At 48.2% G+C, this 57671-nt stretch carries 34 protein-coding genes (2 of these 34 running past the window's edge); 11 read left to right on the forward strand and 23 right to left on the reverse strand.

From position 1 onward, the window contains the following. Together gnpA and IEW26_RS25980 are read right to left on the reverse strand one after the other, a co-directional pair. Positions 1-2046 carry the 5' portion of a 1,3-beta-galactosyl-N-acetylhexosamine phosphorylase gene (gnpA, locus tag IEW26_RS25975; RefSeq protein ID WP_188594480.1) on the reverse strand. 129 nt of this gene lie to the left of the window's left edge, so 2046 of the gene's 2175 nt are visible here — the first part of the coding sequence; it begins with the start codon at positions 2044-2046; its stop codon lies beyond the left edge, outside the window. A 15-nt stretch (positions 2047-2061) separates the two neighbouring features. Beyond that, the gene (locus IEW26_RS25980) at positions 2062-3081 is read right to left on the reverse strand and encodes a glycoside hydrolase family 88/105 protein (RefSeq protein WP_188594481.1); all 1020 of its coding nucleotides are present in this window, start codon (positions 3079-3081) and stop codon (positions 2062-2064) included. A gap of 178 nt (positions 3082-3259) precedes the next feature. Between IEW26_RS25980 and IEW26_RS25985 the strand changes: the two genes are divergently transcribed. After that, positions 3260-4204, forward strand: coding sequence for an AraC family transcriptional regulator (locus tag IEW26_RS25985; RefSeq protein ID WP_188594482.1), 945 nt, complete (start codon positions 3260-3262; stop codon positions 4202-4204). Positions 4205-4274: 70 nt separating this feature from the next. Here the strand turns inward: IEW26_RS25985 and IEW26_RS25990 are convergent, their stop codons facing one another. Genes IEW26_RS25990 through IEW26_RS26000 form a run of 3 tightly spaced genes read right to left on the reverse strand, consistent with a single transcriptional unit; the run spans position 4275 to position 17924 of the window. Next, positions 4275-12011, reverse strand: coding sequence for an S-layer homology domain-containing protein (locus IEW26_RS25990; RefSeq protein ID WP_188594483.1), 7737 nt, complete (start codon positions 12009-12011; stop codon positions 4275-4277). Between the two features lie 21 nt (positions 12012-12032). Then, positions 12033-17189, reverse strand: coding sequence for a hypothetical protein (locus IEW26_RS25995; protein WP_188594484.1), 5157 nt, complete (start codon positions 17187-17189; stop codon positions 12033-12035). 21 nt (positions 17190-17210) lie between these two features. Next, a complete protein-coding gene (locus IEW26_RS26000) occupies positions 17211-17924 on the reverse strand; it encodes a S1 family peptidase (protein WP_188594485.1) in 714 nt (237 codons plus the stop codon). A 221-nt stretch (positions 17925-18145) separates the two neighbouring features. Between IEW26_RS26000 and IEW26_RS26005 the strand changes: the two genes are divergently transcribed. Continuing rightward, positions 18146-21283: an ATP-binding protein gene (locus IEW26_RS26005; protein WP_188594486.1), complete on the forward strand. Its 3138-nt coding sequence runs from the start codon at positions 18146-18148 to the stop codon at positions 21281-21283. Beyond that, positions 21280-22398, forward strand: coding sequence for a response regulator (locus tag IEW26_RS26010; protein WP_145405477.1), 1119 nt, complete (start codon positions 21280-21282; stop codon positions 22396-22398). The genes IEW26_RS26005 and IEW26_RS26010 overlap by 4 nt, the downstream gene beginning before the upstream one ends. A gap of 86 nt (positions 22399-22484) precedes the next feature. On the opposite strand, the gene IEW26_RS26015 is transcribed toward IEW26_RS26010, so the two are convergent. The 4 genes from IEW26_RS26015 to IEW26_RS26030 form a co-directional block, all read right to left on the reverse strand. Further along, positions 22485-23657, reverse strand: a complete 1173-nt coding sequence (locus IEW26_RS26015; RefSeq protein ID WP_184186390.1) for a DUF4317 domain-containing protein — start codon at positions 23655-23657, stop codon at positions 22485-22487. 87 nt (positions 23658-23744) lie between these two features. Continuing rightward, positions 23745-25379 (reverse strand): AraC family transcriptional regulator, encoded by a 1635-nt coding sequence (locus IEW26_RS26020; RefSeq protein WP_188594487.1) that lies wholly within the window; start codon positions 25377-25379, stop codon positions 23745-23747. Positions 25380-25401: 22 nt separating this feature from the next. Continuing rightward, a complete protein-coding gene (locus IEW26_RS26025; protein ID WP_188594488.1) occupies positions 25402-26736 on the reverse strand; it encodes an NtaA/DmoA family FMN-dependent monooxygenase in 1335 nt (444 codons plus the stop codon). 16 nt (positions 26737-26752) lie between these two features. Continuing rightward, positions 26753-27751, reverse strand: a complete 999-nt coding sequence (locus IEW26_RS26030) for an iron-siderophore ABC transporter substrate-binding protein (RefSeq protein WP_188594489.1) — start codon at positions 27749-27751, stop codon at positions 26753-26755. A gap of 279 nt (positions 27752-28030) precedes the next feature. On the opposite strand from IEW26_RS26030, the gene IEW26_RS26035 reads away from it, so the two are divergent. Continuing rightward, complete coding sequence (locus IEW26_RS26035) at positions 28031-29200, forward strand: glycoside hydrolase family 27 protein (protein ID WP_229730043.1); 1170 nt, start codon at positions 28031-28033, stop codon at positions 29198-29200. Next, entirely contained in the window at positions 29201-29404 is a 204-nt protein-coding gene (locus IEW26_RS26040; RefSeq protein WP_188594490.1) for a hypothetical protein, read from the forward strand. A gap of 41 nt (positions 29405-29445) precedes the next feature. Here the strand turns inward: IEW26_RS26040 and IEW26_RS26045 are convergent, their stop codons facing one another. Next, positions 29446-30252: an AraC family transcriptional regulator gene (locus tag IEW26_RS26045; protein WP_188594491.1), complete on the reverse strand. Its 807-nt coding sequence runs from the start codon at positions 30250-30252 to the stop codon at positions 29446-29448. A 36-nt stretch (positions 30253-30288) separates the two neighbouring features. Next, positions 30289-30840: a TetR/AcrR family transcriptional regulator gene (locus tag IEW26_RS26050; RefSeq protein WP_186323129.1), complete on the reverse strand. Its 552-nt coding sequence runs from the start codon at positions 30838-30840 to the stop codon at positions 30289-30291. A gap of 153 nt (positions 30841-30993) precedes the next feature. Between IEW26_RS26050 and IEW26_RS26055 the strand changes: the two genes are divergently transcribed. Both IEW26_RS26055 and IEW26_RS26060 read left to right on the forward strand, forming a co-directional pair. After that, positions 30994-32097: a carotenoid 1,2-hydratase family protein gene (locus IEW26_RS26055; protein WP_229730044.1), complete on the forward strand. Its 1104-nt coding sequence runs from the start codon at positions 30994-30996 to the stop codon at positions 32095-32097. Positions 32098-32274: 177 nt separating this feature from the next. Then, positions 32275-33810, forward strand: a complete 1536-nt coding sequence (locus tag IEW26_RS26060) for a carboxylesterase/lipase family protein (protein WP_188594493.1) — start codon at positions 32275-32277, stop codon at positions 33808-33810. A 113-nt stretch (positions 33811-33923) separates the two neighbouring features. Here the strand turns inward: IEW26_RS26060 and IEW26_RS26065 are convergent, their stop codons facing one another. Both IEW26_RS26065 and IEW26_RS26070 read right to left on the reverse strand, forming a co-directional pair. Continuing rightward, entirely contained in the window at positions 33924-35741 is a 1818-nt protein-coding gene (locus IEW26_RS26065) for an ABC transporter ATP-binding protein (protein WP_188594494.1), read from the reverse strand. Continuing rightward, the gene (locus IEW26_RS26070; protein WP_188594495.1) at positions 35728-37470 is read right to left on the reverse strand and encodes an ABC transporter ATP-binding protein; all 1743 of its coding nucleotides are present in this window, start codon (positions 37468-37470) and stop codon (positions 35728-35730) included. Before IEW26_RS26070 ends, IEW26_RS26065 begins: the two co-directional genes overlap by 14 nt. 129 nt (positions 37471-37599) lie before the next feature. Here IEW26_RS26070 and IEW26_RS26075 point away from each other — a divergent pair, with 129 nt between their 5' ends. Next, entirely contained in the window at positions 37600-38436 is an 837-nt protein-coding gene (locus IEW26_RS26075) for a MerR family transcriptional regulator (RefSeq protein ID WP_188594496.1), read from the forward strand. Between the two features lie 122 nt (positions 38437-38558). Here IEW26_RS26075 and IEW26_RS26080 read toward each other — a convergent pair whose 3' ends face one another. The 4 genes from IEW26_RS26080 to IEW26_RS26095 all read right to left on the reverse strand — a co-directional run bounded on the left by IEW26_RS26080 (position 38559) and on the right by IEW26_RS26095 (position 44787). After that, on the reverse strand, positions 38559-39137 hold the full coding sequence (locus IEW26_RS26080; protein ID WP_188594497.1) for a DUF4256 domain-containing protein: 579 nt from the start codon (positions 39135-39137) through the stop codon (positions 38559-38561). A 95-nt stretch (positions 39138-39232) separates the two neighbouring features. After that, positions 39233-42607 carry a HEAT repeat domain-containing protein gene (locus IEW26_RS26085; RefSeq protein WP_229730045.1) on the reverse strand — a complete coding sequence of 1125 codons (3375 nt, stop codon included), beginning with the start codon at positions 42605-42607 and terminating at the stop codon, positions 39233-39235. Positions 42608-42761: 154 nt separating this feature from the next. Then, on the reverse strand, positions 42762-44096 hold the full coding sequence (locus IEW26_RS26090; RefSeq protein WP_188594498.1) for a histidine kinase dimerization/phospho-acceptor domain-containing protein: 1335 nt from the start codon (positions 44094-44096) through the stop codon (positions 42762-42764). Further along, complete coding sequence (locus tag IEW26_RS26095; protein WP_145405488.1) at positions 44089-44787, reverse strand: response regulator transcription factor; 699 nt, start codon at positions 44785-44787, stop codon at positions 44089-44091. The genes IEW26_RS26090 and IEW26_RS26095 overlap by 8 nt, the downstream gene beginning before the upstream one ends. A 160-nt stretch (positions 44788-44947) precedes the next feature. Here IEW26_RS26095 and IEW26_RS26100 point away from each other — a divergent pair, with 160 nt between their 5' ends. Together IEW26_RS26100 and IEW26_RS26105 are read left to right on the forward strand one after the other, a co-directional pair. Next, positions 44948-45775, forward strand: a complete 828-nt coding sequence (locus IEW26_RS26100; RefSeq protein ID WP_188594499.1) for a TVP38/TMEM64 family protein — start codon at positions 44948-44950, stop codon at positions 45773-45775. A 58-nt stretch (positions 45776-45833) separates the two neighbouring features. After that, the gene (locus tag IEW26_RS26105; RefSeq protein WP_188594500.1) at positions 45834-46388 is read left to right on the forward strand and encodes a GNAT family N-acetyltransferase; all 555 of its coding nucleotides are present in this window, start codon (positions 45834-45836) and stop codon (positions 46386-46388) included. A gap of 176 nt (positions 46389-46564) precedes the next feature. On the opposite strand, the gene IEW26_RS26110 is transcribed toward IEW26_RS26105, so the two are convergent. Continuing rightward, positions 46565-47731 (reverse strand): cobalamin-independent methionine synthase II family protein, encoded by a 1167-nt coding sequence (locus IEW26_RS26110; RefSeq protein WP_188594501.1) that lies wholly within the window; start codon positions 47729-47731, stop codon positions 46565-46567. Positions 47732-47829: 98 nt separating this feature from the next. Then, complete coding sequence (locus IEW26_RS26115) at positions 47830-49029, reverse strand: winged helix-turn-helix domain-containing protein (protein WP_188594502.1); 1200 nt, start codon at positions 49027-49029, stop codon at positions 47830-47832. 218 nt (positions 49030-49247) lie between these two features. Here IEW26_RS26115 and IEW26_RS30835 point away from each other — a divergent pair, with 218 nt between their 5' ends. Further along, positions 49248-49328: a putative holin-like toxin gene (locus tag IEW26_RS30835; protein WP_373288578.1), complete on the forward strand. Its 81-nt coding sequence runs from the start codon at positions 49248-49250 to the stop codon at positions 49326-49328. Between the two features lie 76 nt (positions 49329-49404). Here IEW26_RS30835 and IEW26_RS26120 read toward each other — a convergent pair whose 3' ends face one another. From IEW26_RS26120 to IEW26_RS26135, 4 genes are all read right to left on the reverse strand, one after another. Next, positions 49405-49974, reverse strand: coding sequence for an SF0329 family protein (locus tag IEW26_RS26120; protein WP_188594503.1), 570 nt, complete (start codon positions 49972-49974; stop codon positions 49405-49407). Between the two features lie 126 nt (positions 49975-50100). After that, positions 50101-51096: a tRNA dihydrouridine synthase gene (locus IEW26_RS26125; RefSeq protein WP_188594504.1), complete on the reverse strand. Its 996-nt coding sequence runs from the start codon at positions 51094-51096 to the stop codon at positions 50101-50103. A 289-nt stretch (positions 51097-51385) separates the two neighbouring features. Further along, positions 51386-56536: an Ig-like domain-containing protein gene (locus IEW26_RS26130; RefSeq protein ID WP_229730046.1), complete on the reverse strand. Its 5151-nt coding sequence runs from the start codon at positions 56534-56536 to the stop codon at positions 51386-51388. 258 nt (positions 56537-56794) lie between these two features. Then, positions 56795-57671: the end of a sensor histidine kinase gene (locus IEW26_RS26135; protein ID WP_188594506.1), read on the reverse strand. Its footprint extends 2171 nt past the window's final position; the window shows 877 of its 3048 coding nt (coding positions 2172-3048); its start codon lies off the right edge, out of view; its stop codon occupies positions 56795-56797.

The raw sequence follows: 57671 nt of genomic DNA on the forward strand, positions 1-57671 counted from the left end.
CTTGCCACTTTCGGGATAATACGCACATTCGGTAAGTACATTATCCGTAATATACCGGGCGCTTTGCAGTTCATTACCGGCAAAACGAATCAGATTCAGCAGCAGCCTGGCATTCGCCCAGCTGAATTCATATGAGGACAAATAGATGCCCTTCCCTTTGCCAAAATCATGAACAGACAGCGCAATGTTTCCCCCCGTTTCCTGCACCACTTCAGCCATTCCATCCGTTAGATAGACTTGCGGTTTACCTGTCATAGACACACCTTCTGGCATGAGCTGGTACCGATCCTGCACATCATAAGTCCATTTGCCATGCACCACGCGCGCTCCTGTGTCCTCATCCACCCCAAGCACATGAGCCATGCGGAAAAAAGTATCATAACCTTCCACCGCTGACGGCTGGTTAATGCCGATGAACGTGCCGCCTTCGTGCACCCAACGCGTGAGCAGCTCCACACATGTCGTATCATGCCAGTGCTCGCCGCCGCTCCACGCTAAACCCGCTCTGCCCGCATTAATGACCACATCGACCTCGCTCAGCACACCTTGACGAATATCTTCAAAATCAATAAACCTGACGTCTAGCGGCAACCCTGATAGTGCCTCGTTCACATGGATCAAATCATGCATGAAGGTTTCGTGAAAATGACCCGACAATGTCCACGACCTCAATCGGCCCCAGCTATGGAGCACCGCTACCCGTGTCCGAAGCTGAAACGGCTTGCCTGCCTGATGCAGCTCCTTGATCTCCCTGAATTCATCTGCCACATTCTCGATGTAGTCTACAAAGTCTGGATAAGGCTCCACCAGATGCAAATATCCTCCGAGTCCAATCCGGTCGATCTTCTCACGCAGCAGTGCGCGCCGAATGTTAATCCAGTAGTTTTTGGCGTCCAGCGTTGGATTGCCCCCTTCCTTAAAGGTCGGCAGTCCACCCAGTCCGACGGGGAACAGATAAGGGTGAAGACGAATCTCATGTGTATCCACGTTGATGCCCGAGCACATTCTGGCCTCATACCCGGAGAACACACATTTGATCATGCCGTCAAACCCAAACTCCTCAAAGCGCTCATTATATGGCTCCATACCTACCCAGCTGTCATCGTAGAATACGTAAGCAAGCTTGCCATGCCGATGCACGATATCAATCAGTTTGCGGCCAAACTCAATGACAAAATCATTGATGAACGCCATCCAGTCCAGCTTTCGCTGTCCCGCAGGCATATGACTGACCTGGTACTTTCCACCATTCACAAAATCCTCTGCCGTGAGTGAATAGCCATATTTTTCGGCAAATAAGTCCAGACCTCTCGAACTTACCGTGAAATCGTAGGAGCCCCAGTCCGAGAACAGATGACGGTTCCGCTCATCACTGCCCCATATCCAGGCAAAATTATAAAATAGAGACGTAAACCGGACCACCGTTGTTTCCGGGTGAGCAAGGCACCACTTTTCCATCCAATCCAGCAGATAGGTCTGCGTATCCGCATAGATCGGGTCGATCTGCATCAGGTGCTCCTTGTGCCAGTTGTTCGTAGTGTGATTGTACATCGAGATTTCTTCCCAGATACGATACACCATAAAGCTCACTGTGTACTTATGCCAAGGCGTAATTCCTGTGAGGACCACGTTCCCGGATTCCCTTTCGTAATTCCACTGGCTTCTTGGCACTTCCTGTCCTGTCGTACGGTCAACCACCTGCCAATACTTCAACGCTTCTCTGGAATCATTAACTTTGAACTGTTCGGCAAAAAAATCTTCCATCAGATAGATGGAAACGTAATCCTGCACCGCTACCTTCGGCTGGGTGATCAGAAAACATTGCTGCAGCTTATCCGGATTCCTCGATGCCCACTCATTATGATCACGGATGATACAGATCGTCGAATAAATGCCGTATCCGGCCTGAATAATCTCCTCCGACAATTTCGTCCCGTCACTATCGCGAATGACATCGGCTCCCCACCGTTCAGCAAGCTCTAATGTCAGCGCCTCATAACCCGATTCTCCCGGTAACGTGAAGGCACCTTTGGTTGATTTCGGCAAATTATTCCCTCCCCCTTATCTCAGCAGGTCAGACAGAAATGCCAGTGCCAATCCCTGCCCCCACCCTTGAATCCAGTCCTTCGGAATGTTGCGGTAACCGTCACGGTCCTTCATCACGGCCGTTCCGCCCGATACGCCCAGCACACGTCCATCCTGGCTGATATTGCTCAGAATGCCTTCAAGCGCTTTTTGCACGTATTTCGTATGCAGCGGATTGCCATTATTGATCATAGCAGCGGCAATACCGCACGATGCAGACACTTCCTCATACGATTCCGGGTCATCCAGCACCGTACGCCACAAGCCATTGTCTGTTTGCAGCAGCTTAATAGCCGCGAGTTGATCGCGCAAGGAACATTCCACGTCCATACACTGCGGGTATAAATACCACTCCTGGAGCTGAGGTTTCACCTGTGACATCGTATAAGCTCCCCATGCATTCGCCCGTCCCCAGTAAAACCCGGACATATGACCCTTGTTTACGTTGTTATAGCCGTGATACCACAGACCTGTACCAGGGTCCTGCAGGTATTTGATATGCCAGTAATATTGGTTCAGGGCATCCTGAATCATCGCTTCGTCCTTCAGCTTGCTGCCCACCCGGAGCAGGAAAAAAGCAGCCATAAACAGCGTATCCGCCCAAGCCTGTTCGGGAAAATCATTCGCTGTTGACACCGTATGCTGCAGCACACGATCGCCAAAGCGGAGCGCATGATTTTGCAAATAATCTACCTTGCTCATCACGATATCCCAATACTTCTGATCTCCAGTCTCTTCATATAACGTAATCATCACATGCCCCATCGCACATGTATTTACCGTCCAGCTGGGCAGTCCCAGCTCAATATATTCATCTGCCCATTTCACCAGTCTGTCCAGAATCTCCTGATTGCCTGTAGTCTGGTAGGCTCTCGAAACCCCGTAATAGGCAACGCCGCAGGGCCAGTCCCAGGTCAAATCCATATCCAGCGTTTTGTTCGTTACGTTCTGAATCACATTTAATAGTTGCTCACGGTCATATTTCACTTGCAGCATGTGTATTCCCCTCTCCTGCGCACACTCCTCGGATGAATATATGAGAAGTGACCGTCCTGTGATGTAAACGCTTTACTTATTTCATTGTACGCAGTAAAATAGTCTGCATCTAAGCATATTCGTAACAAAACTGCGCAATTTCGATCATTTATAATTCGACGAATGGGAGCAGCCGGACATGTCCAAACCGAAAAAACCTGTCATTGAATATCGCCATTACAGCTTGCCCATTGATTTTCCAGTTCTATTGCTCAGCGGAGAGCGCTGGAAAATCTCGGATATCAAAAGCGAGCATCTGCACTTTCATAATCATATGGAGATTGGCATCTGTTATTCGGATGGAGGTGTGATGGAGATTAAGGGAGAAAATGTTCCTTTCCGTGCAGGAGACGTCACGTTCCTCCCTCGTTATCTGCCTCACACCACCTACAGTTCGCCTAATAAGGCAAGCAGGTGGGCCTATCTCTTTTTTTCACCGGAAGAGCTGTTTCAGCAAGTTATAAAAACACCCCATACGAATATGGAGCCGAATCTTCGGGCCATTCAAGCTAGCCGCTGTGTTCTACATAAAGACCAGTATCCCAAGGTATATACACTGGCGACATCCATTGTTGAGGAAATTCAACACCAGTCCCCCTTTTACCGCGAGAGTGCATATGGGCTGTTAATGTCCCTGTATATTGAACTGCTGCGAATTCATGCAAATGATGAGAATGGGGTTAACCGGGAACAGGAATTGCAGAGCCGTCAGCCTGATCTTGTGATCTCACCCGCTCTTGAATTTATTACGAAAAACTACATGCTGCCAGTTACAATTGACGAGCTTGCAGAGCTGTGTCACCTGAGCACTACCCACTTTCGCCGCAAATTCCATGAAATTATGGGTACGACACCGCTTGATTTTCTGAACAGCACACGTGTGGAAGAAGCCTGCAAACGTTTAAAAAGCACCGATGCCTCCGTCCTGTCGATCTCCGAGCAAGTGGGCTTTCGCTCCATCTCCAGCTTCAATCGCTGCTTCGCCAGATTAATGGTCGAGTCGCCCAAGGCCTGGCGGACAGGTGCTCATATGGAGGCACAATCTGCCAAAGCATCGATTCTTGCCTTTACAGGCTGGGTGTAGGTTGCATAATAAAAATCCCGAAAGTCATAGAGACTTCCGGGATTTTTGTTAAGAAGTAATGAGATATGCTTTATAGCAAATCCAGCTCCACCAGCAATCTGCGGACCAGAGTTGCCATCTCGGCACGAGTCACCGGAGCCTTAGGCTCCAGCTTCGCTGCCGACTTGCCTTGAATAAGTCCCAGCTTCACCGCTTGCGCGGCACTTTCTTTCGCCCATGCAGACAGACTGGATACGTCCGTGTAACCTTCAAGTGCGCTGGCAGCACTGCTTGCTGCTGGTGCCGTATGCCCCGCCATTTCATAAGCACGAATCAGCATTACCATCACTTGCTCACGCGTCATCACATCCTGTGGACCAAAACGGTTACCGTTATATCCTGTCATCAGGCCATAAGCTGTCGCCGTATGAACCGCATCGTTATACCAGTCCTTTGCATTAACGTCTGTGAACGGTGAAGCAGCACTTTGAGCTGCAGCTGCATCTACGCCCGGCTTCAATCCAAAGGCTCTTACCATCAGTGCGGCAAGCTCGGCACGTGTCATGCTGCGTGCAGGCTCGAAACTAGCAGCCGATACCCCGTTCACCACCAGACGTGATGCCAGATCATTTACTGCTTCAGATGCCCAATGATTTTTCATATCACGGAACGACGTTTCATAATGAACAGGCAAATACACGCTGTTGGTCATACTGCTTGCGATCGCAAGCATACGTCCTTCCCTCACTTCAAAACGTGTCGGTACGTGACGCAGACTGCCGTCCGCTTCGAGTACAACAACCGTGGAAACCGAACGCTCATCCTCTCCTTGAGGCAGATTCAGCTCCTTCGTTGTCATGCTCAAGAGCTTGTTAATTTCAACGGTTTTGCTTCCACTTGCAATCATATCAAAGGCTACAGGCGTTCCTCGCGGAACGATGCGGCCTTCCTTCGCCAGCTTGGCAGCAAGCTGCTCGTAAACCACTTCCGGTCTTCCTACATTCAGGCTGACCTTGATATCCTCTGCCTTCTGTCCAGAGAACGATGCCTCCAATGCCTTCACATCGATTGCTTTCCAGTCCAAACGGTAGCTGCCCCAATCGCTCTCCAGATCCATCGCAACGTCTTTTGCAGCAAGCTGCTTGATGAGATCGGCATCGAGATCAAAACGAAGCTTCTGCATCTGGCCTGTCACATGCAGACGGATTCGCTGATCCTGCTTCGCAGCCTTCAGCAGCGCTTCCCTTACGGGACGAGCGATCACTGTCGGACCGTTAGCTCCTGGAGTAACATCCACCAGCAGCATCTCTTCCTGCTTCACCCCATCCAGTTCCAGCGGAGCCTTGAGGTCATGCGCTGCGATGGAACTGTCAATCACCACACCACCCACAGTTAACGGGCCTGAAGGGATGTTGGATGCAGGCGGTTTGCTGTTCCCGGTACCTGAGCCAGGGCTTGTAACCTCAGATTCTGTGGAGATTCGTTCATTGACTTTCACAGCTGCAGAAGCTGCTGTTACCAGCTTAGGCTCTTTGACTGTACGTTTGGCGACAACAACCCACTCGCCTGGCTTGGCTTTGATGATTTTATCGGCAGGCAATGTATTCCACCCGCTGATGTCCTGCTCAAACGTAGGCAGCATCACCTGTTCTTTACTCGTGAAGATACGATATGCAAGTTCGCTTCCAGCCATATTTCCTTTATGTCCGGCTGCGCTGATCGCCACACGTGTCTCTCCTTTTTTACCTGTACCAATGGTTGATGCTTTAATCGTATCCATGTAATCCGGTGGTGCAGTTCCCGTCTTCGGAGCTTCGACAGAGACAACATCCATCGTGCTCAGTTCAGTACTCTCCCAGGAATACGCAGCTTCAATCAGCGAAGCGCCGACACGTTTACCAGTAAGCATTCCATCCTGCTCCAAGGATACATTGGCTTCCCCGTTAACCATGCTGTACGTCAATTTACTATTATCCGCAAGCTCACGTGTGCCATCCGTGTATTCCACATAGGTCTGTACAGGTGCCTGCTCTCCTCCAGCAACAAGTGCTTCAGGCATGACCATTTTCAATCTGCGCGGAAGCTTGAAATCTCCGTTCAATACCTCAACCACCGCTGAGTTCACGTTACCCGCAGCATCCTCGGTCTTGATCCGCAAACGGGTCTTCAAACGACTGCTATCTACTGGAACCTCATGCTTGAAATCACCGTTATCGTCAGGTTTGAATTGCGCCAACGTTTGGTCGCTATCCGCATCCGTTACGGTAATATCGGCATCAGTCATCGTAGTACCCTGTACGAGTGCCTTACCTCCTTGTACACGTTCACCCTGTGAAGGTGATTCCAGATAGATCATTGGAGCCATGGTATCTACGGTGATATACAGCATCGTCACCGATGTATCTCCCGTACTCGTATTTCTCGCCTTGAGCCGAACGGCATACACACCATCCACTGCAAAGTTAAATTTCATCTTGTCCGTAGTGCCAAGATTATACGTTCCGAGCACACCATCATCTGTAGAAGCCTCCACGACCACGTTAGACTGGTCGGAAGCCGCATTGACGGTTACCTCGTTTGAACGGGTCACTACTTCTAATTTGTTGTTGATCACTTGTTTATTGTTCAGTGAGAGCACCGGCCCTGTCGGAACAGGAAGCAGCTTCCCATCACTGTAAGTTGTTGTCGACAGACGCAGGTTGCCCTTGTCATCCGAGGCTGGTTTACGTGCAACGGTCACGCCGATACGATACGTTTTGCCAGGCTCCAGTCCCGAATGGCGAACTTTCTTATCCCCCGTCTCATTCGTATCATCATCTTCCATCACAATCGTACCATCGGCACTGCGAAGCACCTTGCCATCCGGGCCCAGCTTAGGAGTCCCTAGGGCGTTCCAGCCGCCGACCGTCACATGATATTTGCCATCCTTCAGCAAAGCTTTCAAATCGGATTCACTGTACCCTTCCTCACCAAACGGATCATACAGTTGTCCTTGCTCATCTGATGCAGTCACGATATACGTGAACTCGTCATCTTCTTCCGCAGCTGTTTTCTCGATAGCTGGGAAGGCTACATCGAACATACCGTTACCGATATTCCTTGTTTCCACAAATGGCACAGCCACTGGAGCCAGCGGGTCTACAAGCGTGTAGGCCTCTTCAGACGACAGGACGGAGAACGCCATATCTGTCTTGAGCTCGGTACGCAAATAATATTTGCCCTGCTGCAGCAAACCGCGAAGATCGGCTCCTCCCAGATAGGCGATCTGCTTCACGTCAAAAGTCATCTCACCAGAAGCACGACCATCTGCATCAATGTTAGCACTCTCGATTTCAATGCCTTTGGCGATCATAATGCCTGGATCAACCTTCTCATCTGGTGTTACTGTTGCTTGCAAACGGTCAGAGGACAGATACAGATCCACGGTATCCCCTGCTGAAGCATTATCCACCGTCCAACGTGCGGTGAATTGATCCGCATCCTGTGCATTCACTTCCAGAGACGTGGAACTCAGTTCCGGGAGTACCGGAATGTTCATCAGCTTGGATTTGACGGATTGGCTGGAGGTCAGTGTCCAGCTGCCCGTCTTCGCATCCTCTTGCGGGATCGCGATATAAATACGGCGTACATCCGTGCTTTGCTGCTCTTCCTTCTTGGTTACAGTCGTACCGTCACCCTTCAGGTCTCCTTCTTTCGGAGCTTTGATGATCTGCTCAAATGCAGTTGCATTTTGGTCTGATGCTTCCCCAAAGATGATGCTGTACGTACTTCCGTCATCCCGTTTCAGAGAGAGCGTTGGTCGAGTCGTTGTAAAATACTCCACTTCCAGCAAGGCATCCCCTGTTACTCCAGTCATCGGAATGACATGAGTCTTGCCTCCATTGGACGTACGAATGCCGCCAATACCAAGGTTCTGGGAGCTATCTTCGATCATGTCGATGCCATCTGCGACGGCAGTGTATCGGATCTCGTAACGCTCCGGCTCTTCATTTTCCCATGAGGTTGCCAAGGTCTTAATGCCCGTACCAATCTGTAACAAACGTGGCCCCTGCTCCGGATCATTGATTGACAAATTTACGAGTGCTTCGTTATCCAGAGCCGATCCATCGGTCATAAACGAGATACCGCCGCCCCAGTAATATTTGATGCCTAGTGTCACTAATAGTAGAGAAATACCTGCCCACAACTGATCGTTGTTGGCTCCGGCTCGAACGCCAAAACCCATGCCTCCGACAACCGGCACCGAACGTGGAACCTGTATTTTGGAGCTGACCATGCCTTCAAAATCAACGCGTCCCTTCTCCAGGTTCTCACCGATAAACAGGCTGGCACTACCCACAATAATATCCCAGCCGCCGACATCAATCTGCGCACGGGCACGAATAAACATCGGGCTGGCCCATTGCGTCTGAATCAGCGCTTCAGTCAGCATTGGAATCACTTTACTGCCTTCGCCAAAGCCCAGTTTGCCAACTACTTTGAAACCGGTTGCCTTGAGGGTCAGGTCCACATTTCCTGAGAAAACAGCAGGCTTCTGACCAATCTCCATGTCGATGCCTGCTTCAAGTGTGAGCGGCAAACGCTCCGTTCCTCCAGCAATCGTCATCGCAAGTTCACGAACGGCTCCGCGCAAGCTTGAGATTTTGGTTGCCGGATTAATGCGGATACCCGGATCAGGAAGATCTGACCCAAACGCGATCACGTCAGGAATAATCCGACCATCCGGAACACGTTTGAAGGCAAGCTCTGCACTTATGGAGAACAGGTTCTCCAGCTTCGCCTCAAAATTAACTCCGTATGAGTTCATTACGCCATATTTATTCGGGTCTTTATAATGGGTTACATCAATGCCGCCTTTGATGCTATCCTCGGAATCCGGTTTGAATAAACCAATGCTGTTGTCCAGCTGGAATTTTAACGCGGATTCAATACCCACAAACCCGGATTTGTTGAACATGACGTTTTTCACTTCACCATCCACGATAAACATTTTTATCGCACCGCCAAATGAAACTCCATCCTGCCTCAAAATGAAATCATTCAGCTTCAGGCCAAACCCGTTCAGCGAGAAGGATGGCGTGGTAAACAACGTATGCTTGTTAAAATACACATACGATACAAGCAGCGTCCGATAGGGGTTAAGCGCATCTCCAATCATGCCGTTCGCCCACGTCAGCGTTCCGTTCAGGGTAGGGTCTTCGGGATTACGCCCCTCTTCCCAGGCCTGTTCTTCATCGCTCAGCTTTGATTCGGTACCGAGCGACTTGTCGAACCCGTTATAGAAATCAACAGTCCACTCACCGGAATGAAAGACAAATCCGCTATTGGCTACGCTCAATGTGCCGTCCCCGCCTACAAATAGCGCCTGCAGGAAAGGCGTGTCGGTATTTGCCTTCAATCGATCGGCAAGCGGGAATTTACCGGTGGAGATGGTCAGGTCCTTACCTTTGTAAGCAACACTTTGGTTGAGAATTGCCGGTTCGGTATCGGATTGAACCGTATATTGGGCGTTAGCTCCCGTACCGGATTGCACAATTTTACCGCGCACTTCCAGCACTACTTCCTGCTCCGCATCTTCGTCCAGTCCATTTTTGAACGTTTCGAACGCTTTCTCATCCTCAAACGTTTCCACTACATATACCGGTGATCCCGATACATCAAGCGCTCCCGCAATATCCAAAGCAGGATCAAGCTTGCGTGAAGCAACGACCATTTCCTGTTTTGCAGCCACAAAACGTGCCCGATCCTGATCCAGTTTCGTTTTGAACTGGGCATCTGTCAGATTGCCATACGTCGATGGAAGAACATCTGCAAATGCTGCTTTATCACCAGCACCTGCATTCAGGTCCAGTTTCGTTTTGTATACAGCGAGAATTCCGGCCTTACGAACACGGTTCTCTTCATTATCCGTTACGGCAAATGTCTGGCTTGTTGTGAAGCTAAGCGCTTCCGCCAGCTCTGGAACGGTTTTGTCTTTGTAATCGAGCTGTACAGCATACTCGCCAAGCGGCAGAACGGAATCGTTCAGCACTTCCAGTGTTGTCCCGTCCGGCTTGACCTTTTCTCCGCCACGATAGATCAGCTTCAGGTCACCCGCAAAACCATTGCCAAGAGGCTGTGTAGTTACAGAACGGGTCACCGGAACTTTGTAACGATCCCCGTTCCTGACATTCACGAGATACATGTCAAAGTTAGCTGCCGCAGCAGTAGCCTCATTACCGACATTGTAAGCCGCGATATTGGACAAGTTCAGTGTGATGTATTTCTCATCCTTGCTGAACGTTTCCTCTGGCGACAACGCATACACCAGCGTTTTGCGCAGCTCGCCAACAGGCGGCAGGAAAATAAAACCTGCTCTTGACGACTCATAGATTGCACGGATTTCCGCTTCCGGAAGCTCCTTGCTCTCACTGATCGTGGTCTCCAGCTTTTTCTCCGTTTCCGGGCTGCTCACGGTTACCATGTATTGACGTGTGGAAGGCCAGGCTTTACCTGTACCTTTGACCCGCCACTTGGCAGCAACAACCTCGCCCGGTTTATACGGAATAAATTCCACGCCCTGTGCGGCTTGCTCTGGCGGAACATCTTTGCGGAACGTGAGCTTCTGACTCCTTGTGTTCAGTTCCTTGCCATCCTCATCGATAAAGCTCAGACCGTTCTCGAGTGTCAAGGTAACATCAATCTGGCTATGGTTCATGCTAAACATTTCCAGATTCTCGATCTCTGTGTTGACCTCAAACACACCGTCACGTACGTAAGCTGTCTCATCCTCGTTGGTCTCCAGCTTCTGTGTTGGATCAAGGAATCGTACGTCGAAAACCTTCTCCGGCGATACAATCTCACCCAAGCCATATACAAGCTCATACGTATGCTGACCGCCAGCTTGTACTGCATCCGGCTCCCAGTAATATGCTACAGCTGTATCTGCTGTGCCATATTTATTCGTATCCTGGGTATAATCCAGATTTTCGTCCGGTTCATAATCCCATTTCGTGCCTGCGAGATTAGCCCAGTGTCCAACGATCATCTCGTCAACGATGTTGATACCGCCCTCAAACAAGTTGTTGAAGCCGTAAGCAATGACGTTCGTTGCGGACGGGTTACCCGGCTCCAGCTTGTCCCGCATAACCCAGTATGCTGGCAATTTGTGCAGGTTGTAGGCTTGCTCATCCACGTTTTTGTCGTAACCAAGCTTCTCCGGCTCATGAACCAGCTTGCGCTCCACCGTCAGCGGAACTGAATAGTTCTGTCCGACCTGGAAGGCCGGCCCATCATTGCCACCAACGGACGTATCCAGCAATACACGCGAGCCGATGTCTACTTTGGCATTTGTTGTATTTTCCACAACGTACTGGACGCGAGCATTACCGCCTTGATCCTTGTCTTCTTTGAGCAGCAAAGTAATAATCTGGCTGATGCGAATGCCTTGAATGGTCCACACAGTAACCACGCTTTGGGTACCATCATTACCTGTAACAACCTTCGGAGGGGTTACCTCCGAGGTCCAGTTTGGTGCCATTTTATATGGATTACCAAAAATCAGATCCGTTCCATTAATCTTGAACGTTGTAAAAGAGGTCTCCGGGTTGTCCCCGCCAAAGATCATATCTACACCGTTATCCTTTTTGCGAATAGGCTGTCCGTCTTCCGTCCGAATGCTGAAGCGGCCGCTTGCATTATCCACCGTTACTTTAATGAACCCGTTCTTGATAGATGTTGTACCTGCAGCAGATACTGCCGCGGCAGCAATATGAAGCGGCAGCACACTAATCAGCATTACTGTTGCCATCATCGCCGCAATCATCCGTATGATGTTCTTCCGTCGCATGGGTGAACCCCTTCCGTTTCTCTAATTGGCCCGGTTAACGAGCAGTGTGGAGTAGACGCGTTCGCGCTCTGAATTTTGCACTACGATGGTATACCATCCCGCTTTGGGCAGTGTTACTTTGAAGTCTTTGCTGACCAGTTCTTTGTACGTTACTTTGGTCGCAATGTACTTCATCTGTCCTTCTCGCACCAGTCCCGGGAAATAATACACGTCGTACGTACCGAGTTCATTCTCCAGCTTGGTGCCGCCCGTAGAACCAACCGTGCGGAAGTTATTCACATTAAACGTAATAACACCTGTATTTACGATGGCTGTTTCGGATTCAGTATCCGACAGCGGCAAGCCATTCGCCGTCACAAACATGCCGTCACTTGAACGAACAAATACCGTTTGCAGGGCATAACTTACGTTACCAAGCTGATCCTTGGCAGTGTAACGAAGGGTATGTTTTCCCGTAACCGTCAGGTTCAGCGGTTTGTCAACGTATTGCCCGCCTTCGAGCACGTATTCAGCAGCCGTCACTTGAATGTTCTCTGCGGATGACAAATTGTCACTCACCACGTAACCGCCCAGGTCTGCTGAGAGATCAAAGTTCGGTTTGTTTTGCAGCAGTGTTGTGGATGTTTTGTTCAGACGAATTGTTGGTGCCGTGTTATCCAGACCCTCTATCGTGAAATTGACTTGTCTCTTGTTGCCGAGCAGATCAGAAAGCAGGATTGAATGTTCACCATTGGTTGCGTACTCTGCGCTGAAACCCGATACCGGTGTTGCTCCGGCATAGATGACATTGCCCTCAATCGCCGAAGCTGGCATCAACAGACCTACACGTACCTTTCCTTTGGAATAAGTTTGGTCCCCAATCTGTACAAGCTTGCTGTCACTCATAACTTGTCCATCGTTATCCACCCGAACCATCGTCACTTCATTTACAGCAGGGATGGAACCGACCAGTGTAGAGATGGCTTCAGATTCGATCTTGGCGCTGTTTCCGGCTGCATCTGCCAGCGAGAAGCGTGCTTTGCTGCCTGAAGTCATCACAATCGACGATTGATTTGTGCCTGCACTGTTTGAAACAACCTGATAGTCCGGAACCTCTCCTGCTTTGGGTAACACTTGAGCCACGATCAGATTGGAAGCAACGACATTATCTCTTGTCGGCACGGCAAAATGAGTAAATTCACCGTTTGCGTTATAGCCATCCCCTGAACTGTCCACTACGGCTGTACCAGCACCATAACGGATTAATGCTTTGAGGTCTGGATGATTATAATGAAGTGTAATATCCGCTTCTGGCGGTGTGGTATCAATATTGCTCACTGTCGCTGTCACACTTCCGGTAAAACCGACCGCATCCTCGTACTCAAACGTAAATTCACCGTTTTCTTTGAAATTTTTGTACGATGTTGGCAGATTGGTGATTCGGATCGGTTCGCTCGATTTCAGACTCACTTTAACCGTTCCATTTGTCGCGGCAATGGTGGAATATTTCACGTTCACCACTGGCGGCGTATCATCAAAGTTGGAAACAACGATAAATACGGTTGCTGTATTGTCGCCATCTTTCACCGTGAAGGAGTAACTTCCGTTGCGGTAGATTTTGAAGCGTTTGTTCGCCTCCAGTGTCTCCGGCATTTCCGGGTTACTATCTGTTGGCTTCACCATCTTGCCATCCACCAGATCAAATACGATCTCCTGACCTTCGTTCTGTCCGCCATCCTGAACTTTCTCTCCGCCGCGAATCGGCGTGATCTGCTCCAGGGAAGCGAGAGCATAAGCCGGAGCATCCTGAATCTGAATTTCAGGTGTTACAATCTCACTGATATTGTCGTAGAAGCCTTTGAACTTCACACGAACTTTGGACTTCAGTTGTCCCGTATCGTCAGTGTCCACAGGCACACCTACATAATTCGTATATGGCAGCCATGTACTCCAGTTGTCCCCACCATTCGTGGACACGGAGTAGAAATATCCTTCCTGTGCCGGTACGTCAACGGTTAGTTCCATAATGGCCGTATATCCGTCATCTCCCGGGCCTTCGGTCCGAATCAAACGTGCGCTGCCCACAGGCGGCTCACTGCTTAAATAAAAGACAGAGAATACACCGGTGGTATGGAACATTTTGCTGTTCCCCAGACTGTCGCTGGCATATACATACAGACGATAGTTCCCGTTATCTTTTTTATTGTCCACCTGCAGGGTGATCAGGCGATCAGCAGGTGAAGTGCTCCACCCTTTTCCTTCCGGGTCGGGTTCCTGCTCTTCTTGTCCCTCAACCACCTTGATCCATTGATAACGGATGTTCTTGGCGGCTACACCCGCAAAGTCAACGAGCGTATCTGATACATCAATCTGCACAGACTGTTCCGGCATTGGGTACAAGTAACCTTGAGAACCAAACTTCACATTTGGCGGCAAATGATCAAACTTGTACTCCTGATAGTAGTAATAATACCGTCCGGTATCCTGCTGTTTAATGCGTACATGGGCGTACCATGTGCCATTCAGCGTTTTATCAGCAGGGAAGCTGTACTTTTCGGCGGCTACGTCGCCCAGCTTTGTTTCTTTCGGTGCGTCTTCAAAAGCAGTCCACTTGCTGTTGCCCGCAGGGCGCTCAGAGCTTTGTGTATACTGGTATTCGATGGTATCAATCGGAACACCAGCCACTGTAAAGTCTGGTCCGTCATTGATCGCATACGTGCCCGGGTAAGCCTTGAATTTCGTGGAAATGACCAGCACATCCACCGCCTTGGGTTCAGCCGCTGCTGAATGACCCGCGACATCCTGTGCTTTGACATGCAATTCATAACGGCCGCCTTTGGTTATAGCCGGATCTTTCAATGTCGAAATTTCGGCCTCGCCTGCCGCATTGAGTGTAGCATCCTGCCATCCGGAAGCAGAGGTCTCTTTACCCTCGGCTACAAACTGGTACTGAATCTTATCATTTTTGATCGAAGAGGTCGGGTCAGTCGCTCTGACCGTAATCTTCACATTGTCTGAGTTGTTGTCCACCACATTGCCGATCTCAACGTTTGGATCATCATTGTCGATCTTGAGCAAACCTACATGGTAAGACCAGTTCGAATCATCCTGCATGTAATCGGAAAGCGGCCATTGCGCAACATTGCCATAATCCGAGAGATTGGGCAGTATATTTTGGCGATAATATTCTTCCAGCTCCGCAGGTGTCGCATCGGGATGCTGTGCAAGATAGGCTGCACGTTCCGTGCTTCCTTTGTCGTATTGCATCCGCTGACGAGCCGAGTCCCATGTCATATCTGCCGTCCATGTATGCAAGTACCAGTTCCCGTTCAGGGGTGTGCCGTCATTCGGAAGCTCAACTTTGGTACCGTTCTGCCCCGCTGACAGTGTTATGCCTTCATATCCTGAAGGGTACAGCTCGTCCGCTGGCTGCTTCTGGGTCAGAGAGTATCTTTTCACAGCTGCAAAATGGTCGTTCTTCCCTGCAAAAGGATCAGCCTGGCTCTGATTCAACACGTAATACACCAAACCTGAACCGCTACCTGGGCGGAACAAACCTTTGCTGGCCTGACCATTCAAATCGGGATCAAATGCCTGGATTGTAAATGAACCATCCCCCACGTACTGCCCTTCGGGAATGACTTCTCCGTCTTGGTTCTCATAGACAAAATTCACTTCAGGTGCTGTGTTGTCAACAGACAGATCGGCCCATGCAATGTTCTTGACCGGTTCAACAAGCACGTTGCCTGCATAGTCAGTGAGTGCTTTCCCGTCTCCCGGGTTGCTGGCATGTTCAAGTGCAGCCGTTTCTAACAGCGATGTTTCAATGCTTTTGCCATCCGGTACGGTCATGCGGAATGTCCATGTATTGGTGTTCTGACCGCTGACATAAGCTGCTGTCAATCCGTTAGCGAACTTAAGTCTGGTGTCCTCGGTTGGATTAAATGCACTGATGACCTGTTCGTTGAGGTATACGGTAAAATCAACAACATCACCCTTGTTCAGCACAAGACCTGTCAATACCTCCGGCTGCACACCGTTGCGAGATGCCGAGTACTGGGGTACGCGTGCATCGATAATCGTTCGGAATGTACCGCCGGGCTGTACGTTGTCCGCAAAGGGAACGGTACCTATACCGTTAAAAGCCGCAACCGGGTTCCCCGCCCCGTCAATGAAACCAGCCGCATTCATGCGTTCCAGAAAGGTAGGCCGGTCTGCCTCCGATGGTGCACTCAGACGCTTCGGATCAATAGGAATGTTGCCTGTACTATCATTCATCGCTGCCTGATAACGGAAATTAAATGTGGAACGTGCATGGGTGTTCATATTCAGTCCACCTAAAGCAAAACTACTATAACCGCTGTCTGCACTTGTCAGATAATAGGTAGAAGATTCAAATCCGTCTCCCCCCGGATTGCTGAACAGTTCGGTTCGCATGAAGCTGAACTTACCGTCAACCTGTTCCGAAGCGTCCTCTGCCAGCGAAGGAAATACCGGCTCGCTGAAATTCAGCGCCAGGTTCATATAACTACCCTGCTTCAGGAACAGTTCGTTCTTCTGTACAGCCGGGTCAGCATTGAACCGAACTGCACCATTATGTGTAAAAGTGTTGCCGTTGTATGTAGGAGGCGTAATGTCCGCAAAATAAAGCTCGATGTCGCTGGCACCTTCAATAAATGAAGTACTAATATCAATCGTATCGTTAGGGCCGAAGGCCACCCAGGACGAATTTACTGAAGCTTGGTTTACACTGTTAAACTGTGATGCTCCATTGACTGTTATGGAGACCCCATTCACTCCCAAAAAGGAATCAATAGATCCAATTCTAAACAGCATTCTAGCCTGCCCTCCTTCAGCCAATCGTTTCAGCGTAGGATTGGAAGCCACCGATAATTTGAGATTCCAGACACCGAGACTAGCCATTCTTACATGATCTGCACTCAGTGTTTTCACAAGCCCCTTCTCATACGATGTTCCCGGCGCACCCCCAGCAAAGATACCAAAGCTGTTCGCATCCGAATTTCTAATCTTGTTATTCCAGGAGGACATATCTTTCTGATTCATAATTTTTCCGCCACCATTGGGTATCCAAATATCCTGGTAGTCTGCTGCTGCGGAGACGGTGTTCATCTGCGGCCAACTAACCGATGTCAGCGTAAGCAATACGGCAAGCAAGCAAATTCCTAACTTTTTGAGCATGCAAAGATTCTCCTTTTCCCATTATGTATTCGATTTCTTCAAAAGCTTGCGTATATCTTCTACCGTCACACAAATATGGATGCCATTCATGGTGCGAAATGAACCAGAGATTAATCCGATGACACGCCCCTCTTCATTCAGCAATGGGCCACCTGACATCCCGGGAGATACTTGGGCCGAAGTCAGCAGGCGAATCACATCGTTCACCTCAGCCGTTGGAGCATTGACGATGCCCTCTGTGATGATTTTGCCATCCTTGAGCGGATAACCGATTGCAAACGATCTTTGTCCATGCCTTGCGGAAGGTTTGTCATCAGACAAAGCAAGCACCTGACGTTTTAGCGGTTCTTTTACAGAAAGCAACGCCACATCTGTATCTCCGTCGGCACCTAGAACAAGGAGTTTCTGAATAGAGCCATCCTCAAACACTGCCTCGTAAGAAACGGCATCCTTCACAACATGTGCGGCTGTAAGCGCTCGTCCGTTTCCAATCAGAAAGCCGCTGCCTACGGTTTTCAGCGTTCCGTCCTTTCGATACGCTTTCAGATAGAAAACTGCTTGGGCTGATGATAAATAGACCTTTTCTGCTCCTGAAGCAACGTTGGCCTGTGCACTTCCTTCCGCAAAAGAAACCAATGGTTTTGTAAAACTGCTCACACAAGCTACAATCAGCAGCAAGACAGTTACACCAATCATCAAGTTCCGCAAACACCACGTTGTGATTTTCCTCTCCATGCTCTCCACTCCATAAGTCCATAGTTGCGTAAAGATAGGTCTTTTGGTGCTTTCATTAGTTTCTTTCGACATATCACGCACCCGAATTATACAGGATTACAATAAACAAAAAATAAACAAAGAAAATTGTCGAAATTCAATTGCGCCCCCTGGGGATATCCGCTACAATGCCGATAGAATACTAGAGATGAATGGTAAATCTCCCAAAGGAGCAGCAGAACGTGTTATTACGTATTACAGGTGTTATTCTTACCGTGTTTATTGCTGTTGTGCTGCTGGTTGTATCCACAGCAAGAGAACCGCAAGCTGCTTCGCTCCACGCACGTCAGGGCATTCTGGATCTTTCGACCTGGAACCCGAAGCAGGAGGGTCGTATCAGGCTCGACGGTGAATGGGAATTTTATTGGAAGCAGCTGCTACCACTTCCAGCGCACATGGCGAATGGTAAACAACACCAAACCCTGGCATCACCTGATGATTATGCAGAGGTCCCGGGCACCTGGGGACAGCTTCAGGTAGACGGCAAACACCTGCCCTCCCACGGCTATGCTACGTATCGGCTTGTGCTCCGCAATACACCTGTCGAGGGGACACTCGCCATCAAGAAAAGCAACATTCGTTTCGCCAGCGAAATTTATGTCAATGGCTCCAAACTAATGCAAGACGGACAAGCCATGGAGAAGACAGCAGGTTATAAGGCAGGAAATTCACCGCAGATCGGATTTTTCCCGTATCATGGCGGCGATATTGAAATACTTGTTCGTGTCGCCAACTATGACTATCCCAATGCTGGCATCTCGGGTCCACTCTTTTTCGGAGAACAGGCTGCCATGCTAAAAAGCCATCAGAACCGCACAGCTATTGAACTGGCAACCATGGCTGTATTGGCCACCATATCTATCATTTTTCTCATCAGCTATTTGGGCTCTGCCCTGTATCGAAACCGGGATGACTCGCTGCTGATTCTCGGCCTCATCTGCCTGTTCTATGCCCTTTACAATGGCATGATCAGTGAACGTGTGCTGGCGGGAACCAGCCTGAACCTTTCCTTTAATACGTTATATAAAATTAAAGATTTCTGCTCCGTTACTTGTCTCGGCCTGTTAATCTTTTATTTCTACCGCTTCAGATCGGGCATAATGTCCGGAATAATAACCTTGATCACACTGTTTATATTAGGGGCTTATATTTGCCTGCTCACATTTCTTCCGATTTCTATTTACGTGTTGACGGCACCGTTCGTTATTGGGCTCTATACGCTGGTGCTGTTATGGCTGCTCATGCAATGTGCGATACGTTATGTCATTAGTGAGAAGGGAGAGCGTCTATCCAGCTTCCTGTGGTACGCCGCAATACTCTGTATTACGCTGTACTGTCTGGATGTTAACCTGTTCTCTATATCACTCAAAGAAAATGTGAATATCGGACAGTTCTGCATCGTTTTATTCAGCATCCTGATGCTCTTTCTTGTCGTGCTTCGATTTTTTGAGGCTTACCGTACCGTTCGCTCGCTCAAGGATCAGCTCCTCTTGCTGGATCAGGTGAAGGATGATTTTCTGTCCAATACTTCGCATGAGCTGAAAACACCGCTCAACGCCATCGTTAATATTAGCGAAAGTTTGCTTCGAGGTTCCGAAGGAGCGCTCACGGAGGATCAGGCACATAACCTGGCCATTGTAACGGGCAGCGGGAGACGTTTGACTTATTTGGTGGATGAACTCCTCGACTATTCCAAAATGAAGCATGGTGACATTACTCTGCATCGCTCGGCCACCGATCTATCCTCTTATGTTGATTCCGTTATGCGTATGCATTCCTTCTTGCTAGGTACAAAAAAGCTGGAACTGCTGAACGAAATTCCAGCCAAATTCCCGTTGATCTATGCAGATGGAAACCGACTCGTGCAAATACTGCACAATCTGATCGGTAATGCGATCAAATTTACAGAGGAAGGCTCTGCACGCATCAGCGCTGCTGTCATTCAGGGCAAAGCTGAAGTGCGCATTACAGATACCGGGCGCGGGATCAGCCGGGACAAGCTGGAGCATATTTTCCTGCCCTTCGAACAGGAGGCGGATGCGGGACCAAAGGCTGCCGGGGGTACAGGACTAGGTCTCAGCATTACGCGTAAGCTCGTTGAAATGCACGGTGGAACCATCCACGCGGAATCGTTACCTGGTGAAGGTGCGACGTTTGTACTCACTTTTCCGCTTGCCGAAGGTAAAAAGGAAAACCGTGTCAATGTTACCCCTGTCAGCATGCCTCCTGCCATCACAGGTCATCGAGCACTGAGATATGATGAACCTCTCATTATGAAAGGGACTAGAGCGGAGTGGATTCTCGTTGTAGATGACGATGCTGCCAATCTGCAAACAATCAGCAGTCTGCTGAAGCTGGAAGGTTACAGTTATGCCGTTACTTCACGCTCCGATTCTGTATTAGAGCTGCTAGACCAGTTACCTTCCATACATCTGGTGATTGCGGATATCATGATGCCGGGAATGTCCGGCTATGAGCTTCTGGATCGCATCCGGGAGCGCTTCTCGCCTTCTGAACTGCCAGTGCTCATGCTGACCGCTGGCAACAAAGCTCATCAGTTAAAGCTGGCTTTGGAGAAAGGCGCTAACGATTTTGTATCCAAGCCCTTTGAATTGGAGGAACTGCTGGCCCGAATTGGTGGTCTGACCCGGATGAAAACGTCAGTGCAGGCTGCCCGTAATGCCGAGATCTCCTTTTTGAGGTCCCAGATCAACCCGCATTTTCTATACAATGCCTTGAATGCTATTGCTGAATTATGTGTCGATGCGCCAAATGAAGCAGAACGATTGATTTTGCAATTATCCAGTTATCTGCGGGGCAGTGTGCATTTCAAACATCTGGACTCCAAAACCAGTCTGGAGAATGAGCTGGACATGATTAACGCTTATGTAGCGATTGAACAAGCCCGCTTCGGATCAAGGCTGGAGGTTATTATCGATGTGGACGCCGATGTGGATCGAACGATGCAAATCCCGCCGCTAACCCTGCAGCCTTTGATTGAAAATGCGATTCGTCACGGACTGATGTCTCGTGTGGGCGGCGGACGTGTGATGCTGTCCATTCGCAATCTGAATGAAGCAGAAGCAAGGTTTACCATCGAGGATAACGGTATGGGTATGACCAAACAGAGAATGAACGATATCCGGCAGGTATCCGACGGAAGCACGGGTGTAGGTCTATGGAATATATCAAGCAGACTGAAGCTGCAATATAACAGAGATTTTCAGATGGAGAGTCATGATGGTGAGGGGACTCGCATTACATTTGATCTTCCCATCCAGCACCATACCTCTAAGGGGAACGGGAGGCATATGACATGATCAAAGTAATCATTGTAGACGATGAGGACCTGTCGCTCAAGCGGCTAAAGCGTATATTGATGGAAAGCGGAGCCGTTGAGGTGTGCGAAGTATTCCAGGATCCGGAGAAGGCTTGTGAGTATGCAGCACAGCATCGCTTTGATGCAGCCTTCCTTGATATTACGATGCCGCGTATTTCCGGAATGCAGTTGATTGGAGAATTGCGCAAGCATCAGGCTTCCCTGCCAATCGTACTCGTAACGGGGTATGAGGAGTATGCCGTCCAGGCTTTTGATAAGGAAGTAACGGATTATATCATTAAACCAGTGACAGCCGAACGTGTGAGCAGCAGCATACAGCGCTTGCAGCAGCGACTTCGTAACACTACAGCCTTGCCTGAGCCGATTGCCCCTGCTCCCCGCTTAACGGTGCAGCTATTTGGTGAATTTACTGTGCTCAGCGGAGCAGATGCCAACAATCCTGTCAAACTAAGAACACCCAAAACAGAGGAATTGCTCGCATTCCTCTTATATATGAAATCAACAACCCGTGATGCTCTTGCAGATACGTTGTGGAAAGATCTTAGTCCTCAGAAAGCCTGGACCAACATCAACTCGACGCTGTATTATGTCAGACGTGCAATTGGAGACAACAGCGATGTTCCAATTATTCTCAAGGATCGTAACGGAATTCGTATGGATCGTGAAGTCATTGATTGTGATCTGTATGAGTTCGAAGCCTTGTTGCGTCAAATTCGCCAAACCTCGACCTATCAGCCAGAGATGTTTGAACGAATGGACGCTCTTTATCGGGGAGAGCTGTTGAAGGGAAGACATTATGAATGGGCTTTGCCATGGTCAAGACAGCTCGAAATGGACTTCATTACAACAATGGAGACCGCTGCTCAATATCATATTCAGCAAAATCAGCCCTTGCGTGCCCTTCATTATCTGGATCGGATTCTGCAAATTGATTCTATTCGGGAAGACATTCATCGTGAGATGATTATGCTGTATCTATCCCTGGGTCGGCGCACGGAAGCCCAGTGGCAATACCAGCGGTTGGAGGAACTCCTGCAAGAAGAGCTGGGCTCCCGCCCGTCCTCCGATATCCAGCAGCTGCTGCGTCAAAGGTAGGTAGCCTGATATAATACAGAATAAAGCCCGAGCCAGTGGTATAACCAACCACAGGCTTGGGCTTTTTGTATGTTTTACATATTGAATTACAGATTCTCAGTAGCAAGCGTAAAACCTTCAATAACCGCGTCCTCATCCACCTCAATCATGATACAGCGTCTTCCCTGATAGTTGACTTGTCTCACATATTTGAGGTCCTGCGGACTGATCGAGATGGTTGCCACCTTCGTATCAATCTTGATCGATTTGGAGGTGTACTTTGGCATCACACTGTTTGCCTTCAGCTCATAATTTTTGTTGTCCACGATCGTTTCAAAGGCACGTTCTACCTTTTCGGTAGTCAGATCTTCTACGCCGCTGGCTGTAAGCAGACGCTCCACGTCTTTGTAGTCCAGCTTCGGCGGCTCTTCCTCATGGGACTCTTCATTCACTTCAATCACCCGGTTGATCTCTTCATACACATGGGCCAGTGTGGTCGCATCCATCTGCTCACCCGTGATCTCTTTAACGATATCCTCAAAAATCGCCCGCTCCTCAAGCGCCGTTACGGAACGTTCCCCATTCAGTACATTTTCTACAAAATGAGGGTCCGGGAAGTTTGATTTCCCCGTGCAATACAGCACACGGTTCACATCGGAGTAATTATCGGTCACGCTTGGATACAGAAAGCCCTGTTCAGGCGTGCTTAATTTGATAATAGGATCAACGATGATGTTATATTTAAACTCCCGCTCCACATAGTCGAAGAGCAGCGTCTTTCGCTGTTTCTCCGTTGAGTTCACACTGCACAGAATGAAGGGATGCGCAAACACCTCGTTTTTCTCGCTCTCTTCCGCTTCATCATTTCTGGCCTTCGTCGGCAAATAATACTGCCCTTTGATAAACGTAACCACCATATCCCGCTCATACTTGGCATCGGCCAGCATACGGTCAACGAGCATCAGCATCAGATCCTGCCACTCATCCGGGTCACCTGTGACGAGCGCCTGATGAAGCATCACCTGTGCGGGCTCTTCTGCCTCTTCCTGAAACTTCAGCTCGAACAGCTTCTGATCCAGTTCGCCTGTCAGCAATTTTTTGAAATTACCCATGTATAACTCTTGCTTCTCCCGATCCACCAGTTCAAACGGATGGCGTTCCCAGTGATAAACTTCATTGGTTTCTTTCGTAATATAGACATTCAGGATGTCGTAAATGTTCAGCAGGTCATGATCCAGCTTGAATTGTTTGCGAATGTGCGCGACTTCTTTTTTATTCATGATTCGTTAGACAACTCCTCAAGTAAATTGGCTTTACAAGTATAAACGATATATTAGCCATTCGCCAGAAGTGTCGTTGTTTCCTGGTCATAAAAGCACTGTTGCATAGTCGTCAGAAGACGGATCATATGGCGCGGGATTCATCAGACAGGAGATTCTGCCAAGCTGCCACTCCAGCGTATATGCACTGTTGGAAATCCCCTGCAGACGAAGTCGATAAACCTTCCGGTTGCGTACCGCGCTTAATGCTTGCCAACAGTTTGCCTTTTGCAATTGCTCAAAAAGCCTGGAAAAAGATACACCATCATTCTCTACAATATATAGCCGATCAGCCTCCAACTGCTCCAACTGGTGCATTTGAAGGCTGACCCGGCGCATGTCAGGGTATACTTCTGTTGTCTGCAGCATAAGAGAAGTCGGCTGAAAGCCTATAACATCATAGAACGTCGGGAAGAAACGAGAAGCATGAATCCATACCCTTCCCTCCTCCATTCTTACAATCGCGGCGGTTTCTGTTGAAGAAATGAATTGACTGCAGTGGGCACGAGCCGCTACCTTTTTGCTCCTGTAGCTTTCCCGCCAAGCCTCTGCCTCCTGTTCCTTACCTAATACGAGGGCAACCCGCTGAAGTCGGTCAAATGCGTCCATATCCCATGGGATAACAATCACCGGGGCGATCTCCCCCAGAGCGGCCAGCTCTGCATGATCCGTAAAATCCGATGCAATAATTAAATCGGGGCGCAGCGCTTTTACTTTGTTTAATTGACATGTATTATAACCAATGCTCTGGATTGCAGGCGATTCAGGCTGAAGCTGCTCCGATGTATAGTCCAGGGAACCAATAGGTTTCATTCCCAAAGCCAGAATCTCTCCTGCATAGTGCAAGGTCACGATTCTCGAATCAATATGCCGTTTACGCACATATTCCTTGGGTGAACATCCGACACGCTGTTTAAACCTGCGATTAAAGTAGGTTACATCACGCATGCCAATCTGAGAAGAAATATGGTGCGAAGGCTCATTTTTCATCAGCAATAATTCCTTGGAGCGATTAATTCGGTATTCGTTTAAAAATTCGATGGGAGCTTTTCCGGTTAACTGTTTGAACAAACGTGTATAATGCCTTCTGCTCAGGTTAAGCTGACTGGCTAACTGTGCGACATTATGCTCTTCATCGTAATGCTCCTGTAAATAAGCAATGGACTTGCGCACAGCATGCAAAGAATTCTCTTCCGGTTTAACCGTCATACCCACTCTGCAAAATTCATACAATATCGACTGAAATTGAAGCTGCAGCTTGAATTGCTGCAAAGGCACAGCACAATGTTCAATCAACGCATACATCCCTTTGACTTCATTCAAATAGCTTGTATTCGGCTTGATACGAACAGGACGAAGATTTTCGGACATATGGGAGATCATATCCTTCTGATCTGGCGACCCCACAGCGTGAAAAATAATAAAGTAACCAGCCAAGGGCTCCGTGCCGGATTCAATCTCAACCCCGCTAACAGAATCCATCAGTATGGTATCTCCAGGCTCCAGAAGCATCAGTTGGTCAGCAATTTTGCCCCTTCCCTTCTCCACAATTATGAGCCCGTACTGCCCCTGTGAATCGAATATTCGCCTTTGGTCTCGTGTAATCAAAAAATATTCCATACCTAACAGACTGTAAGCCGGAATGGGAGGAGGTTTTCTTAAGCCTTCTGTCTTAATATTCATGACTGTTCTCCTCCTGTTTAAGCTACGAAATATTTGTCAATGTATTAAGCGGACGTGTTAAACCCAGATGTGATCGAAGATGCTGACCAGCATATTCCGTGCGGAATAAACCTCTCCGCTGCAGCTCAGGCACCACCAGATCAACCAGGTCGTTTATTCCCTCCGGCAGCAGACTGGGGATGTAGATGAAACCATCTGCGGCCTCCTCCGTCAACCACTGCTCAAGCACATCAGCCACCTGCGCTGGACTTCCGGTGATGCTTAAATGTCCCTGCAGCTTGCTCATGAATTCGAATAATTGTAGTACTGTCGTCAATCCGTGTTGATCAGCCAATGCTTTACGCTCACGGTACGGATGCGTGGCTGGCACAATATCGGCAGGAGGCAACGTACTGCTGCTGTTCAGTCCGTAAGCCTGTACATCAAGACCGATTCGATAAGAGATCAGATCCACACGATGATAATGTCGTTCCAGTGCATCCCGCTCTGCCCGCTTGGCCCATGCTTCGGCCTCGGTTCTTCCAACACAGAGCTGCAATCCGGGCATAACGAGCAGATCATTCGGTACTCGCCCGTATGCAGCCAGCTTGCTTTTCAACTCGCGGTAAAACTTTTGAGCCTGATCCATCTGATTGAACATCGTAAAGACCACCTCCGCATGCTGAGCCGCCCGTTCCATAAAGCTGCCAGATTGACCAGCTTCAATCAAGACAGGATGTCCCTGTGGCGGACGGGCTACATTAAGCGGACCTTTCATGGAAAACCACTTGTTATCATAATCCAGCTGATGCACCTTGGCTTCGTCTGCATAGATACCGTTTATTTTATCCGCCACGATGGCATCATCCTCCCACGTATCCCATAACGATTTGACGATATGGACAAATTGTGAGCCGTACGCTGCGCGTTCCTCAGGCCCCGGACGATGGGTCATTGCAAAATTGGCGGATTCATAGTCTCCTCTGGAATGCACAATGTTCCAGGACGCGCGCCCACTGCTCAAATGATCGAGCGAAGCAATCATGCGAGCAATATGATATGGCTCATGGTAAGTCGTAGACATCGTAACGGCCAAGCCGATATGTCGAGTCACGACAGCAAGAGCAGATAGTAATGTTAAAGGCTCTAGTCCAACATTTACGTGATGCCTGAATTCCTCCATTGTAACACCAGGCGTTCGATATTGATCAGGTTGGAAAATAAAGTCCAGCCTTCCACGCTCAGCTGCCTGAGCCAACTGAATGTAGAAATCAAGAGAAGCCGGGGCGGCCTGATGGGACGGATGCTGCCACAATCCACTGGCAGCTCCTGGAGCAATGAGCATTGTTGCGAGCTTTAATTGTTTGTTTTTCCTCATGTCATCACCACACTCTTCATTTCTTGACCAGCAATGAATAGATCTCTTCCAGAGCCCAATCCATCGTTGCTACATCATTAATGGCCATGCGGTTGTTAATTACATACACATGATTGTTTCGGGCAGCCTTTAATTTCTTCCATACCTCACTCTGGCTTAATTCCTCATAGACCGGATTGGAATCGTCATCACTTATCATGACAAAAATATAGTCTGCATCGAATTCTGGCAGAACTTCCATGGGAAGTTGAAGATTGCCGAAATTAGGCTCCTTCTGCAGTTCCTCCTGTTTAGCAGTAAGCTTGAACTGATAGTCGTCAAAGACGACAGGGAACGTACTGCTTCTGTACGTATACATGCTTTTCTTTGCAAATTGGATCACCAGCGCCGATTGTTCTGTCAGCTTCAGATCACGCGTCTGCAACTGCTTCTCTTCCACGCGAGCCTGATAATTCTTAATCCACTGCTCCGCTTCGTTCTGCTTGTTCAGAATGGCAGCCACTGCATGAAAAGTCTCAAAAGGATCGCCAAAGAAAGGTGTCGTAACGGTAGGCGCTATTTTGCTATATTTATCAATGTCTTCTTCAGTCGCACGCGCATTCAGCACAATCAGATCCGGCTGAAGCGACATCACCTTTTCAAAAGAACCCTCTGTGTTATCCCCGACAACTTCGATCCCTGAGCGCTGTTCCTCTGTATAGAACCGAAGTAAATTGGCGCTGGAACCAACAGGCTTCTGCCCAAGCACCAGCATCTCACCTACACTCCACAATGCAACAACCGACTTGGGCTGTTCAGGAATTTCAACCTGCCTCCCCAAAGCATCGACAATGGTCTTGGTTTGGGCTTTATCTGTAGACGTTTCCTTATCTCCGCTCTGGTCCCGCGCTGTTTCTCGAGTACTGTTTTCTTTGCTCGTGCTGTCCATATTAGTACTGCTTACTCCGTCGTTGCCGCAAGCAGCGGTCAATACAAGTGATAATAGAAGTACTATAATCGGGTAAAATCTGTTCATGATGATATGTCTCCTCCACGTGATTATAATTGATATTGATTCTCATTACCAATTATAAAAGTACAACTGACGCTCATCAATCGCATATAGGGACATTCTTATAGAGGATAAATGCGACATCATGCACGGACACTCGAAATGATAACGAATGCCAGATAGCAACATTTGTCTATGTCCAGGCAACGTCAAGCTATGGCTGAAAAGCCTTACATCAGTTAAATTCATGGTAGTTATTCATGATAATTATTCATCCTAACGAGGAAGGAAGCGAGCGATATAATGAGCACAAATACAACTTCAATGATGGGATTTGCCCCTGCGCTGGGCTGGAATTCATGGAATACATTTACGTGGGACATCAATGAACAGTTGATTCGGGATGTAGCTGATGTATTTGTGGCGGAAGGGTATCGGGACGCCGGATACGAGTATATTGTCATCGACGATTGCTGGAGCCTGAAGGAACGGGATGCAGACGGCAACCTGGTTGTTGATCCTGCCAAATTCCCGAGTGGAATGAAGGCGCTTGCAGATTATATTCACGACAAGGGTCTGAAGTTCGGCATGTACTCTTGTGTCGGTACGCATACTTGCGCCGGTTACCCGGGCAGCTTCGAGCATGAATTCCAGGATGCAGCGCTGTTCGCCGAATGGGGTGTCGATTATTTAAAATATGACTACTGCTTCAAGCCGCGCCATATCTCTGGCGAGCTGTTATATAAACGGATGAGCCTTGCCCTCAAAAATTGCGGACGCGACATTCTCTTCTCTGCCTGCAATTGGGGAGAAGACAACGTGTATGAATGGATTCGTGAATCAGGTGCACATATGTACCGTTCCACCGGGGATATTCGTGACAACTGGGATTCCGTCAAGGAGCTGGCCCTGTCACAGATCGGCAAACAAAGCTATACCGGCTCCTTCTGCCACAACGACATGGATATGCTGATCGTTGGCATGTATGGTGGAAGCAATAGCGATTTTATCGGCAGCATTGGCGGATGCAACGATATTGAATACAAAACCCACTTTTCCCTCTGGTCCATGATGGGTTCACCGCTCATGATTGGATGTGATGTGCGCAAGGCCAATCAGGTCACCAAGGACATTTTGCTTAACCCCGATCTGCTTGCGATCAATCAAGACCCGGAAGCACGCGGTGCTTATCGCATCAAACCCGAGCCACAATGGTTCCATACCGATGATGTATTTATGCTGGTGAAGGTGCTTACGGATGGTGATCTAGCAATTGGCTTTTTCAACCTGAGCGACAGCCAGCGCGAGCTTTCCCTGCAATTCTGGGATATGGGACTGCCATACGCATCAGGCTACTCCTTGTCTCTCTATGACTGCTGGGAGCATAAGGAACTGGGTGTATTCCGTGAGCGTTATGCACCGGTCGTTGCAGCTCACGATTGTCTCGTCGTACGGGCCAAGCTGGTGAAATAAATGGCACAAAGCCGCCTATGCACCACCTGTCAGGTTCCGCTCTCATCCGACGATGTCGGCATCTATCTGAAATTAGTTTCGCTAACAGCCCAGCAATTTCTCTGCATCGACTGTCTTGGGGTGAAGCTGAACTGCGGGCGTGAGCCGATTGAGCAGCTCATTCGGTATTTTCGCGAGTCTGGAAACTGTGCATTGTTTCGCTAATGCAAAATTGGTGTTAGAAGGTATTCTCTTCCCTAACGTTATCATTTTTTCTGGTGCAGCATCATGTATGCGGATGGCGTATGTGATGTTGCCTTTTTGAAAACTCGGGAAAAATAAAGCGGATCATGATACCCGACCGAATAGGCTATGGATTGAATGGACAGCCCGGATAACTTCAACAGCTCACAGGCACGCCGAATACGATATGAAGTCAGGTATGCCGATATCGATTCGCCCGTAGCTGCTTTGAACCGGCGGAACAGATAACTTCGCTCCAGGTTAACCGCCTGTACAATCTCCGTAACGGTCAAGGTTGGCTTCCAATAGTTCTGCTCAATGTATGTTCTCGCCATCCACACGTAATCCTTGGGCTCTGCTTCCGCTTGGCGAGGGAAATACTCCATGTAATAGGACAACAGCACTTTGACTTTGGCATCTGCCCGCATCTGCTCCAGGTACGAGGCTCCCACGCTCCATTCTAGATCGTAGAAAGGCTGTAATGTATCAGGGGCTTCGGTAACGACAGGCTGAAGCTCCGAAAACTGGGTAAGCTCTACTAATCGGCTTGCATCCTTACCATGAAATTCCACCCACACATATTCCCACGGGTCCTCCAAATCAGGATAATAAAAAATCTCCTGATTCGGAAAAATGATAAAACTTTGCCCTGCTTCAAGCGAAAACACACTGCCCCCTTGCTCCAATTTGCCACGGCCCGTGATAACCAAATGTAGGGCATACACATCACGCACACCAGGTCCCCACTGGTGCAGATTAGCCGGCTTATATCCGCTATTAATGTAATACAATGCATCATCCACACCAGATTTAGGCCAAGTCCGATCCATAAGTGCACCTCCCCTCTACCGCATCCTTGCTGCGTTTCATGTTGACCCGCTCCAGTCCACATCATTAATTAAACGACTGATCAGAGAAGCCAGCTGATCTATAGTTAGACTGTGCTTTTCATTAAACCAATGAACCAGGATGCCGATCAGACCAGAGGATATGAAGGCAGATGCATAATCGTTCATCATGTGACTTGGATTTCTCTGCAGCACACGGTGAATATCCTCAAGATATACAATAAATTTCCGATGCAAGATCAGGACCAAATCGTTCTCTATCAGCTGTCTGATGAATTGCTCATTTTGTTCAAAAAAAATAAAGTACAATTTGGCCAGCTCAGCCGTTGACCTCACTTCCAGATTCATAATCTCTTGCAAGTAGCTCTGAAATAACTGATCCAGATGGTACTCCAGTATTTCCTCTTTCGTTTTAAATAACTGATAAAAGGTTTGCCTTGATAAATCACTGAGCTCCGTGATCTCTTTGACCGATATTTTTCGGTACGGCTTGGAATCCATAAGCTGAAGCAATGACTGGGTTAGCCACTTCTGTGACCGGATTGCCGACGGATTGTTTCCTTTGTACACGGGTGACATTTCCTCCATTCTGTAAGACTTATCGGGATAACGTTGACACCTGTCAATCTCTATTTTAGACTGAGCTCAAAACAATGACAACTGTCAGTATTATTACATCTATATCACAGGTATATCACAACAGCTGAGATGGAGGAACACCCGATGAAATCGAAAAAACAGCGAGCACGCTTGGCTAACGAGCAGCAATTTTATAATCAGTTGCACATCCACCCTGATCAGCCACACCCCAAGGAAGACGGGATGCGCACAGAAGGCAAAGCAGGCTCGTATGAGTGGTGGTACACGGACGCTGAGTTTGAAGATGGTACAACAATCGTAACGATTTTTTATACTAAAAATCACTTTGATGTGCCTGGACCTGCCTGGCCTCGGGTAGATATCGATATCACCCATCCAGATGGAACCAAAACCCTTCTTCACACACAGTTGCCCAAAGGACAAGTACTGATTGCCAACCGGGAGTATTGTGACGTGCACATCGGTCGATCCTACATTCGATATAAGGACGGGAATTACGTTGTACATTTCGAAGAAGGCGGGGTTGTTTATGATGCACTTATGACTTCCAAGCTGCCCATGTGGCGTCCTGAATCAGGGCACTGGTTATATGGAGGGAAAGATGAACACTACTTTGCCTGGTTTGTAGCCCAGCCCTCCGCTTCGATTGAAGCCACCTTGACCATCCATGGTCAGGAGAAAAAATTAACAGGCACCGGCTACCACGACCATAACTGGGGAAATATCAGTATGGATAAATTGATGAACCATTGGTACTGGGGCAGAGCAAAGGTCGGAGAGTATGATATCATTGCCTGTGACATTATTGCAGAGAAAAAATATAATTACCAACGTCTTCCTGTATTCATGCTTGCCAAAGATGAAAAAATAATCACAGGCGATTCGTCTGTGACACAAATTACGCGGCAGGATACGATTCAGCACCCTACGACCAAAAAGTTTATGGACAATCATCTGATCTATCATCAGCCTATCTCTGCTACGGAAGCCTATACGGTTGAATTTATTCGTCATCGCGATATCGTATCCAGCAGTTTGTTGGATACTCTCGGAGCAACAAAAGCCAAAATAGCAAGGCTGCTGCGGGCGAACCCAACCTATACCCGTGTTCTAGGTCAAGTACGACTTACTCATGAAGTGAATGGCACAAAAACCGTCGTTCAGGCTGAAGGATTATGGGAGCAGATGTTTTTTGGAAGCAATAAACATGCCACAATTCAGCAATAGGGAATAAAGCTGGTAACCAGGAGCGCTAAAGAAAAACTTAGCGCTCCTCCTTTTTATCAACCAACAAATTCCTTATAATGGGAGTAGAGATATTTTGCCACAGTATAATTGTAAGCGCAACCATACATCTTGAATCGGCTTGAATATGAATGTTCAATTCAGAGAGGAGAATGTTGTGTGCTTCGAACAGTTACGGTAGAAAATGGTCAAATTCAGGGACTGCCCGCTGCAGACCCGCGAATTACAAGTTTCAAAGGTATCCCTTTTGCTGCGCCCCCGGTGGGGCAGAACCGCTGGCGCGCACCGCAACCGGCAGAGGACTGGGATGGCGTGCTGCAAGCTTTTGATTTTGCGCCGACCTCTATGCAGGCTCCAACCGTTATTGATGACAATAATATCTATACACGAGAATGGGCTGTTGACCCCGACCTCCCAATGGATGAGGATTGTCTGTATTTGAATGTGTGGACCCCTGCCAAACGCACGGATGAGAAGCTGCCCGTTTTCGTCTGGTATTTTGGCGGCGGGCTTCAGGTAGGCCATACCGCCGAGATGGAGTTCGATGGTGAGCGCATTGCTCGCAGAGGCATTGTCGTCGTGACCATTAATTATCGGCTGAATGCGTTTGGCTTCCTGTGCCATCCCGAGATTACAGCCGAGTCGCCACATGCACCTGCAAACTTTGGTCATCTGGATCAGCAGGCAGGCACAGCTTGGGTGAAGCGTAACATTGCCGCATTTGGCGGTGACCCGGAGCAGATCACGATTGGTGGACAATCTGCCGGTGGCGGCAGTGTGCTCAGCCAGATGACCTCCCCTCAGAACAAAGGTTTGTTCCAGCGAGCCGTCATTATGAGCGGTATCGCGACTGAGCTGTATCCAAAGGTACATGTACCTGCTGTACGCAGTACGCTGCAAGATGCCGAGCAGAAAGGGGTAGATTTTTTCCATTTCCTTGGAGTGTCTTCACTGGAGGAAGCAAGACAACTGGATGCCGTCACACTGCGAGATAAAATTTTGGAGTATAGAAGCTTCTGGGGAACGGTCATTGATGATCAGTTCTGTGTAGGTGATCCCTTCACCCGTTTCATGCATCACAAACGCGAGCTCGTGCCTGTGATGCTGGGTCACACCTCCTCCGAGTTCTGGACACGGCCTGCGGTAAACAGTATGGAGGAACTGAAGCAGATGGCTGCGGAACTGTTTGGCGAAGATGCTCCTGCTTTCCTGCAGCTATGTGAAGCCGATACGGGTGATCTCGATCATGCCTTGCAGCGGGCCTCCATCCGCATGATTGAACATGCGATTCAGCTTGTAATCCGCTCGAACAGCGGTCATCCGTCAGAAACACCTCTCTATTATTATAACTTTGATGCAGAGATTCCAGGCTGGGATCAACCGGGTACGTTCCACTCCGTTGATTTGTGGTTTTTCTTTGAAACCCTTGCCAAATGCTGGCGGCCTTTTACAGGCAAGCATTATGACCTGGCACGCCAGATGTGCAATTATCTATCTAATTTCATCGCAACAGGCGACCCGAATGGTCTCGATTCCACTGGCAAACCGCTGCCATACTGGATTCCCAGCAGTATTCTACAACCGTACCGTATGGAGTTCGGGGATGTGTCCCAGCTACAACGTGCAGAGCCTGGTCCTGTGCTTGAGTTGGTGCTTGAGCAGTATTTTAAAAAACAGAACGAACCGGTGCTATAAACACGTCTAATCGCTATTTATGTAAAGACCAAGAGATAGCCCTGCACTTGCAGCAGAGCTATCTCTTGATTCACTTCATAAGTTTAATGTATATAGCTATACTTGGGGTACCATTACTCCCACTCGAAAGCACCCGTATATAACTGATAATATATGCCTCTGTTCTCCAGCAATTGATGATGATCGCCGCGCTCCTTGATCCGACCTTTATCCATAACCATAATGGCATCGGAATTACGCACTGTTGACAAGCGGTGAGCGATGACAAAAACGGTTCGACCATGCATCAGATTATCCATTCCCTTCTGGACCAGCGCTTCTGTACGCGTATCAATGGAGGAAGTCGCTTCATCCAGAATCATGACAGGCGGGTTCGCAATCGCCGCTCTTGCAATTGCGAGCAGCTGGCTCTGTCCCTGGGATAATCCATTACCGCTACCATCAAGCCAGGTGTTATATCCATCTGGCAATCGTTCGATGAAACTTGATGCATAGGACAATCTGGCAGCCTGGGTTACCTCCTCGTCACTGGCCTCCAGCCTCCCGTAACGAATATTGTCAGCTACTGTACCCGAGAACAAATGGGTATCTTGTAGCACTATTCCCAAGGAACGACGCAGGTCTGCTTTTCGCATACGACGAATATGGATGCCGTCATATATAATCTCGCCTTCTGTAATATCGTAGAAGCGGTTGAGTAGATTGGCTATCGTTGTTTTGCCTGCCCCGGTCGCACCGACAAAGGCGAGCTTCTGTCCGGGTAGCGCGTATAACGTAATGTCCTGAAGCACCTGCTTTTTCCCGTCATATGTGAAGCCCACGCCTCTGAAATCCACTTTGCCTTTTAACGTTACAGTAGAGCCATCCTCCAGTTTCCAGACCCATCCTGTCTGATCTGCTTTCCTCTCCAAGGTCACACGCCCTTCATCTGTTTCAGGCTGTTCATCCATCAGATTAAATATGCGCTGTGCTCCAGCAAGCGCAACGACAAACATGCTCACCTGAGAGGAAATTTCGGCAATCGGCATCGTAAAATTACGCGACAGACTCAGAAAAGCGGCTATACTTCCCAGCGTCAAACCCGCATTCCAGCCTGATATCGCCATAGCCCCGCCTGCAATTGCAACAAGTACATAGATCAAGGTCGCCAGATTGGCATTAATCGGCATCAGTATATTGGAGAACTTGTTCGCGGTTGCCGAATTGTTAAACAACTCATCGTTCAGACGTGCGAACTGCGCCGTGGCATGCTGCTCGCGGCTGAACACTTGCACCACCTTCTGCCCATGAATAATCTCTTCAATATATCCGTCCACCACACCGATGGATTCCTGCTGCCTAAAGAAGTGGTCCGTTGCCTTCGTGCCCACCTTCTTCGTAACCCAGAGCATGACAAGCGCGCCCAGCACGACAACAATGGTTAGTGGAACATCCAGATACAGCATCGTTCCCAGCACCACGATTACCGTAACGGCTGTGGACAACAATTGAGGAAGCCCGTCTGTCAGCATCATATTCAACGTATCCACATCATTGGTATAGTGACTCATAATATCACCATGGGCCTTACGGTCAAAATATTTGATCGGAAGCTTCTGCATGTGTTCGAACAAGCGGTCACGAATCTTCTTCATGATCTGCTGCGAGATCGTAATCATCAGTCGCTTTGAGATAAATGTGCTGATCACTCCCGCAGCATAGATCATAGCCAAAATGATTAAAGCCTGGAACAAGGCATCAAATACCGGATGCTGATCGCCCAGCAACGGTACAATATAATCATCTATAAGCAATCGCAAAAAAGCTGCTGAAGCGACAGAGACGGCAGAAGTTACAAGCACGAGTATCAGTACAAGAGCTGTTTGAAATTTATAATATTTGAAATAAGACAGCAGACGTTTGATCGTGAGGCCATAATTAATGTTGTCCATCCTGCTCTTCACCGCCTTTCGTCTGGGTATGGTAGGCCTCTTGATAGATTTCGCTTCTGCGGAGAAGCTCCTGATGGGTTCCGATATCGGCCATCCTGCCTTCGTGCAGCACGATAATCTGATCGGCATCTTCGACCGATGCAATGCGCTGTGCAATAATAATTTTGGTTGTATCAGGTATGCTTTCCTTAAAAACACCTCGGATTAATGCATCTGTACGTGTATCCACAGCACTTGTAGAGTCGTCCAATATCAGAATCTTCGGTTTTTTGAGTAATGCTCTGGCAATACAAAGCCTTTGTTTCTGTCCACCGGAAACGTTGGTTCCCCCTTGTGCAAGATGGGTGTCGTAACCGTCCGGAAAAGCCGAAATGAATTCATGTGCCTGTGCCGCCTTACACGCCCGGACCAATTCCTCGTCAGTGGCTGCTTCATTCCCCCAACGCAGGTTCTCTTTGATCGTGCCTTCAAACAACACATTTTTTTGCAGCACCATCGCCACCTGATCTCGGAGCACCTTCAGATCGAAATGCTTCACATTGGTACCACTAACCAATACCTCGCCGTCACTGACGTCATACAGTCGCGGAATCAATTGCATCATTGTCGATTTGGCACTGCCGGAAGCACCGATAATGCCAACAGTCTGTCCTGAGCGTATGTGCAGATTGATGCCAGATAATGCATACTTCTCCGCTTTGTCAGAGTACCGGAAAGATACATTGCGGAATTGTACTTCTCCACTGTGCAGCTGTGTAATCGGTGATTCCGGGCTGATAATATCGGGCTGCTCCCTCAACAGATCGTTGATCCGTCCAGCAGAGGCCCGGGCAATTGCCATCATAATAATGACAAAACCGAGCGTCATCAGGCTCATCAATATTTGCATGGAATATGCAAACACACTGGTAAGCTCCCCGGTAGTCATGCTCCCGCTTACGACCAGCTTGGCTCCGATCCATGAGATGATTAACATGACAGCATATAACACAATTTGCATTAATGGGAGTTCATACGACAGAATGCGCTCTGCCTTCACCATCTGTGCGAATATCTTCTCGGATACAGCCTGAAACTTGGATATCTCGCGTTCCTCGCGAACGTAGGATTTCACAACGCGAATGCCGCGCACATTTTCCTGAACGACTTTGTTCAGATCATCATAGCTGCCAAAGGCCCGCTCAAAAATAGGAAAGGAATACTTCATAATCAGTCCCATGCCAATTGCCAGTACGGGAATAACAATCACAAACCACATGGCAATTGTCGGGCTGATGCGATACGTCATGATCGTAGCAAAGATCATCATCACCGGACTGCGAAAGGCAATCCGTATAATCATCAGAAAGGCATTCTGCACATGGGTGATATCCGTAGTTAGCCTCGTCACGATGCCAGAGGTTGAAAATTTGTCCATATTGGAGTAAGACAACTGCTGTACATGACGGAACAGGTCATAGCGCAAGTTTTTACCAAACCCCGCCATGGCGATAGCAGAATGTTTACCCGCAAGCACTCCGAAAACAAGTGATACCAAAGCAAACAGCACCAGGATCAAGCCGTACTTCACCACCTGATTCATCTGTCCCCCGGTAATTCCCTGATCAATCAATTCAGCCATAAAGAGCGGAATGACCACTTCCATAGCCACCTCACCGAGCAGAAACAGCGGAGTTAACCATGTATCTTTTGTATACTCGCGTATACTTCCCAATAATTTCCTCACCATAAGCATTCTCCTTATCTAAAATAAACGCACTACTTTCGATCTAGCGGTAGATCGGCGGTCAGAACAGCTGTATTATAAACTGTATAGCAACTATACAGTCAATCCACTTCTTTCGCCCTGGAGGTACCTATGCATCCGAACGATATGTTGTCCATTAGTGCTTTTTCCAAGCTGTCCGAGGTTTCGCGCAAAACGCTTATATATTACGACCGTATCGGCCTGTTCAAGCCCGCTTATGTTGCAGATAACGGTTATCGCTATTACAGCCGCAGCCAGCTTGAGACGATTGGAGTTATTCATATTTTCAAAGAGCTGGGCATGTCTCTGGAGGAAATTCAAGAGCATCTCGGTCGGCGTTCCCCGGAAAACACCCTTGAACTGCTGCGCAAGCAGGAGGAGGTGTTGCGATTGCAGATGGCCAAGTTGACTCAGGCCGAACAAATGATTATACAACGTGCTAAAAATATAGAACACTCCATGCATCTGGACACCAGCCAAATGCATGTCATATGGCAAGCCAAGGCACCATTACTGCTGAGCTGCCGCATCGATTCCTCCAAACAGGAATTCCCTGAAGAACTGTGGGAAGACTTCCGGGCACGACTGAACAAGGAGCATGCACCGCTTGGATATCCAGGGGGCGTCATCATTCCCAAAGAGGATTTGCTGAAAAAGGATGGCGACAAGATCTCCCATATGTACAGCTTCATGACGACAAAACATCACAAACAGGCTTATATGCCGGAGGGATACTATCTGGTGTCCTATGCCAGAGCAGATTATGCGGATACCGAGAAAATCTATCCGCAAATCTTTGATTATATCGAACAGAAAAAGTACGTCATTAAGGGAGATGCATACGAGGAGTACATGCAGGATGAGATTGTCCTGCAGCATGCAGAGGAATATCTGGTTCGAGTCATGGTGCAGATTGAGAAGCCCGGCGAAGAAGATGTTCGGCCTTAACCCGGTTCAACTCAAAAAAGGGAGTGACTCGACTTATGCCGAATCGCTCCCTCTTCTCTATAGGAACTAACTATATTATCACCTAGCATTTTTAGACACGCTCTGGTTTTCTCATTAAATCGTTATACTCTTAACAGACCTCGAAAACCTCTTCCTGCGTAGTACGATTCTGCACCATTATGGTACATAAATACGGTATCGTAACGGAGGTCGCAAAAAATAGCTCCGCCCCGCTGCCTGATTTTGTCTGGTGTCAGCACCCAACTGGATGTTTTCATATCAAAGTTGCCCAGCTGCTGCAGCTCCCGATACTGGGACTCACTTAAAAGCTCGATGCCCATCTCGATACACATCTGAACAGCACTGTGCTTTGGCTTGTTTTCTTTTCTTGCATCCAGCGCCGCCTGATCATAACAAACACTGCGACGTCCCTTCGGACTCTCGGTGGAACAATCCACAAATATATATTCACCCTTCTCACTGTGCAGTTCAACCAGATCAGGTTCGCCGCCCGTCTTCTCCATCTCGTGGAGTGACCACAGCTTATCTGGGTGTGCTTCTAGTCTAGCCTCTACGTTAACCCATTCCAGGTTTGGATGACAACCCTTGTTTTTCTCAAAACGTGCCTTTAAGGTGTTTAATAATTCATCACGTTGTTCCACTGATAATTGTTTATCACTTTCAATAGAGTTTGTTGTCATCCTCATTCTCCTTCGGTTCGTGATCGGAGTGTAACGTTCGCTGTTTCTACTCGATTGTAGTGAAAATAAAAGCGTAAAACAAGCATAGATAAACCTTATTCAGAGATCGTACAAATATCTAGCGCCCGCATCCGGATTGCCTCGTGCTCATGCTGCCTGTAAGCTCTAAGACGCTCGCGGCAATCTTCATTCCAGAACAATGCTTCCCCAGCAAGCTTCAACAGGGAAAGCTCCATATAAGATGAAGCCAGGTCGGTCCGTAATTTCAATTTATCGACGATGCCAAGAAGCTGCTCCGGTTCCCAGTATGGTTTGCTTGCAAGCAGTATTCTTGTAACCTGCTGATCCACCGAATCCCATACATACGGATAAGCATTCATGATTTCTAATACAGCGTTCAGACGTACCACCGCCAGGTCAGCCTGACTCCAGCCTATTGCAGCCAAATGTAGAGGAACCACAGCAAACTTTAGCGTATCATACGGCTGAAGCGCCTCAATTATGGCCGCATATAACGGTGCAAGCATATTCCGCACTGGCGCAGATAACGATACAATTCTCTCCAACAGCCTCAGCAAGCGCTGACGATTGGGCAGGTCTCTCTCGCTGCCCGCATTCCAGTCTTCCTTTATCTTCGCTTCAGCCAACTGCCGAATGACATACACAACCTGATCATTCACTTTTCCGTCCTGAACAACATGGACAAACGCATGCAGTGCGGCTTGCCAGCGGCATGCGTCTTCCAGATCGATCAATGCTCCGCCGGCACAATCCGCGATGATTTCTGCACTCACACTGCCCCAACGAGTCATGGCCTGAAAAGCCTCCATCGATACAATCGGGTCATTATGACCGGCAATTTCCGTAATCCACTGCAAATATCGCAAACGTGCTTCTACCGGCAGCTCCGCCGGGTACTGATTCAGCAAGCTTCGAGCAATATCCCGGTCTGAAGAAGATGCCATGACACTCATCATCGCCCAGCTTCGCTCATCATCCAGACATTGTCTGGCGGCATGACCGATAGCAATGATAACATCCTTGTGCTGGTTCGGCTTCTCATACTCCCGAATAAGCAGCGGCATGCTTTCACTGCTTTTGTACGCCCCCAGCAGCCGTATCGCTTCCTTCCTCACCGTGATCTTCAGCTTCTCCCGATCCAGCAGCTTCGAGAGCATAGAGGAAAGCAGCTCCGGGCTAACCCTGCGTGCACACTTCGGTATGGAATACATCGCTACACGCGCACGATCCCCGTCCACATTGTTCAGCAGCACCGGAAGTGCTTCTTCCGGCTCCTCTGTTAAAGAAAAAGCATGCAGCGCGGCTTCCACAATATGTACTTCGGGGTCCTGCAGCTGCTTCTCCAGCTGATCCGAGTGATAATCCGGCATGCCTGCCAAGCTGCGCATTGCACTTGCTCGTTCGTGGAAGCTGCGCTTGTTGTCCTGCACCACACGCTCAAGCAGCGAAGCAAGCGCCTGCTGCTGACGCGGCAGCCAGCGGTAAAAGCCATCATACGCAGGCACGAGATAGATCGTTTTGCCCGTTAGATGTTTGCCTTTAAGAACCTTACCCGAGATAAACGGGTCCAGCCACTCCTGACGTTTCCGATGCAGATGCGCAAACACCTCATAGAATGAAATAAAGGTCGGATCACGGTCCAGCAGCTCCCTCACACGTGCATCCCTTGTCTTGTAGGGTGCTAACCAGTAACGGACGGCTTGAGCAGGCGCCTTCTTGCTCTTGACCAGTTCCTCCAGCAGCTGATGAAGCTTGGGCAGATGATCTATGGCTTCTCCGAATACATCTGCCATCCGCAAAACAACATAATCACTTTCCCGCTTGTTTGCTTCTAAACCCACGGCATAGATTTCGTCAAACAATGTTTCGATCGCTGCCCGTGGTATCCCCTTCCAATCTCTTGTATACAGCATGAACTGTCCGTCACGCATCGTCATTCTTCTCATCGCTCTAAGCGCAAACTGGAACAGCGGATGTTCAGACTCCCCGGCATGCTCTCGCAGAATCGAATAAGCCAGCTTCTCCGTTGCCGATCTTGTCCCATGAGAAGTATCCCTGGCCTCAATGACGCTATCGACCAGGATCGTCAGATGATCCACATGCTCCCCCTTGAACATCGGAGCAGGACAGCTCGACAATTCTGTCATCACAGTGAAGCGCACAGGGTCCTGATCATTCTTCACCCTTGTCAGGAAACGCAAGGTCTCCCCCATACCGCTCCGGGATAACGCCGTGCTCTGGATAAGCCGGGCATACGCTATTGCACGCTCATCTGCACTGGACGCCTGAACCGACAGCTCCAGCGTTTCTCTGGCTGCATCGATCATACGGTGCGCAGTCAGTTCAAGCATAATGCCCCGATCTTCCCGAGCATCACGCAAATGGAGCATACGGGCTGCTTCCTGATCGCGCAGCTGATGAGGAAGCACATCGAGCAGGCTCATCGGGAACATGCGCAGCTTGCGCTCCTGTTCTGGATAAGCTGCCTCAAACAACGCCCCCCGGCTGGAAGGTGCAAGTGTATCCAGCACCTTCGCCACTTGATAAGGCGCCGCAGCCAGCAGCTTCACCAGCGCAGTCCAATGCGCAGAAGTGAACCATCTTCTTTTTTTCAATACACCCGCCGGAACCCCGTTGTTCAGCAAATATGCCCTCGATTCCTCCCGTGTCAGCAGCTCGAATACTCGCTCGGGGCTCGTTTGAATCAGAATACCCAATTGCTCCTTGATCACGGGATGTATCAACTCTTTAGGGCCATATTTCAGCGCATATTCCAGTATCATTCCAGGCCTGAACACACTCAGCTTCTCTACCGCAGTGCTCATCAAGTACCAGACACCTGACTTCCCGCTATCTGACGCCTCGCTCAATACCTTGTTCAGATATGCAGCAGCCTGATCAGGATAACGAGTTGAGAGGAGCCGCCAGTTACGGAGAGCATATCCCAGCTGCGGCAGCCTTGTGCGAACCGTTTCCTCACTGCACATCGGCAATAGTATAGCGGCCTCCTTGGCTCCCCAGCGTTCCAATACGATCTGCAGCAGTCGTTCTGCCCAATCCTGTCTGTTATGCTTCACGATGCTTCGGAGAAGCAGCTGACGCTCTTGATGAGACATCGAAACGATCTTGTCTTCAACAGGGTAACCTGAATCGGTAATCAATTCTGCGAGCATCCAGGCCGCCCGGCCCCTGACCCTCGCTTTGCAATGTTTTAATGCATGTTTAACCGCTTGTGCATCCCGCACCGTGCCAGCACCGGTTAAGGCCAGATGTGCTTCGTAAGCTGTTCCGCTGTCCAGCAATTCGACTAGCAGCACGGCATATTCTTCAGGGACTGGATGATCCAGGCCCAGCCGTGCCATTTTTTTCATCCGATCCGAGTAGCCTAATGAATCCAGCTGCTGCAAGATTCGATCTTTCGTTAGTGGAGTGTGACTGTTCTTCTTCATGAAGCTCTCTCTCCCCTCACATGTTGACATTCCTTCTATATTAACCCTTCATACCCTGCATAAGTTTCATCTGAACACCAAAAATGCAAGGTTGCTGCCTCCATCTTCTTTTCCTCTGCTGTCCCATCATCTACCCCTTCCCCTTCCACAACGATCACCGATCGGTATCACTTAGAATGACAGGCAGCTCAATCTGTAATGTGAATCTGTCATTTTGTTCTGATGTGCTTAACGTTCCGTTATGCTGCTCCAGAATTTTTTTACAGCTGACCAGACCAATCTCGTTGCTGTCCTTCGTTTTGTCAACATGTCTGATCCGATTGGAAACGTTCATGTATAATATTTGCTGTTTCACATGCAGCTCGATATGGACAGGATGGGATGTATCTGCATACTTCTTTATATTAGAAAAAATATTATCAAACACACGACGAATCGCTACCAGATTCATTTCCAGCAAAAAAGGCTGTTCCCCATAATTCGGCTGAATCTGAACATCGATATCCTCGATCACCGCCAGCTGCTCATCCAGCAGCTGATCCAGCAGCTCCCGGCCCTCATAGATTTCAAAGTCCACATCCTCTTCCTCTGATGCAGAAGATACCGTAAAGTACTCAAACAGCTTGTCCGATAAAATTTTGATCTGATAAGCCTTCTCCCGGCTATTGTGGATGTATTGCAGCAGATCCTCCTGTGTCTTGTATTTGCCAAGCTCAATGATGTCCATATACCCCAGCAAAATGGTGAGTGGTGTGCGCAAATCATGAGAAATGGCCGTAATCAATTCCCGATTGGCTGTCCTCACTCTTTCCTCGCTGCCAAGCCGTTCCACGAAGGATTTCCGCATCTCATCAATACTCCAGGCGAGTGATGACAACTCATCTCTGCCGGATATGGTGATCTTGTAATCCAGGTTGCCGCCTTCCAGAATTTTAATCTCCCGCTCCAGCTTGCCTATATACGAGATTTTATGACTGATAAGCAGCAGAAAAGCGATAATAAAAGCAATGACGGCAGCGAATACACTCAAGATGAGAAGCAGGTTGTAATACTGATATTCATAAAAACCAACCAGATACACCTGTGCCGTCTGATCTGCAAACTGGACTGTAGTAATCGGTATTTTGGATGGTAAAAACTGAGTCAGCAGCTCCTCATTAATCTCCGGGTCAGCTTCGGTATTGGAGGCGTAGATCAGCTTGTCTTTTACAAATATAAACAGCTTCAGGTAACGCTCCCCGCTAATCCATCTGGATAGTTCCTCATGATCCTGTGTAGACAACTGCTCACTGCTTACAAGAGCCTGGAAGCGTTCCAGCGCATCCTCCTGCCTGTTCTCGACAAAGGTAGATTTACTCAGATAACTGTCCAGCGCCGTCTCTCCCGCTACTTGAAAAACAATGGATACCCCTGCTGCAACAAGCAGCGAGATAATAATGGCAAGCACCATCTTGAGCTTCAGCTGTTTGCCCATCAGAAATCTATTCAATTTTGTACCCCTTCCCCCAGACGGTCTTCACATATTTCGGATGCTGCGGGTCGTCTTCCAGCTTGTTTCTCAGGTTACGGATATGGACCATGACGGTGTTATTACAGGTATAAAAATAAGGCTGTCGCCAGACACTCTCATATATATTTTCGGCTGAAAATACCTTTCTTCGTTTCGATGCCAGCAGCATCAAAATCTGATATTCAATATCGGTGAGCGAGATTTCCTTCTCCCCGATGTATACTGATTTGGAATCCTGATGAATCTTCAGATCCTTCACCACGATGTGGTCCGTCTCTTCAATTTTCTCCTTGCCCCGGTAGACGTAATAGCGGCGCAGCAGCGCTTTGACCCTTGCAACAAGCTCGGTATAGGAGAACGGTTTGGACAGAAAGTCATCGCTCCCCGACGAGAAGGCTAGTTGTTTATCCGAATCCTGTGTTTTCGCTGTAAGAAACAGGATAGGTGCACTCGTTTTTTCACGAATCTCGAGACATGCCTTCAAGCCTGACTTGTTGGGCATCATCATATCCAGAATAATGAGGTCCGTCTCTTCCGTTACTTTATCCACTGCATCTTGGCCGTCCACGGCTTCGATGACTTCATAATTTTCACTTTCCAACAAAATCCTGACGATCTCGCGTATTTCACTATTGTCGTCCGCAATCAGAATCTGCTTGCTGTTATTCATCGAAATCCCTCCGTCCACTATCAGTATAGTCCGCGATTTCCTCCAGAGCCAGCACATCCAACCCGGCTTAAGAATTCTTCAGAAGTTCTGTGGGCTAATCTTCATGTTTTCGATTTATACTGTAAGTAATCAAGGTTATTAAACAAAGGGAGTCGTATCTATGAAGCAATATTCGAAACATGGCGTGCTCAAAATACTGCTGGGTCTGTTCGCTGCCTTGGCGATAGGTCTGCTCATCTATTACGCTTCTGACATCATCAAAATCATGTCGTCGATGGACAACTTCAGAGCGTATATTCATTCCACCGGACACTGGGGACCGGTCATGTTCATCCTGTTCCAGATTCTTCAGATCGTCGTTGCACCGATTCCAGGAGAGATTGTACAGATTGCCGGGGGATATATCTACGGTTCCGCACTTGGCTCCTTCTATACAACCGTCGGTCTGATCCTGGGTTCAGCCATCGCCTTCTATTTCACCCGGTTCATCGGCCGTGATTTCGTATCCCGCCTGCTTCAGAAACAGAATATGAAATGGATCTCGTTTATGCAGGACGAGCGCAAGTTTACTGCCTTTTTGTTTATCTTTTTTGTGGTTCCGGGGTTACCCAAGGATATGCTGGTATTTGTAGCCGCGCTGACCTCCATTAGCTCCTTGCGTTTCTTCATCATACTGCTGGTGGCGAGACTGCCATGGATTATCGCATCAGCTGCGTTAGGCTCGACCATTCAAACACAGCAGTACACTATTGCGATCATCATATCCGTTATTGCTGTTATCGGTTTTGTACTCGGCTATATCTACAAAGACAAGCTAGTGAACCTGTTCTCCAAAGCGGAGCAGGCGAATGAGACTCCAAAGCTGGATAAGACTATTCACACATTTGAGATAAAAGAAACTAATAAGGTCTTAAACGCTGTCAAAGCCAAAGCCGCTCCTGCCCTGACCAAGCCGCAAGATATGGCCGCCGTCAAAAATAAAGGATAATACGAAGCAGTGATTCATTATTTCTGTATTATATACAACTTAACTGGAGGATTTATTTATGCACCCCATTGAAACCAATCGATTGATCCTGCGCAATTTCACCGCCACGGATGCTGCCGGACTACTGGAGTATACAGCTAACCCACGCGTGAATTGTTTTATGGATCATCAGATGACAACACTTGAGCAAGCCGTAGTTGAAGTCGAGAAACGCAGCAATGACGATTCCCATATCGCGGTCTGCCTGAAAGACAGCAATGAACTGATTGGTGAGCTGTTCGGCATGAAGGAAGAGAAGGATTCGGATACGTACAGTATTGGCTGGAATTTCAACGGAAGATATGAAGGAAAAGGTTATGCCAGCGAGAGCGCGGGTGCATTCATCGAACATCTCTTCACGGAGCAGGGCATACGCAGACTGTACGCCTATGTGGAGGACGATAACTTCCGTTCCCAGAAGCTGTGTGAGAAGCTGGGCATGCGCCGGGAAGGTCTGTTTCTGGAGTTCATTTCGTTTGTCAAAAACGAGGATGGCACCCCGAAATACGAGAACACCTACCAATATGCTTTATTAAAAAAAGAATGGCTTACGCAGCAGGAAGCTCGGAAGTAACCGAAGTAAACCAGCTAACGCAGCCATGGGCCCTATATGCATATGCTGCATGATGCACCGAAACGGCTCACCATAAATATGGCGGCTTCTCCCCGGATGTATTCCGAAGGATAAGCCGCCATTGTTGCTTTTATAGATGTATAGAAAGGTGGTGCAAGACACAGAATCTGTTCAGCTTAGATCGCATTTCCCCAGTATTGCTTTGCAATCTGCTGACCCTGATGAATTTTTGCCCACTGCTGCGCTTCACTCAGCTCATTCCCGCCGTCACAGGAGGCAAAGCCGCACTGGTGAGAGAGCAAAAGTCTGTCCTTGTCGATAATTTTGGATGCCTCATCCAGCAAACGGACAACGCGCTCCTCATCGTCAAGTGTACTTGTCTTGGAGGACAGCAGGCCGAGAACAATCTCCGTATCCGGTCGATCCTTGAACACTTCCAGCGCTTCGATGGAACCTGCACGATCATCATCCCACTCCAGGAAGAAGCGGTCATACTTCAGCTGTTTCAGGAACAGATTCGCAATCTTCGCATATGATCCACCGCCCATGTTGCGGGAATCATAATTGCCGCGGCAGTTATGTGTCCACATTTTCAGACCCAGGCTGTGACCGTAGTCAATAATCATGTTGTTAATGTCAATAAACTCTGTAGCGAGCCCTTGTACTTCCTCCTGATTAATATGCTCCCCGGTGAACGGCGAGTTCGGATTGTCGTCGGCAAACAGCTCCCACAGGCAGTCGTCCATCTGCAGAATCGTACCGCCCGCAGCTGCAAATTCCTGCACAAATTCCTTATACGCGCTGACCAGACCTGCTTTGAGCTCCTGTGTATTCTGGTACACCGCATCCTTGCCTCCGATGTTATCCGACCAGGATAATTCTCCGAAAATATGCGATGGTGAAGGAATGCAGAGCTTGGTCTGCTGGTCGCCGGCTTTCTCCTGCAGCTGTTTGAACAATTGAATAAAATGATGATTTTTCCCGCTCAACTGGCCCGTAATGCGCAGTCCGATATCCTTGCGAGTTTCATATTTTGAAGTGCCGTCCACATCTCTGAAAAAGTAACCATGATCCGCGATATAACGCTCCACCCCATCAAAACCCCAGACAAAGTCGAGATGCCACATCGATTTGGAGAATTCGCCATCCGTAATGACGGTCAGCTTGTTCTCAATCTCTTTCTGTACAACCTGATCAATGGCTTTGCTCTCACATTGCTGGTACCCTTCAAAGTTTGCATAGAATGGATACTGGATGTCATCCCGATGCTCAATCTGTGTTTTATATGTCAACAGCTCTTCTGGCCGCAATAAACTTCCTACAATCTGAAACTTGTCTGTCATAAAAATAACCCCCTCGTTTGTATATGTTCATCATATCATGCAGAGCGGGGTTAGAAGAGATACCAAAAAAGTATGACTGGTTATAGCTTTAGGCTATATCAATATGCTTCCATTACTACCGTTTCACAGCTGTTAAATAACGAGAATCGCTTGAAGCAATCGTTCACTCGTGCTTCAAGCTGCTTGGTTAATTGCACATCTTTCTCGTACCAGACATGTTTCACAACAAGCTTGCTGGCTTTACGCTCCACAACAATCTCGGCCCTACCGATAAAGCGATCCCCATACAATAAAGGCAGCACGTAATAACCAAATTTTCGTTTGAGTGCGGGCGTGTAGATCTCCCATTTATAATCATAGTCAAACAATGCATTTATGAGTTTTCTGTCCCACATTAGATTATCCAGCGGAGCAATCAGCTCGCAGCGCATAGGGAATTCCTGATTTTGCAGTATCGTGTCGATCCAGGTTATGTCTTCCGCCCTGCAATATAAGGTCTCCTTCATCTGCTCTACCTTGACCTCGATAATCCGTTCTTCCTGCAATAGTTCATGGAACACGTTGTTGCGCTGCTCCGATTTTAGTCCCCATATATGAAGCCAGGCATCCGATGCACGATTCCACAGCAGGCCTACAGCACCAATTCGGCGCAACACCCTCCACTTGTGATGCTGCAATTCGTTCAACAGCGGTTCAGGGGCATGCAGCAGATCAGACTGTATATGTTTCTCGGCCACATCATAATACTTGCGTGTTCCCTTTTTATGATGTATAACCAGCTCGCCTGTCGAGTACATCTGCTCCAGCACGGCTCGTGATATGTTGTTTCCACTACTCCAGTGGATGGCTGAGCTCCAGGTAAAATCTCCATTCAGCTGTAAAACATTCAAATCATTCGAGCTTACAGGACCTTGATGCTGTATATAATTCCTTACTTGTGTAGTTAGTGCCTCCATCTCGGGATACTTCATGGCATGCTGCCTGGCAGCTTGTCTGTATCGTTCGAAAAAAGGCCAGTCCTCCACGGGCATGATCGCCAGATTTTTGTCAGGATAATCAACCAGCAATCGATCCTGATACAACAACTCGTCGAGCATGCTTTTGCTAAACCCACTGATTCGTGACTGGAGCACCAGTTCGGCGTTTTTCCCACAGACATCGATCGGATCATATTGAATGCAGCCAACTTGCCGCACAAAGTCCATAATGCCTGCCTTTCCGATAAACCGATGTTCCCCCAACAACCCATGCTTCAACAGCAAAAACTGCCTTGCCTGCCGTTTGGTTAATCGTACCATGAACATGTTCACTCCTTAACAAGTTCAACCCCATTAATCTACGGATATGTATTAAACACAAAAAACAAAACGTATGTTCTTATTATATTGTAACATGAATCTTGCCTTAATTGCCATTATCGTGCACCTAAGGAAATATGTATTATGGTATACTTGCATAGCAATGGAAAGGCTGATATGGGCTGTCGGCTAATCTCCCGGAAGGGAGGTGATGCCTTGTGACAGTATTTGAAGCGATGATGCTGATGCTAACCTTTGATTTGCTAGTTGCAGCGCTGCTGTCCGATAAACACAAGTAGACCGCCCACCCACGCAAAGGTTGCGGTCTACTTGGTCGTGTATCCTCTTGTTAGCATAACATGAGCAATTCAAATTTCACACCGTTCTGCGGCGTAGTTCATAAAAATACTGCACAGCAGAATGCTTCATTTTAATCGACTCCGACATGTTCAGAATACGCTTTTTGCCCACTCGCCTGTCAATCAGCGCCAAAATATTGAGCAGAATATCATTACTCTCCAGATTGTCCTCAATTGAAGTCCCTAGAAACGTAGTTGCTGTTGTAGTAAAGTTAGATTTGCTTAACGCCGTTTGAGCTGCTAAAAGCTCTTTGGCATGAGATGTGCTTTTTCGGCCTCGCACCATAATCTCAAGCCGCTCCTCAGGCACAGCCCCTTTGGTTTCCTTGCGAATTGCTTCAATCTCTTCAGGACTAACAGCAATGACAATGTTCGGATCGTTTTTGATCTCCTGATCGGTCTGGTACCAACGGATAGGTGTTGTCGTATCCGCCATATTAAGGATGTTCTTCTGATCTACAGTCAGGTAACAGCTCCCTGATTTATCCGGTGAAAAGCGATAGCTGGTCGCCCGGTACGCTACCGTTCCAGCCAGTGCGGGACTAAGAAAACTGTCTAATTGTTGTTTTAATTTACTCCAGGACATCTAATTCACCTGCTTTTTCTATTTTTCGTTCGAACGATCAAGGCCCCTCTTAAAAGAAAAACATAGCCGCGCAGGCTATGTCTCTCTAACCTAAATCATCATTCTTCTGAATTTCCGGTAACTAAGTCAGTCTAATTGCTTACATGCCTCATCTGAATTATGGTTTTTGTCAAACTCATCCAGCAATTCACGTACTCTGGCGGTTGTTTTGGCGTTCATCAAGTTACCTCTCAGCTCACTCGCACCGCGGAAGCCACGAACGTAAATTTTGAAAAAACGTGCCAACGGACTAAACGAACGCGGTTCGAGTTCCGAGTATTGATCATGCAGGTCCAGATGAAGCCGCAGCAGATGAAGAAACTCCTCTGTGGTGTGCTCGCGCGGCTCCTTCTCAAACGCAAACGGATTCTGGAAAATGCCCCGCCCAATCATAATACCGTCCACGCCGTATTGTTCCGCCAGTTTCAGACCAGTCTCACGGTCAAGGATATCCCCGTTAATGGTTAGCAGTGTATTCGGTGCGATCTCGTCCCGCAGCTTTTTGATCTCGGGAATCAGCTCCCAGTGCGCGTCCACCTTGCTCATTTCCTCTCTTGTCCGCAGGTGAATGGACAGATTCACGATGTCCTGCTGCAAAATATGAGTTAACCAGTCGCGCCATTCATCGACCTCGGTGAAACCAAGCCTCGTTTTGACGCTAACGGGCAGCCCTCCGGCTTTTGCCGCCTGAATAATCTCCGCCGCAAGCGCTGGTCGGCAGATCAGACCGCTCCCTTTGCCATTCTCTGCTACATTCGCCACAGGGCAGCCCATATTAATGTCAATGCCCTTGAAGCCTTCCTTTGCCATACCGATGCTCATCTCGCGGAAAAACTCCGGCTTGTCTCCCCAGATATGAGCCACAATCGGCTGTTCATCTGCGGTAAAGGTCAACCGCCCGCGCACACTTTTGTTCCCCTCGGGATGACAATAACTTTCCGTATTCGCAAACTCGGTAAAAAACACATCCGGTCTGCCCGCCTCACTGACCACATGACGGAATACAACATCCGTCACGTCCTCCATCGGCGCGAGTATAAAAAATGGTCGTGGCAATTCACGCCAAAAATTGTCTTTCGTCATATCCAAAACCTCTCTATGCATACTAGGAAAATCTCTTATCCCGAAATGGTTCATCATCTGTAGAACGATTATATCACACCCTGAGAGAAGCATACTTCTCTTGTAACACAAAATTCGAGTTGCATTTTTTCCATTTTATAAAACTTAAACCAATGTATATGTCCTCGGTTCTATAATCATTAGAACCGCAAAAGAGCAGAACAAGGGATCATTATTCCTCGTTCCGCTCTTCAAGTTTTCATGCGGTACAGCTTTTATATTACGCATCCAAAATTTGAATCATCTCCACTTAGATTAGATTCGACTTCTGTAACAATCTTTGCATAATTATTGCAATCTCCGCACGTGTAATCTTACCCTCAGGTACAAGTAAAGACTGGCCGCGCCCCTGCACAAGACCGAACTTCACGCTATCTACAGCACTGCTACGTGCCCAGGAGGATAAGGTATTCTCGTCCTGGAACGACTGGAGTACTGCATCAACGGTTTCTGAGCCCGGGCTGTCTTTCAACCCAGTAATCGTCATCGCTTTCGCCAAAATGACCATTGCCTGTTCTCTTGTAATCGTTTCGTCAGGATGAAAGGAGCCATCCTTAAAGCCATTGATCAAACCATAAGCATGTGCTGTACGAATAGCACCATTGTACCAATCGGTGGTTTGAACATCCGAAAATGGCGTTTCTCCATCCTCCGGTCGCAGTCCCAGACCACGAACAACGATTGCTGCGAACTCTGCACGGGTTACAGCTCGATCAGGATTGAAGTTGCCGTTGCCGACACCTTCAACAATCATGCGAGAGCCCATGTCGTTCACAGCATCTTTGCCCCAATGATTCGTTACATCACCAAATTGCAGCGGATGCCATACTACCGCATATGTGCTGTTGGTCAGGCTGTTAATTTGAGCCTCGTATCTTCCATTGTTTTGACGCACTTTGGTCGGAACATGGCGAACTGATCCGTCTGGCTCCACGACAACGCCCGTTGTAATTTTATTCGGATCTACGTCATCCGGAATAGCTATCGTTCTCTCGACATAGGTATCAAAATTTTTGACTTCAACTGACTTTCCTCCATAAACAGCACTAACCTTAAAGTTAAGCGGCTGAGCCACCAGTGTTAAATCATTCTGAGCTGCTACGCGCCCTACCATGTCCGATTGGACAGGGGTCGGAGCTGCGATCTCAATCTGTACCTTGATTCCCTGCAAATCAGTAGACCCTCCAACTTGTCTGGCCATCTCCCCGATGCGGATCTGTCCTGCAGGAACCGTATACGAAGCTTGATCCGTTTGAAATTCCAGTACAGCTTGATAGTCTTCCATCGTTCTAATCATTTCTCCAGTAAGCTCACCAACGAATACGTCAAATGTCTGACGAATTGGAATGGTAACCACAGCGTGTTGTCCTTCAGCGGCCAATCTATCATTCAGCTTCTGCTGATCCACCACAATCGTCAATGCGGATTGTTGATTGCGTCGGGATGTTATCGCTTGTCCGGCATTCTCCACCTTCCCATTAACCAGAATATCGACACTTGTCGTTGCTGTTGTTAGCGTTGATGCGGCAGGCGTCACTGGTGTGGTCGATGGAGCCTGTGTGACAGGCGGATTGGTTGGCGGAGTAGAGGCTGCTGCAGGCACAACTGCATTGGAGATAGCCGAGTCTGTGCTTTTGCCTGCACCGTTAATGGCTTTCACCGTAAATGTGTAGCTTGTTCCGTTACTCAATCCTGTTACTGTAATTGGGCTAGCGCTGCCTTTAACGATTGTATTGCCAGGCGATACGGTCACCTCATATCCTGTAATTGGACTTCCGCCATCACGTGCTGGTGCCGTAAATCTAACGGTGGCTTGTCCATTACCCGGGGTCGCATTCACATCTGTTGGCACCCCTGGCAAACTGGAAGGTGTAGCGCTGACCTTATTGGAGGCTTCGCTAAGTCCTCCCTTGTTCTCCGCTTTTACAACAAAGTAATAAGTCTTGCCGTTAACCAAATCAGGAATGGTGTACGGTGAAGATGCATCATCTGAGATTTCAACCTTACGGTCAGGTTCATCATCTGTGATCATATAAATCCGGTACTTTACGTCAGGTTTCGTTTCCCATTTTAAAGTCACTCGACCATCTCCAGCTTCAGCTGTTAGATCACGAGGATTGGCTGGCGCATTAGGCAAATTCACCGCCTGTGTTACTTTGAAAGTAATCGGCAGCATGTGATCTGCCTCTAAGTTAACCGTAGCTGTATAGGTTCCCGCTGGTAGCCCGTCTTTAGCACGTAAGGTGAAGTGGGTCTGTTCTCCAGCGGCCAATTCAGTATCCGGCTGTGTAATCACAAAGGCATCCGAATCATCCCCGCCAAGAGATGCAGATAAATGAACCAGATTCCCGGTACCTGTATGCTGAACGAGAACGGTGTTCGTCTCCTGAGTACCAGATTCGTACCCGAGCAAAAGTGATTCCAATGTACGATCTTCAATCGGAGCAACGGTGTACGTTGGAGCTGTTGTTACCGTAAGAACCATGCTCCCTTTTTTGCTGATATCTACTGTAGAGGTAGCAAAAATGGTATATTCCCCTGGTTCAGCATCAGCTTCCACCGTAACATAACCTGTATCGCTCACCTTCACTTTATTCGTTGTATCATTACTGCTCCACGTCACCGTCACATCGGCTCCGCCTACGGTGTCTACCGTTGCCGTCAGTTGTCTGCTCTCTCCCTGCATCAGGCTATCCGTAGCCGGGTTAACGATGACGCTATTCACAGCCGGTGCATACGTTACCTTAATGATTGCCGTTGCAACCTTGGTCAAATCGTACATTGAAGTCGCTGTAATCACATAGTCCCCTGGCACAGCGTCGGAAGCGACGCTAACATTCCCTGTACTGCTCACCGTTACTTTGTTGCTGGAATCGTTACTTGCCCACATCACAGAAGGATCAGCTCCGCCCACCGCCGTTACCGCGGCGGTAAGCTGTTCGCTACTTCCCTGCGTGACGTTAGCACTTTCCGGATTGACAGTAATGTGGTGAATGGCCGGCGCATACATCACAGTGAGAGTTGCCCTTCCCGCTTTGCTGCCGTCCGCAATGGATGTAGCTGTAATGGTGTAGTCTCCTGGCACAGCATCCGCTGCAATCGTTACCAAGCCTGTATTACTTACCATAACTTTACCGGTTTGGTCGCTACTGTTCCACGTTACATCCGTTGAAGCTCCACCAACTGCTTCAACAACTGCCTCTAACTGTAAGCTATCTCCTTGCACAATGCTTGCTGGATCAGGAGTAACGATAACACCGTTTACAGCTGGTGCATACGTCACCGTAATCGTTGCTGTCCCCACTATACTGCTGTCTGCCGTCGAAGTTGCCGTAATGGTATAGTTCCCAGTTGCAGCATCTGCTGCAACTGTTACGAAGCCAGAATCGCTAACCATAACTTTGTTATCGAGGTCACTACTAGCCCACGTTACTGTTGTGGTCGCCCCACCTACAGCGTTTACCGTTGCGACCAGCTGTCTGCTCTCTCCTTGCATTAAACTGTCGGTATTCGGGCTAACAGTAACGCTATTAACGGCTGGTGCATATGTCACCGTAATAACAGCTGATTCCCTCTTTCCCGTATCATATGAAGAGGATGCTGTAATAATATAGTCACCCGGTCTAGCATCTGGCGCTACACTAACCTTCCCCGTAGCATCTACCGTGACTTTATTATTAAGATCATGACTATACCATCTTACCGTGTCTGGTGCTCCTCCTACTGCGACCACCGTAGCTGTTAACTGAGTGCTTTCTCCCTGCATCAGGCTGGCAGTGCTCGGACTAATGGTTATACTTTGAACCGCTGGTGCATATGTCACCGTAACGGTTGCGGTTGCTGTTTTGGTGCTATCATAAGTGGAAGTAGCCGTAATAATGTAATCGCCTGGTGTCGCATCACGTGCAACATTAACTAAACCTGCAGCATTCACTGTCACCTTGTTCGAGGTGTCGCTGCTGCTCCAAGTGACAGTTGTTGGCGCGTCTCCTACAGCGTTGACAACAGCTGATAATTGCCTGCTCCCCCCTTGCATGGTACTCGTCCTAACGGGGTTCATAGTAACGCTGGCAACGCCTGGTGGAGGTGGCGGTGAGAATTGGGCTGCTCTTATATTTACGACTGTTCTATCATTCTCGTCCCACACCGCATACAGCGCTCCATTCATTGCTATGATGGCAGGATTTCTAGCGACTTTAGTTCCAAATGCATTCAAACCACCATTTCTTCCATTCTCGGCTAGAATCCATCCATTGCCGTTATATTTTTTCACACGTATCTTGAAGACGGGAACTCCACTATACATTTCTCCTGAATTTTCGGACCAAATGGCATATAACTCGTCTTTCACCCCTGCTAACTGAACCTCGAAAGCACGCATGCCTATATTTACATTAATTCCATATTCACCATCTCCATCAATACTGGTCCAAGTCGTTCCGTCAAATTTTTTAACACGAATTTGATCATCTGTACTATATTGACCACCTCTGGCTTCCACCCATGCTACGTACAAATGATCGCCGATAACACTCAAAGCTGGAGTTATTGCGTTGTTCCAGCTTATTTTATTCAAGCCAGCTCCACCGTCAGCCACAGTCCAACTGGTACCATCATACTTTTTGGCCCGTACTATATTAAATCCATTGGTCACTCTTTCAGACCACACTGCATATAAATCATTGCCATACACCATCATGGTTGGCCAAGCTGCCCCAGTGCCCGGGGAAATGTTCAATCCATCCGTCGAACCTCCATCCAGGCTTGTCCACGTGGTACCATTGTATTTCTTTGCGCGAATTTTAGAAGCCTCTGTCCACATGGCGTACAACTCGCCCTTGTATGCAGTCAATTTCGGACTAATTGCTGCTATGGTTGGATTCTCATTGATTCCAGCAGGATTTCCGCCTTCAGCACTCGTCCAGCTTGTACCATCATATTTTTTAACCCTAACTTGTTCGATAAAAGAAGCATTCTTCTCTGTCCAGGTGAGATATAATTTATTGTCATACACCGCTAATGACGGAGAAACGACATCTTTGCTGACATCAAAATTCAAACCATATGTCGGGTGACCTCCGTCAACACTTACCCAGTTCGAGCCATTGTATTTTTTGACTCTGATCTGACCGATGGTAGGTGTGCTTTGAATGGTTTCCCGCCATGCCACATAAATTTCGCCATTCCATTCCACTATCGCAGGCTTTTCGCCCCTCATGGCCGAATTCACATTAATTCCAGTTGGTCCATACCCGTCAATGATCGACCAGCCAGTTGCTGCCGATGTGACGCCGCCCCCGATGACCAAGGATGGTATAAAGAGAATGATAGCCATTAACAGGTGTGCCATTTTTCGAAAAAGTCTATTGTTTCTCTTAACAATCGTTCTTATAGGGTCCATTATGCATCTATCCCTCCGTCTTCTCGTTACTATGTATGCATCTACACACTTCTGCTCAGCATAACGGAAGACACCTTAAAAAAACCTTAAAAAACAACTTAATTCGACATATTCCAACTTTCCCATTCGGACATCGTTTCAGATTATTACGTGCAGGCTTTTTAATTTAACCATTTCATTTTCGTCCACTATAAACGACATCAACAAAAAAGGCTCCATCACAAATGCGATGGAACCTTTAGTTTAAGCTCTTTTCTCCTAAGTTTGCATATCCGGAATACAAAAAGCAACACTCGTTCCACGACCCGGCTCGCTCATAAGCTCCAATGAAGTTCCGTACTCAAATCTTAAACGTTTATTAATATTCCGCAAGCCTACACCCTGCTCACCATTCGATTCATTCTGATCCAACAGCAGATTGAGCAGCTCGGAGGACATTCCAACCCCATCGTCGATAACAGTAAATAACCAAAAACCGTCGGCTTTTGATGCGGTCAATTGGACGGTTCCCCCTTCAATTCGAGCTCCGATGCCGTGACGAATTGCGTTTTCTACTAAAGGCTGAAGGAGTAGTGGCGGCATCCGTAAACGATAAGCTGCTTCGGGAATATCAGACTGGAAACTGATTCGATCACCGAATCTTGCTTGCTCAATCTTCACGTACGTTTGAATAAGTTGGAACTCCTCATCAAATTCGATACGTTCATCTGTATTGCTGGATCGGAAGCTCCCACGCAAGTAATCTGCCAGCGCAACAATCATGTTCCTTGCCCGCTCTACATCTGTATAGCTGGAAGAGACAATACTATTGAGTACATTATATAAGAAATGTGGCTTGATCTGAGATTGAAGGAACGCCACCTCCATATGTACTGCCCTGCCCAGTGATTCCTTCATAGCAAGCAGGCTTCCAATTCGAGCCTTCAGTTCTTCCAGATCAAATGGTTTAGGCAAGTAATCGTTGGCTCCCACTTGGAAGGCCGCTACCTTATCCTGCGGTTGCAGCGCTGCTGTCACCATAAGCACAGGCAAGTCTAGCAATGAATACCGCTTGCGAATTTCCAGACATACTTCATATCCAGACATACCAGGCATCATCAGATCGAGAATGACCAGATCAATTCTACCTGGCTGA

Source organism: Paenibacillus silvae (genome assembly GCF_014639235.1).
Taxonomy (GTDB): domain Bacteria; phylum Bacillota; class Bacilli; order Paenibacillales; family Paenibacillaceae; genus Paenibacillus; species Paenibacillus silvae.

Coding starts and splice junctions, on each gene's coding strand:
- IEW26_RS25980 (WP_188594481.1), bottom strand. CDS start 3,081: ATGCTGCAAGTGAAATATGACCGTGAGCAACTATTAAATGTGATTCAG.
- IEW26_RS25985 (WP_188594482.1), top strand. CDS start 3,260: ATGTCCAAACCGAAAAAACCTGTCATTGAATATCGCCATTACAGCTTG.
- IEW26_RS25990 (WP_188594483.1), bottom strand. CDS start 12,011: ATGCGACGGAAGAACATCATACGGATGATTGCGGCGATGATGGCAACA.
- IEW26_RS25995 (WP_188594484.1), bottom strand. CDS start 17,189: ATGCTCAAAAAGTTAGGAATTTGCTTGCTTGCCGTATTGCTTACGCTG.
- IEW26_RS26000 (WP_188594485.1), bottom strand. CDS start 17,924: ATGGAGAGGAAAATCACAACGTGGTGTTTGCGGAACTTGATGATTGGT.
- IEW26_RS26010 (WP_145405477.1), top strand. CDS start 21,280: ATGATCAAAGTAATCATTGTAGACGATGAGGACCTGTCGCTCAAGCGG.
- IEW26_RS26015 (WP_184186390.1), bottom strand. CDS start 23,657: ATGAATAAAAAAGAAGTCGCGCACATTCGCAAACAATTCAAGCTGGAT.
- IEW26_RS26020 (WP_188594487.1), bottom strand. CDS start 25,379: ATGAATATTAAGACAGAAGGCTTAAGAAAACCTCCTCCCATTCCGGCT.
- IEW26_RS26025 (WP_188594488.1), bottom strand. CDS start 26,736: ATGAGGAAAAACAAACAATTAAAGCTCGCAACAATGCTCATTGCTCCA.
- IEW26_RS26030 (WP_188594489.1), bottom strand. CDS start 27,751: ATGAACAGATTTTACCCGATTATAGTACTTCTATTATCACTTGTATTG.
- IEW26_RS26035 (WP_229730043.1), top strand. CDS start 28,031: ATGAGCACAAATACAACTTCAATGATGGGATTTGCCCCTGCGCTGGGC.
- IEW26_RS26040 (WP_188594490.1), top strand. CDS start 29,201: ATGGCACAAAGCCGCCTATGCACCACCTGTCAGGTTCCGCTCTCATCC.
- IEW26_RS26045 (WP_188594491.1), bottom strand. CDS start 30,252: ATGGATCGGACTTGGCCTAAATCTGGTGTGGATGATGCATTGTATTAC.
- IEW26_RS26055 (WP_229730044.1), top strand. CDS start 30,994: ATGAAATCGAAAAAACAGCGAGCACGCTTGGCTAACGAGCAGCAATTT.
- IEW26_RS26065 (WP_188594494.1), bottom strand. CDS start 35,741: ATGGACAACATTAATTATGGCCTCACGATCAAACGTCTGCTGTCTTAT.
- IEW26_RS26070 (WP_188594495.1), bottom strand. CDS start 37,470: ATGGTGAGGAAATTATTGGGAAGTATACGCGAGTATACAAAAGATACA.
- IEW26_RS26075 (WP_188594496.1), top strand. CDS start 37,600: ATGCATCCGAACGATATGTTGTCCATTAGTGCTTTTTCCAAGCTGTCC.
- IEW26_RS26080 (WP_188594497.1), bottom strand. CDS start 39,137: ATGACAACAAACTCTATTGAAAGTGATAAACAATTATCAGTGGAACAA.
- IEW26_RS26085 (WP_229730045.1), bottom strand. CDS start 42,607: ATGAAGAAGAACAGTCACACTCCACTAACGAAAGATCGAATCTTGCAG.
- IEW26_RS26095 (WP_145405488.1), bottom strand. CDS start 44,787: ATGAATAACAGCAAGCAGATTCTGATTGCGGACGACAATAGTGAAATA.
- IEW26_RS26100 (WP_188594499.1), top strand. CDS start 44,948: ATGAAGCAATATTCGAAACATGGCGTGCTCAAAATACTGCTGGGTCTG.
- IEW26_RS26105 (WP_188594500.1), top strand. CDS start 45,834: ATGCACCCCATTGAAACCAATCGATTGATCCTGCGCAATTTCACCGCC.
- IEW26_RS26110 (WP_188594501.1), bottom strand. CDS start 47,731: ATGACAGACAAGTTTCAGATTGTAGGAAGTTTATTGCGGCCAGAAGAG.
- IEW26_RS26115 (WP_188594502.1), bottom strand. CDS start 49,029: ATGGTACGATTAACCAAACGGCAGGCAAGGCAGTTTTTGCTGTTGAAG.
- IEW26_RS26120 (WP_188594503.1), bottom strand. CDS start 49,974: ATGTCCTGGAGTAAATTAAAACAACAATTAGACAGTTTTCTTAGTCCC.
- IEW26_RS26125 (WP_188594504.1), bottom strand. CDS start 51,096: ATGACGAAAGACAATTTTTGGCGTGAATTGCCACGACCATTTTTTATA.
- IEW26_RS26130 (WP_229730046.1), bottom strand. CDS start 56,536: ATGGACCCTATAAGAACGATTGTTAAGAGAAACAATAGACTTTTTCGA.